Source organism: Streptomyces tatrensis (assembly GCF_049310065.1).
GTDB lineage: Bacteria > Actinomycetota > Actinomycetes > Streptomycetales > Streptomycetaceae > Streptomyces.
Genome location: NZ_JBMDLB010000011.1, coordinates 3,313,270 through 3,370,940, shown reverse-complemented (window position 1 = coordinate 3,370,940; position 57,671 = coordinate 3,313,270). Strand labels below are relative to the sequence as shown.

The following is a 57,671-nucleotide window of genomic DNA, read 5'->3' as shown; positions in this document are numbered from 1 at the left end:
GCAGCCGAAGGTCCCGATGCGACCGGGCCGAAAGTCCCCCCGGTCCTCGTCCGTAGACTGGGTCCGTGAGTGAGCAGCAGCCCGAGAGCCACGATGACAACTTCGACGCCTTCGACAAGATCGTGGCGGAAGAGTCCGACCGCGACCCCGACCTGGCGGTGATCGAGGCGGGCAGCCGCACCCTGCGCACGCAGGCCGGTCCGCCCCAGGGCGACCCGGTACCCGAAGAGCCCGCCGACCCCGAGGTGGCCAAGGCGCTGCGGGAGGTGGAGCAGGAGCTGGCCGGCCGCTGGGGCGAGACCAAACTGGAGCCGTCCGTCACGCGCATCGCCGCGCTGATGGACGTCCTGGGCGAGCCGCAGCGCGCGTACCCCTCCATCCACGTCACCGGCACCAACGGCAAGACGAGCACCTCGCGCATGATCGAGGCCCTGCTGAACGGCTTCGAGCTGCGCACCGGGCGCTACACCAGCCCGCACGTGCAGTCGATCACCGAGCGGATCAGCCTGGACGGGGCTCCGATCAGTGCCGAGCGGTTCGTCGAGACCTTCGAGGACATCAAGCCCTACGTGGACATGGTGGACGCGGCCGAGGAGATCCGGCTGTCCTTCTTCGAGGTCCTCACCGGCATGGCCTACGCGGCCTTCGCGGACGCCCCGGTGGACGCGGCCGTGATCGAGGTGGGCATGGGCGGCGCCTGGGACGCCACCAACGTCATCGACGGCGCGGTCGCCGTGGTCACCCCGATCAGCCTGGACCACACGGACCGGCTCGGCTCCACCACCGGCGAGATCGCGCAGGAGAAGGGCGGCATCATCAAGCAGGGCGCCACCGTGATCCTGGCGCAGCAGCCGGTGGACGCGGCGCAGGTGCTGCTGAAGAAGGCCGTGGAGGTCGACGCGACCGTGGCCCGCGCGGGCATGGAGTTCGGCGTCGTCACCCGCGAGGTCGCGGTGGGCGGGCAGCAGCTGACGCTGCGCGGACTGGGCGGCGAGTACGACGGCATCTTCCTGCCGCTGTACGGCGCCCACATGGCGCAGAACGCGGCGGTGGCGCTGGCGGCGGTCGAGGCCTTCTTCGGGATCGGCGCCGACCACGCGCGGGTCCTGGACGTGGAGACCGTGCGCAAGGCCTTCGCCTCGGTGACCTCGCCCGGCCGCATGGAGGTCGTGCGGCGCAGCCCGACGGTGGTCCTGGACGCGGCGCACAACCCGGCCGGGGCACAGGTCACGGCGGAGGCGGTGACCGAGGCCTTCGGCTTCAGCCGGCTGGTCGGGGTCGTGGGCGCGAGCGAGGGCAAGGACGCGCGCGGGGTCTTCGAGGCCTTCGAGCCGATCTTCGCCGAGGTCGTGATCACGGAGAACTCCAGCCACCGGGCGATCTCCGCCGACGAACTGGCGGCCATCGCGGTCGAGGTCTTCGGCGCCGAGCGGGTGCAGGTGGAGCCGCGGCTGGACGACGCCATCGAGGCGGCGATCACCCTGGCGGAGGAAGAGGCGGAGTACGGAGGGGCCGGGGTCCTGGTGACCGGGTCCGTGATCACGGTGGGCGAGGCCCGCATGCTGCTGAAGAGGGGCTGAGGGATGCGCACGCTGTGTGCTTCGACGCTGATCGCCGAGTTCTTCGTGATCGGCTTCGCCGGGCTGGTTGCCATGAAGGGCGACCTGAGCCAGGCCGCGGTCTGGACGGTCTGCGGGATCGCGATGCTGGTGTTGGTGCTGCTGTGCGGGATGCTCTCGCGCCCCGGGGCCGTCCAGATCGGCTGGGCCCTGCAGATCGGGCTCGTGCTGAGCGGCTTCGTCGTGCCGATGATGTTCATCCTGGGCGTGGTGTTCGCCGGTCTGTGGTGGTGCTCGATCCGCTACGGCCGCCGCATCGACGAGATCAAGGCCCGCTGGGCCGCCCAGAGTGAGGCTTCGGCCTGAGCTCGCACGGTGCGCTGGCCGGGTGCTTGACTGGCACCTGGTCGGCGCCCGCCTCCCCGCCGCTGCGGGGGTGAACCGACCTTGCCCTTGCGCTCGCCGTACTGGGCGTCCTGCTCCCCGCCGCTGCGGGGACCCGGGGGCGAGGCGCCGGCTACACCTGACCCCTGTAGCCTCGGGTAACCGCACCCGTATGCCGCAAGGAGTTACAACATGACCCAGCGCACGCTCGTCCTGCTCAAGCCGGACGCGGTCAGGCGTGGCCTGGTGGGCGAGATCGTCGGCCGCATCGAGCGCAAGGCCGGTTGGACGATCTCGGCGCTGGAGCTGCGCACGCTCGACCGGAGCATCCTGGAGCAGCACTACGCCGAGCACGTCGGGCGCCCGTTCTACGAGCCCCTCATGGGCTTCATGGCCAGCGGCCCGGTCGTGGCCCTGGTCGTCGAAGGGGAGCGCGCGATCGAGGGTGTCCGCCAGTTGGCTGGACCCACTGACCCGATTGCCGCCGCGCCCGGCTCCATCCGGGGCGACTTCGGTACCGTCACCCGGGAGAACCTGATCCACGCCTCGGACTCCGAGGAGTCCGCGGAGCGGGAGCTGAAGCTGTTCTTCCCGGCGCTGTGATCACTCTTTTCTGACGCAACATCAGCCGAATAGCGCTCATGACCTGGGGCGACCGAAGTAATTTCGGTCGCCCTCCGGTATTACCGGGCACATTCGGGAACGCATGGACAGGACACGACGTCACCACTATGGGGGCGGTTATCCGTTCCGGCGGGCTTGCCGGAGTCCCGTCGCGCGGTGCCCGTACTTGCGGCACTACGATGGGGCTTCCACCCACACACCCACCTCGCCGACCTGACAGCAGCCGCTATCAACTGGAAGGCCAGACGCTCCTCATGGGGAACAAGGGGAACAACATGTCGTTCATCGGCCGTGACATGGCGATCGACCTCGGGACCGCCAACACGCTGGTGTACGTGAGGGGCCGGGGAATCGTCCTGAACGAGCCGTCCGTGGTCGCCATCAACACGAACACCGGTGGCATCCTGGCGGTCGGCTCCGAAGCCAAGAAGATGATCGGGCGCACGCCCGGCAACATCGTCGCCGTGCGGCCCCTCAAGGACGGCGTCATCGCCGACTTCGAGATCACCGAGCGGATGCTCCGGTACTTCATCCTCAAGATCCACAAGCGCCGTTACCTGGCCCGCCCGCGCGTCGTGGTCTGCGTACCCTCCGGCATCACGGGAGTGGAGCGCCGCGCCGTCATCGAGGCGTCCACGCAGGCCGGTGCCCGCCAGGTGCACATCATCGAAGAGCCGATGGCCGCCGCCATCGGAGCGGGCCTGCCCGTCCACGAGGCCACCGGCAACATGGTCGTGGACATCGGCGGCGGCACCACCGAGGTGGCCGTCATCTCCCTCGGCGGAATCGTCACGGCACAGTCCATCCGGGTGGCCGGCGACGAGCTCGACAACGCGATCATCCAGCACATCAAGAAGGAGTACTCCCTCCTCCTCGGTGAGCGCACCGCCGAGCAGATCAAGATCACCATCGGGTCGGCCTACGACCTCGACAAGGACGAGCACACCGAGATCCGCGGCCGCGACCTGGTCTCGGGCCTGCCCAAGACCGTCGTGATCTCGGCCGCCGAGGTCCGCAAGGCGATCGAGGAGCCGGTCAACGCGATCGTCGACGCCGTCAAGACCACCCTCGACAAGTGCCCGCCGGAACTCTCCGGCGACATCATGGACCGCGGCATCGTCCTGACCGGAGGCGGCGCCCTGCTCCGCGGCCTCGACGAGCGGCTGCGCCGCGAGACGGGCATGCCGATCCACATCGCCGAGGACCCGCTCGACTCCGTCGCGCTCGGATCCGGCAAGTGCGTAGAGGAGTTCGAGGCGCTCCAGCAGGTCCTGGACGCCCAGCCCCGGCGCTGATCCGGCCCGCCGCACGACGGTGGAACACAAATGATCCGCCGTACGGGTGCTACCGGGCCCGTGCGGCGGATCGTTGATATACAGGCAAGGCCCGGTGCGAGCCCCGGCTCCACTGGAGCGGCTTCGCCGCACAGCCCGGTGCAAGCACCGGCTCCACTGGAGCGGCTTCGCCGCACAGCCCGGTGCAAGCACCGGCTCCACCGGAGCGGCTTCGCCGCACAGGTATCTATGAGGAAGGCACGGCCGCCGCACGTGAGGGACACACGAGAAAGCCGGCTGCTCCTGGTGCTTCTGATCGCCATCGCGTTCGCTTTGATCACGGTGGACATCAGGACGGGTGAGGAGTCTCCGGTCGACGGTGCCCGACAGGCCGCCGCAGCGGTCTTCGGACCCGTCGAAAAGGGCGTGGCGAAAGGGGTCGACCCGGTCGCCAACGCCATAGGGGCGGTACGGGACTCCGGCGAGCGGCACAACCGCATCGCGACGCTGGAGCGCGAGAACGCGGCGCTCAAGGCCAAGCTGGGCAGCGACGACCAGACCCGCAGCCGGATCCGCGAGCTCGACGAGATGCTCAAGCGGGCGGGCGCGGGCCAGTACGGCATCAAGGGCGCCGAGGTCATCGCCATAGGAGCGGCCCAGGGCTTCTCCTGGACCGTCACCATCGACGCGGGCAGCAAGGACGGCATCCAGCGCGACATGACCGTCCTCAACGGGGACGGACTCGTCGGCCGCGTCGCCACCGTCGGCCCCGACACCGCCACCGTGGTCCTCGCCAACGACCCCGACTTCACCGTCGGCACCCGTCTGGAGAAGACCGGCGAACTCGGCTTCGCCACCGGCCAGGGCGACCGGGAGCTCTCCGTACAGATGCTCAACGGCAAGGCCAAGATCAACACCGGCGACCGGCTCGTCACCTTCGGCTCGCGGGGCAACAAGCCCTTCGTGCCCGGCGTCCCGATCGGCGAGGTGATCAAGGTCGACCCCTCGCGCGGCGACCTGACCCGGACCGTCTGGGTCCGCCCCTTCGTCGGCTTCTCCCGCCTGGACATCGTCGGCGTCGTGGTGATGCCCCCGCGCGAGGACCCGCGCGACGCGGTCCTGCCGCCGAAGCCCGAAGCGCCCAAGCCCACCCCGACGGTCACCGTCACGGTCACCCCGTCGCCCGGCGCGTCCGCGTCCGGCAAGCCGGCCGAGGACTAGGAGCCGATCATCATGCGTTTCAACCGGATCCTGCTCTCGGGCACGCTCGTCGTGGTCGCCCTGATCGTCCAGGTCTCCATCCTGGGCCGCCTCCAACTCCCCGGAGCCGTCCCCGACCTGGTCCTGCTCACCGTCGTCGCCCTCGCACTCGTCTACGGGTGCGTCAGCGGCGCCCTCATCGGCTTCGCCGCCGGCCTGCTCACCGACCTGGCCCCGCCCGCCGACCACGCCGCCGGCCGCTACGCGCTCGTGCTGTGCGTCATCGGCTACGTCGCCGGCCTGGTCCGCCCCGACACCGGGCGGTTCCGCTCCGCCTGGGGCCCGATGCTCACCGTCGTCGGCGCCGCCTTCGCCTCCACCCTGCTCTACGCGAGCGTCGGCGCCCTGGTCGGCGACACCGCCGCCCGCCACGTGGGGCTGACCGGACTGCTGTTCACCGCGGTCCTCTACGACCTGCTGCTCGCCCCCTTCACCGTGCCGTTCATCATGGCCCTGGCCCGCCGCGCGGAGAACGACCCGATGGCCGTCGAGGCCAACGGCGGCCCGCCCGCGGGCAAGGACATCGCCTCCGGCTGGCTGGCCGGCGGCACCGGACTGCGGATCGGAAGCCAGCGCGGCGGCCTGCGGATGAAGACGGCCCGCAGCCGCGCCAACCGGGCCGGCCGGATAAAGGGCGTCAAGGGAATCAAGGGTGTGAAGAGCGTCAAGAAGCTGTGAGGGAGGAGTCCACGTGACCAACATTCCGGAGACCGGCCGTACCTCCCGGGTGCAGATCCGGCTCGTGATCATCCAGATTCTCGTCTGCTCGATGTTCCTCACCCTCGGCGGCCGGCTCTGGTACCTCCAGATCCGCAACGGCGCCGAGTACTACCACGAGGCCAAGAGCAACCACGTCCAGCGGGTCGTCCAGCCTGCCGTGCGCGGGACGATCCTCGACGCCCGGGGCGTAGCCCTAGCCGACAACGAGACCCGTCTGGTCGTCTCCACCAGCCGTACCGCGCTGATGAAGATGAAGGACCGCGGCCAGGCCGTCATGACCCGCCTCGCCGGCGTCCTGGACATGACCCCCAAGGAGGTCATGGAGAAGGTCCGCCTCTGCGACTCCCAGACCCCCGCGCCCTGCTGGAACGGCTCCCCGTACCAGCCGATCCCGATCACCCTCGACGCCACCACGCAGCAGGCACTGCAGCTGCGCGAACGCCCCGAGGAGTTCCCCGGCGTCACCGCCGAGCCCGTCGCCGTCCGCCGCTACCCGGCTCCCGGCGGGGCCCGTACCTCCCAGGTGCTCGGCTACCTCTCGCCGGTCACCGACGAGGAGATCCAGAAGGCCAAGGACACCGACTCGCCGCACCTGCGCTCCGATCAGGTCGGCCGCTCCGGGATCGAGCGCACCTACGACAAGTACCTGCGCGGCAAGGCGATGGTCACCTCCTACGAGGTCGACAACCTCGGCCGGGTCATGCACCAGACCGAGTCCGACGCGGGCGTGCCCGGATCCACCCTCGTCACCAGCATCGACGCCCGGGTCCAGTCCGTCGCCGAGTACGAGCTCCAGCTGGCGATGAAGACGGTCCGCCAGGAGACCGACAAGATCACCGGCCGCAAGTACGAGGGCGACTCGGGCGCCGTCGTCGTCATGGAGACCAAGACCGGCCGGGTCGTCGCGATGGCCTCCCAGCCCGACTACGACCCCAACGCCTGGGTCGGCGGCATCGCCGCCAAGGACTACGCCGCCCTCACCAGCGAGGGCTCCAACTACCCGCTGCTCAACCGGGCCATCCAGGGCCAGGCCCCCGCGGGCTCCATCTTCAAGGTGGTGTCCGCGAGCGCGGCCGTCCGGGCCGGATACGCCTTCGACGACAAGTACAACTGCAGCGCCTCCTACAGCATGGGCAACCGCAGCTTCGCGAACTTCGAGTCCAAGGGGCACGGCCCCATCACCCTCGGCGAGGCCCTCAAGTTCTCCTGCAACACCGTCTTCTACGCCCTCGGGCACAAGGAGTGGCAGCGCGACGGCGGGCTCAAGCCCAAGAAGGACGCCCACGACTGGTTCTACCGGACCGCCCGCGAGTTCGGCCTCGGCTCCGAGACCGGGATCGACCTGCCGAACGAGGTCACCGGCCGCATCCCCGACCGGGGCTGGAAGAAGGGCTTCTGGGCGGCCAACAAGGACTCCTGGTGCAAGCAGGGCAAGAAGGGCGGCACCTACGTCGAGCAGATCGCCTACGAGAGCTGCCTCGAAGGCAACCAGCTCAAGGCGTTCGACAGCATCAACTTCGCCATCGGCCAGGGCGACGTCCTGGTCACCCCCATCCAGATGGCCACCGCCTACGCCGCCATCAGCAACGGCGGCACCCTCTACGACCCCACGGTCGGCAAGGCCGTCATCAGCGCCGACGGCAAGCACGTCGAGTGGATCAAGCCGAGGTCGCACGGCAGGCTGCCGGTCGACGCCAAGACCGTCAAGGACCTCGACAAGGGCCTGCGCATGGTCGTCGAACCCGGCGGCACCGCCGCCTGGCGCTTCGGCGGCTGGCCGCTGGACAAGATCCCGATGCGGGCCAAGACCGGCACCGCCCAGGTCTACGGCAAGCAGACCACCTCCTGGCTGGCGACCTACACCGACGACTTCACCATCGTCATGACCATCTCCCAGGGCGGCACCGGCTCCGGAGCCTCCGGCCCCGCCGTCCGCAACATCTACAACGCCATCTACGGCCTCGACATGGCGGGCAACCAGGACCTGAAGAAGGCGCTCCTGCTGGGACCGGAGAAGAAGCTGCCCAGGATCCGCCCCGACGGCGGCATCGATTCCCCCGAGATCCGGCCGTACGTACCCCCGTCCCCGGAAGAACTGGCGCCGCCCGCGCTGGCCGGCCCGCAAGCCCAGCGCCCCGCGCAGCACGACTGAGTACCGAGGACCGACATGCAGACCGCCAACAAATTCTCCGTAGCCCGGTACGCGCCGGAGCAGCGGGGAGCGATGGCCAAACTCACCGCCCGCGACTCCGTGGTGCGCCGGCTCGACTGGCCGATACTCCTCTCGGCGCTCGCCCTCTCCCTCATCGGCGCCCTGCTGGTGTGGTCGGCGACCCGCAACCGGACCTCGCTGAACAACGGGGACCCGTACTACTTCCTCTTCCGGCACGCCATGAACACCGGCATCGGCCTCGTGCTGATGATCGGCACGATCTGGCTCGGCCACCGCACCCTGCGCGGCGCCGTACCGGTCCTCTACGGGCTCTCCGTCGTCCTGATCCTCGCCGTGCTCACCCCGCTCGGCGCCACCATCAACGGCGCCCACGCCTGGATCGTGGTCGGCGGCGGCTTCTCGCTGCAGCCCTCCGAGTTCGTCAAGATCACGATCATCCTGGTCATGGCGATGCTGCTCGCCACCCGGGTGGACGCGGGCGACCTCGCCCACCCCGACCACCGCACCGTCGTCAAGGCGCTCTGCCTGGCCGCCTTCCCCATGGGCATCATCATGCTGATGCCCGACCTCGGCTCCGTCATGGTCATGGTCGTCATCGTGCTCGGCGTCCTGCTGGCCTCCGGCGCCTCCAACCGCTGGGTGCTGGGCCTGCTCGGCTCCGGCGCCGGCGGGGCCATCCTGATCTGGCAGCTCGGCGTCCTCGACGAGTACCAGATCAACCGCTTCGCGGCCTTCGCCAACCCCGAGCTCGACCCGGCCGGCGTCGGCTACAACACCAACCAGGCGCGCATCGCCATCGGCTCCGGCGGCCTGACCGGCTCCGGCCTCTTCAAGGGCTCGCAGACCACCGGCCAGTTCGTACCGGAGCAGCAGACCGACTTCGTCTTCACGGTGGCGGGGGAGGAGCTGGGCTTCGTCGGAGCCGGGCTGATCCTAGTGCTGCTCGGGGTCATCCTGTGGCGCGCCTGCATGATCGCCCGCGAGACGACCGAGCTGTACGGCACGATCGTGTGCGCCGGGATCATCGCCTGGTTCGCCTTCCAGTCCTTCGAGAACATCGGCATGACCCTCGGGATCATGCCCGTGGCCGGACTCCCGCTGCCGTTCGTCTCCTACGGAGGATCCTCGATGTTCGCCGTGTGGGTGGCCATCGGGCTGCTCCAGTCGATCAGGGTGCAGCGGCCGATGTCGGCTTGACGCGGTGCCGGGTCGGGCTGCGGGCCCGCCCGGCTCGATCCCTCGGTTCCCGGGCCGGTTTTCCGCCGCACCGGCCGTTTCCCTTCCCGCCGCATTCCGTTCAGGACTACGTTCGATCCATGGCGGACACGAAGCGCGAGATCGAGCGCAAATTCGAGTTCAGGAGCATCAAGGCCGGACGGCGCGGGGTCCCGGACCTGACGGGCACGGCCGCCATCGCGGCCGTCACCGACCAGGGCACGGCCGAGCTCGACGCCGTCTACTACGACACCCCCGACCAGCGGCTCGCCGCCGACGGGCTCACCCTGCGCCGCCGCACCGGCGGCAAGGACGCCGGCTGGCACCTCAAACTGCCCGTCGCCCCCGGCGTGCGCGACGAGATCACCGCCCCCCTCGGCGACACCGTCCCGGACGCGCTGACCGCGCTGCTGCGCTCCCGCATCCGCGACACCCCGCTGGAACCACAGGTCAGGCTCCTGTCCTCGCGGAGGCTCAGCCACCTCCTCGACGCCAATGGCGCCCTCCTCGCGGAGCTGTCCACGGACGCGGTACTGGCCGAGCGCGCCGACGCCACCGCTGCCTGGACCGAGGTGGAGGTCGAGCTCGCCGACGGCGCCGACCCGGCGCTGCTCGACGCCGTGGAGAAGACCTTCCGCAAGGCCGGACTCCGGGTCAGCGACGCCCCCTCCAAGCTCGCCAGGGCGCTGACCGAGACCGGCGGGGAGCCCCCGGTCCGGACGGCCGGCCCCGGCGCCGGTGCCGACACCGGCCCCGGCCCCGCCGGGGGCACGGCCGGCGCGCACGTGCTCGCGTACCTGCGCGAACAGCGCGACACCCTCATCGCCCAGGACCCCGCCGTACGCCGGGGCCTGCCCGACTCCGTCCACCAGATGCGGGTCGCCACCCGGCGGCTGCGCAGCGCCTTCAAGACCTACCGCCGGGTCCTGGACCCCGCCGAGACCGGCCCGGTCGGCGAGGAGCTCCGCTGGCTCGCCGCCGAGCTCGGTGTCGACCGCGACCAGGAAGTACTGCTCGAGCGGATCCAGACCCGGCTCGACGAACTCCCGCGCACCCTGGTGCTCGGCCCGGTCCGCGGCCGCCTCAAGATCTGGAACGTCGCCCGGCGCACCGGTTCGCGCCGCGCGGCGCTGGCCGCGCTCGACAGCAGGCGCTACGTGGCCCTGCTGAACGCCCTCGACGCCCTGCTCGCCGACCCGCCGCTCGGCAAGGCCGCCGACCGGCCCGCCGAAACGGTCCTGCCCGAGGCCGTCCTGCGGGACTACGAACGCCTCGCCGCCCGGATCGAGGGCGCCCTGTCCATGGACCCCGGCGAAGCCCGCGACCTGGCCCTGCACGAGGCCCGCAAGGCCGCGAAGCGCACCCGGTACGCGGCCGAGGCGGCGGCCCCCGCCCTCGGCAAGACCGCGCGCCGCCTGGCCAGGGCGGTGAAGGCCGTCCAGACCCTGCTCGGCGACCACCAGGACGCGGTCGTCGCCCGCGACGCCCTGCGCGGCCTCGCCGTCCAGGCGGCCGGCGCGGGGGAGTCCTCCTTCACCTGGGGCCTGCTCTACGGCCGCGAGGAGGCGCTGGCCGCACACCGCGAGCGGGAGCTGCCGCAGGTGTGGGCGGCCGCCGCGGGCCCGGCGGCGGCGGTGCGCGGCTGATCGTGCGGGCGGGGGCGCTCCGGGCCCCGGGGTACGCTTGAGAGTCGCCCCCTGCCCGCTTCACGAAAGTCGCGTGATGACCGAGTCGGTCTTCCCTCAGCTTGAGGCCCTGCTTCCGCACGTCCAGAAGCCGATCCAGTACGTCGGCGGTGAGCTCAACTCCACGGTCAAGCCGTGGGAGAGCGCCGACGTCCGCTGGGCGCTGATGTACCCGGACGCGTACGAGGTCGGGCTCCCCAACCAGGGCGTCATGATCCTGTACGAGGTGCTCAACGAGCGCGAGGGCGTCCTCGCGGAGCGCACGTACAGCGTGTGGCCGGACCTCGAAGAGCTGATGCGCGAGCACAAGGTGCCGCAGTTCACCGTGGACAGCCACCGCCCCGTCTCGGCCTTCGACGTCTTCGGGCTCTCCTTCTCCACCGAGCTCGGCTACACCAACATGCTGACGGCGCTGGACCTCGCGGGCATCCCGCTGGAGGCGAAGAACCGTACGGTCGACCACCCCATCGTGCTCGCGGGCGGCCACGCGGCCTTCAACCCCGAGCCGATCGCGGAGTTCATCGACTGCGCGATCATCGGAGACGGCGAACAGGCCGTCCTCGACATGACCGAGATCATCCGCGCGTGGAAGGCCGAGGGCCGCCCGGGCGGGCGCGAGGAGGTCCTCCTGCGCCTCGCGAAGACCGGCGGCGTCTACGTCCCGGGCTTCTACGACGTCGAGTACCTGCCGGACGGCCGCATCGGCCGCGTGGTCCCGAACCGCTCGGGCGTGCCGTGGCGGGTCAGCAAGCACACCGTCATGGACCTCGACGAGTGGCCCTACCCCAAGCAGCCCCTGGTCCCGCTCGCCGAGACCGTCCACGAGCGGATGTCCGTGGAGATCTTCCGCGGCTGCACCCGCGGCTGCCGTTTCTGCCAGGCCGGCATGATCACGCGCCCCGTGCGGGAGCGAAGCATCACCGGCATCGGCGAGATGGTGGAGCGCGGGCTGAAGGCCACGGGCTTCGAGGAGGTCGGCCTCCTGTCCCTCTCCTCGGCGGACCACACCGAGATCGCGGACATCGCCAAGGGCCTGGCCGACCGCTACACGGACGACAAGGTGGGCCTGTCCCTCCCGTCGACCCGCGTGGACGCCTTCAATGTGGACCTGGCCAACGAGCTGACCCGCAACGGCCGCCGCTCCGGTCTGACCTTCGCCCCCGAGGGCGGCTCCGAGCGCATGCGCAAGGTCATCAACAAGATGGTCTCGGAAGAGGACCTGATCCGTACGGTCGCCACGGCCTACGGCAACGGCTGGCGCCAGGTGAAGCTGTACTTCATGGTCGGCCTGCCGACCGAGACCGACGAGGACGTCCTGCAGATCGGCGACATGGCGGTCAACGTCATCGCCAAGGGCCGCGAGGTCTCCGGCCAGAACGACATCCGCTGCACCGTCTCCATCGGCGGCTTCGTCCCCAAGCCGCACACCCCCTTCCAGTGGGCCCCGCAGCTGTCGGCCGAGGAGACGGACGCCCGCCTCGGCAAGCTCCGCGACAAGCTCCGCGGCGACAAGAAGTACGGCCGCTCCATCGGCTTCCGCTACCACGACGGCAAGCCCGGCATCGTCGAGGGCCTCCTGTCCCGCGGCGACCGCCGCATCGGCGACGTCATCCGCGCCGTGTACGAGTCGGGCGGCCGCTTCGACGGCTGGCGCGAGCACTTCAGTTACGACCGCTGGATGCAGGCTGCGGAGAAGACCCTCCCCGCCCACGGCGTCGACGTGGCCTGGTACACGACCCGCGAGCGCACCTACGAGGAGGTACTCCCCTGGGACCACCTCGACTCCGGTCTGGACAAGGACTGGCTGTGGGAGGACTGGCAGGACGCCCTCGACGAAACCGAGGTCGAGGACTGCCGCTGGACGCCTTGCTTCGACTGTGGCGTGTGTCCTCAGCTCTCGACGGAGATCCAGATCGGCCCGACGGGCAAGAAGCTGCTGCCGCTGTCGGTCGTGAAGTGACCTGCGGCTGAGGCCGGCCGGCCGCCCCTGTCTATGCCCCCCACCGGGAACGGTGGGGGGCATATTCATTCGACCGCCGGTTAATCGTTCCTGCGGTTGACGCCTGCGGATATCCTTGAATGGTGCCCGAAGGAATACTCCGGGCTTGCTGCCAGGAGGTGGCCCGTATGGCCAAGACCGTGATCGACATCAACGAGGAAGCCCTCGCACTCGCGATGGAAGCCCTCGGGACCACCACTAAGAAGGACACGGTCAACGCGGCGCTGGAGGAAATAGGAGCACGGGTCCGCAGGCAGCGAGCTCTGGAAGCCCTCATCAAGCTCGACGAAGAGGGCGCATTCGACAAGGGGCGGGAGCCCGGATTCAAGGCGGAGGTGCGCGGGCCGTGGGGGAACTGACCGAAGGAGACTTCCTCATCGACACCTCCGCCGCGCACCGGATCACCCTCCCGGGGCCGTTCTCCACATGGCGGCCCGCACTGGCCGGTGGACGCATCGGCATGTGCGCGGTGACCGAGGTCGAGGCCCTGTACTCCGCCCGCTCGGCGGCCCAGTACGCGCAGATGCGGCAAGCGTTCACGGACCTGTACGTGTGGCACGAGATCCCGGACGACGTCTGGGCCAGGGTCGGTGCCGCGCAGAGCGCCCTGGCCGAAGCCGGGTGCGTGCGCTCCGCAGGCGTCGTCGACCTGGTCGTGGCGGTGACCGCCGCACGGCACCGGCTGACGGTGCTGCACTACGACCGGGACTTCGAGACGCTCGCCAAGCACATCGATCTGCGCACCCGTTGGCTCGCCGAACCGGGCTCCATCGACTGACGGACGGCAGTTTGGCGCAACGGTCCCGGGCCGTGGTGTGTCCTTAGCGGTATGGAACTGGAGAAGGCGCTGCCGGCGCCGCAGGGGGACGGCTGCCTGGTGGGGGTCGTGCGGATTCCCGTCAAGATCGTGGCGGTGCTGGTCGTACTGCCCCTGCGGGTGGTCTGGGACCTGCTCGTCGCCTTCGCGCGGATGCTGAACCGGAACGTCCTCGGGCCGCTGGGGCAAGGACTGCGGTGGCTCTGGGAGCGGGCCGTGCTGCCGGTGCTGCGGGGGACCGGGTGGCTGATCGGGGCCCTGCTCAAGGTGGTCTTCTACTGGCCCTGGGTGGGTCTCTGGCGGTACGTCATGCGCCCGGTGGGGCAGGCCGTTTACGCGTATCTGCTGCGGCCGGCGGGTGTGGGGCTCTGGCGCTACCTGCTGGTCCCGGTCTGGGAGTACGGGCTGCTGCCCGTCGGCCGGGCCGTCGCCTGGCTGCTCGTGGGCACGGTCCGGTACCTGCTCGTGCTGCCGGCCGGCGCGCTGTACCGGTACGTCCTCGCCCCCGTCGGGCACGGACTGCGGTGGCTGGCCCGGGGGTTCGCGACGGGCGTGGCCTGGCTGGGCAGGGCCCTGTTCGTCTGGCCGTGGGTCGCGCTGTGGCGGTATCTCGTACGGCCCGTGGTGGTGGGGGCGTGGCGGTACCTGCTGGCGCCGGTCGGGCGGGGGGTGTGGGCGTACCTGCTCGTGCCGCTCTGGCAGCTGCTCGTCGGGGCCTGGCACCTGGCGGGGCGGGTGAGCCGGGCGCTCGGGCGCGGGCTGGTGTGGCTGTGGCGGTGGGGTGTGGTGCGGCCCGCCGGATGGGTGCGCCGCCGCGTGGTCACCCCCGTCGGGAACGTGCTGCGCGCCGGGTGGGCCGTCGGCCGTCGCGCCGCCCGTGCGGTGCACCGGCAGGCGATCGCTCCCGTCGGCCGTGCGGTCGGCGAGGTGTGGCGGACCTCCCGCCTCGCGGTGCGCGAGGCGCGGGCCGACGTACGGCGGGCACTGTTCGGAGGCCCGCCCCGGGAACCAGCGAGGTCACAGACGCGTACTCTGGGTAGTAACAGGGCCGCAGGCGACACGCCCGCCCCCGAGATCTCCCTGCAGAAGTGAGCAGGGGTGAGCCGGAGGGCAGGCGAGGCCGGCAGGCCCCACAGACCTCAGGGCGACGCGCGAGCCGCGGAGCCCCGCACAAGGAGATGAACCACTGGGCAAGCGACAGCCCGAAGGCCCGCCTCCCGCACCGGTAGTGCAGCGCATCCGCCTGCGCTACACCAAGCGCGGCCGCCTCCGGTTCACCAGCCACCGGGACTTCCAGCGCGCCTTCGAGCGGGCCCTGCGCCGCTCCGAGGTGCCCATGGCGTACTCGGCCGGCTTCACCCCGCACCCGCGCGTCTCGTACGCGAACGCGGCCCCGACCGGGACCGGCAGCGAGGCCGAGTACCTGGAGATCGCCCTCGCCGAGCCCCGCGACCCCGCGGTGCTGCGCGAGCTGCTCGACGAGTCGATGCCCGTGGGCCTCGACATCATCGACGCCGTGGAGGCACACACCTCCGGTCTCGCCGACCGGCTGACGGCCTCCGTTTGGGAGCTGCGCCTGGAGGGCGTGGAGCCCGCGGACGCGCAGAAGGCGGTCGAGGCCTTCCTGGCGGCCGAGGCCGTGGAGGTCCAGCGCCGCACCAAGAACGGCATGCGGACCTTCGACACGCGCGGCGCCGTGGTCAGCCTGGAAGTGGTTCCGGTCACGGCCGTAGCAGAGGCTGATAGGCCTCTGGACAATGCTTGTGCGATACTGCGGCTGGTTGTTCGGCATTTGACACCTGCCGTTCGACCCGACGACGTCCTGTCCGGTCTCCGAGCTGTGGCCGACCTAACGCCGCCGGTCCCCGCTGCGGTGACCAGGCTGGCGCAGGGGCTCTTCGACGAGGAGTCCGGCACGGTGACCGACCCGCTCGCGCCCGACCGCGAGGCTGTCACGACCGCCCCACCCACGGCGGCCGTAACCGCCGACGCGAAGGCGCCGGAAGGTCCCGCCGCGTAAGGATCGTCGTCGTCGCGCAGCCCTGGGACTCGGGAGCCACCTGGGTCGGGCCGCGCACAGACCTGAAGACTTGAAGACTTCCGCCAGGCCGTACGGACTACACGTACGGAACCGGCGGCCATTGAACTGAGCTCCCGTGTGGCGAACGCGCCCCGGAGGCCGGCTCCGCGCTCATTACGCGGAGCCGTGCCGGACCGGAAGTCAGCCGCGGCGCCCGGGAGCGTGACGGGAGAAACCCCGCATGCTCAACAGCGAAAACGACAACACCGCCAAGAACGGCGCCGCCGACAGTGGCAGCCCGAGCGACAACCTGCCTCCGCGCAGGCGCCGGCGCGCCGCGTCCAGGCCGGCGGGCCCGCCCGGCGGGGCCGTAGCCGCCGCCGAAGCCGCTCCCGCGCCCGTGGTGGCCGCGGTTCCCGCCGAGGAGGCCGCCCCGGCCCGTACCCGCCGCCGTGCGACCCGCGCCGTTGCCGCCCCCGAGGCGTCCGCCGCCGAGGTCGTGGTCGAGGCTCCCGCGGCCGCTCCGGCCGCCGAGGCCGTCGAGGAGGCCGCTGCTCCCGCGCCGCGTGCCCGTCGCCGTGCGACCCGCGCCGTGACAGCGCCCGAGGCGCCGGTCGCCAAGGCTCCCGTCGCCGCCGCTCCTGTGGCCGAGGTCGTCGAGGAGGCCGCTGCCCCCGCGCCGCGTGCCCGCCGTCGTGCCACTCGCGCCGTGACCGCCCCCGAGGCGCCCGCCGCCGAGGCCCCGGTGGCCGCCGCCCCCGTGGCCGAGGTCGTCGAGGAGCCGGCTGCTCCGGCTCCGCGTGCCCGTCGCCGTGCCACTCGCGCCGTGACCGCCCCTGAGGCGCCCGTCGCCGAGGCCCCGGTCGTCGAGGCCCCCGTGGCCGCCCCGGTCGCTCCCGTGGCCGAGGTCGTCGAGGAGGCCGCTGCTCCGGCTCCGCGTGCCCGCCGCCGTGCCACCCGCGCCGTGACCGCCCCCGAGGCGCCCGCCGCGGAAGCCGCCGAGGCCGTCGTGGCCGAGGCTCCGGCTCCGGTCGCCGCCAAGGCCACCGTCACCGTCGCCGACGCCGTGGACTCCCCGAAGCGCGGCGGCCGCCGCCGCGCCACCCGTTCCACCACCGCCCCGGCCGCCGCCGCGCAGCCCGTGGCTCCGGCCGCCGCCGAGGCCCCCGCCGCCGAGGCCCCGGCCCGTGGCCGCCGCGCCGGGCGTCCCGCCGTCGCCGTGTTCCAGGCCCCGGTGTTCGCCGAGCCGATGTTCCAGACCCCGGAGACCGCGGCCATGATGGCCGCGGCCGCCGCTGCCGCCGCCCCGGCCGAGGAGGTCGAGGAGGAGGAGCTCGACCTCGTCGACGCCGAGGTCGAGATCGAGGCCGCCCCCGCCCCGCAGCCGGCCGGCCGTCGCCGCCGCCGTGGCCGCGGAGCCGCCGCCGAGACCGCCGCACCCGTGGCCCCGGCTCCGGCCGCCGCCGCGCCGTCCGGCCCGGTCACGCTGGCCGACGTAGAGCTGGTCGAGGAAGAGGCCGAGACCGAGGCCTACGAGGACGAGACCGACGAGTCGGGCGACCGCCCGTCGCGCCGTCGCCGCCGCGGTGGCCGTCGCCGCCGTCGCGGTGAGGCCGCCGACCTCGACGAGTCCGCCGAGGAAGAGGCCGAGGCCGAGTCCGCCGAAGAGGCCGACGAGGAAGACGCCGAGGACGACGAGGAGAACGGGGCCCTCGGCTCCAGCTCCAGCCGTCGCCGCCGGCGCCGCCGCCGTCGCAGCGGTGACGGTGGGACGGACGCCGACGCGGCCGAGGACGACGGTGTGCGCACGGTCGTCAAGGTCCGCGAGCCGCGCCCGGCGCGCGAGCGCTCGGAGTTCGTCGCCGGCTCCACCTCCTCCGACGAGGTCCAGTCCATCAAGGGCTCGACCCGCCTGGAGGCCAAGAAGCAGCGCCGCCGCGAAGGCCGCGAGCAGGGCCGTCGCCGCGTCCCGATCATCACCGAGGCCGAGTTCCTGGCCCGCCGCGAGGCCGTCGAGCGCGTCATGGTCGTCCGCCAGTCCGGCGAGCGCACCCAGATCGGCGTCCTCGAGGACAACGTGCTCGTCGAGCACTACGTCAACAAGGAAGAAGCCACCTCGTACGTCGGCAACGTCTACCTGGGCAAGGTCCAGAACGTGCTGCCGTCCATGGAGGCCGCCTTCATCGACATCGGCAAGGGCCGCAACGCCGTCCTGTACGCCGGTGAGGTCAACTTCGAGGCGCTCGGCATGGCCCACGGGCCGCGCCGCATCGAGGCCGCCCTCAAGTCCGGCCAGTCGGTCCTGGTGCAGGTCACCAAGGACCCGATCGGCCACAAGGGCGCCCGCCTGACCAGCCAGGTCTCGCTGCCCGGCCGCTACCTGGTCTACGTGCCCGAGGGCTCGATGACCGGCATCAGCCGCAAGCTGCCCGACACCGAGCGCGCGCGCCTGAAGACCATCCTCAAGAAGATCGTCCCCGAGGACGCGGGCGTCATCGTGCGCACCGCCGCCGAGGGCGCGAGCGAGGACGAGCTGCGCCGCGACGTCGAGCGCCTGCAGGCCCAGTGGGAGGACATCCAGAAGAAGTCGAAGCAGATCTCGACCTCTTCGCCGAGCCTCCTGTACGGCGAGCCGGACATGACCGTCCGCGTCGTGCGCGACATCTTCAACGAGGACTTCACCAAGGTCATCGTCAGCGGTGACAGCGCCTGGGAGACCATCCACGGCTACGTGAACCACGTGGCCCCGGACCTGGCCGACCGGCTGAAGCGCTGGACCTCCGAGGTGGACGTCTTCGCGACGTACCGGATCGACGAGCAGCTCGCCAAGGCGCTCGACCGCAAGGTGTGGCTGCCCTCGGGCGGTTCCCTCGTGATCGACAAGACCGAAGCGATGATCGTCATCGACGTCAACACCGGCAAGTTCACCGGTCAGGGCGGCAACCTCGAAGAGACCGTCACCAGGAACAACCTGGAGGCGGCCGAGGAGATCGTGCGTCAGCTGCGGCTGCGCGACCTCGGCGGCATCGTGGTCATCGACTTCATCGACATGGTCCTGGAGTCCAACCGCGACCTGGTCCTGCGGCGCATGCTGGAGTGCCTGGGCCGTGACCGCACCAAGCACCAGGTCGCCGAGGTGACCTCGCTGGGTCTGGTCCAGATGACCCGCAAGCGGGTGGGCCAGGGTCTGCTGGAGTCCTTCTCCGAGACCTGCGTCCACTGCAACGGCCGCGGCGTCATCGTGCACATGGAGACCCCGACCGTGGTCGGCGGCGGTGGCAACGGCAAGCGCTCCAAGCGCCGCGGTGGCCAGGCCGGACACGAGCACGACCACGAGATCGAGGCCGTGGACACCGCCGAGGGCGATGACTACGAGATCGAGACCGAGGCGGAGCTGGCTGCCGAGGTGGCTGCCCCCGTGGCGCTGCCCGAGCCCTCCTTCGTCGCCGACGAGGAGCTCTACAGCAGCCCGGCCGAGGCCGAGGCCGCTGCCGGAGGAGTGAGCGGGCGCCGCAACCGCCGCCGCGCCACCCGCAAGGCGACCGCTCCGGCGGGCGCCCCGCGCGGTGCGGCTGCCCAGGCTCCGGCCCCGGTGGCCGAGCCGGTGGTCGAGGTCGTCGAGGTCATCGAGCCCGAGGTCGTCGTCGAGGTCGCCGAGATCGTCGAGGCCGTCGTCGCGGAGCCGGTCGTGGAGGAGGCCCCCAAGGGCCGCACCCGCCGCCGTGCCACCCGTAAGGCGACCGCTCCGGCGGGCGCCCCGGCCGAGGCCGTCCAGGCCCCGGAGCCGGTCGTCGAGGCCCCCGTGGCCGAGCCGGAGCCCGAGGCCGTCGTCGAGGCCGAGCCGGTCGTCGTGGAGACCCCGGCCGAGCCCGTCGAGGCCGCGCCGGCCCGTCCGCGTCGCCGTGCCACCCGTAAGGCCACCGCTCCGGCCGGTTCCCCGGCGGGCGCGGAGGCGGCCGTACTGGTCGTCGAGGCGCCGGTCGAGACGCCGGTGGAGACCCCGGCCGAGGCTGTCGTCGAGGAGGACGCCCCGGCGGCCCCCGCCAAGAAGGCGGTCCGCAAGACGGCCGCCAAGAAGGCGACCACCACGACCGCGGCGAAGAAGGCCCCGGCCAAGAAGGCGGCGGCCGTGAAGAAGACCGCCGCCAAGAAGACGGCGACGGCCAAGACGGCCGCGAAGAAGACGGTCACGAAGCGGGCGACGAAGAAGACCGCGGCGGCGGAGCAGCAGACGCTGCCCTCCGTCTCGGCTCCGACCGAAGCCTGATCCGTGGATCCTGCTCCACCCGGCCCCGCCCGGCACCGCATGCGGTGCCGGGCGGGGCTTTTTCCGCAGGACGTACGCCCACGGCGGCTGCGCGCCGCCACAAGGGCGCTGCGCGTCCCCGGAACGCAGCGGGGCGGGCACCGGGCCACGGCGGGATGGCGTACCCGTAGGCGGCCCGCGGGCGGCCTACAGCGGGTTACCGACCAGGCGTGCACCGTGCGGTCGGCCCCGGCACAGAGCCCGCGGGCGGCGCCGGGCGAAGGCGTTCCGGCCCTGCGGGGCCCCGCTCCGGACCCCGGTTTGACCCCTCCGACCGGGCCCCGTAACCTAGGTCGCTGGCGTGTCTATGCACACGCCAATCCACTGAGCACCTCACCTCCCGTACCGCCGCCTCGCGGCTGGGACGGGGGAGGCCGGCCTGCGGTTCACGCGGGGCCGGCTGGCTTCAGGGGTTCCCGATTTCGAGTGAGAGAGAGATCCGCGTGTACGCCATCGTGCGCAGCGGTGGTCGCCAGCACAAGGTTGCTGTCGGCGACATCGTTGAAGTTGACAAGATTCCCACTGCCAAGGTTGGCGACACGGTCGAGCTCTCGACCCTGCTCGTTGTCGACGGCGAAGCCGTGACCAGCGACCCGTGGGTCCTGGCCGGCGTCAAGGTCACGGCCGAGATTGTGGATCACCACAAGGGTGTCAAGATCGACATCCTGCGTTACAAGAACAAGACCGGCTACCGCCGTCGCCAGGGTCACCGCCAGCAGTACACGGCGATCAAGGTCACCGGTATCCCCGCGGCTGCGAAGTAAGAGGGACTGAGACATGGCACACAAGAAGGGCGCATCGTCCACCCGGAACGGGCGCGATTCCAACGCTCAGCGGCTCGGCGTGAAGCGCTTCGGCGGTCAGGTCGTTTCCGCTGGTGAGATCCTCGTCCGCCAGCGCGGCACCCACTTCCACCCGGGTTCGGGTGTCGGTCGTGGTGGCGACGACACGCTGTTCGCGCTGCAGGCCGGTTCGGTCGAGTTCGGCACGCACCGTGGCCGCAAGGTCGTCAACATCGTTCCGGCCGCCTGATTCAGCTCCTGCTGATCTGAAGCGTTCGTAACACCCCGAGGGCGGATCTCAGCTCTTTCCGGCGCGAGCCGGGAAGAGAGGTCCGCCCTCGGCGCGTTGTCACATAGACACGTTTAATGGGTAGCAAGGCCTACCCGCCCGGGCTTTCCGGGTTATTCCCGCTGTATCTGGAGGAACAACCATGACCACCTTCGTGGACCGCGTCGAGCTGCACGTCGCCGCGGGTAACGGGGGCCACGGCTGCGCCTCCGTTCACCGGGAGAAGTTCAAGCCGCTCGGCGGCCCCGATGGCGGTAACGGCGGCCGTGGCGGCGACGTCATCCTGGTGGTCGAGCAGTCGATCACCACCCTGCTGGAGTACCACCACAGCCCCCACCGCAAGGCCACCAACGGCAAGCCCGGCGCGGGCGACAACCGTTCCGGCAAGGACGGCGAGGACATGATCCTGCCGGTGCCGGACGGCACCGTCGTCCTCGACAAGGAGGGCAACGTCCTCGCCGACCTCGTCGGCCAGGGCACCACTTACGTGGCCGCCGAGGGCGGCCGCGGCGGCCTCGGCAACGCGGCGCTCTCCTCCGCCCGCCGCAAGGCGCCCGGCTTCGCGCTCCTCGGCGTACCCGGCACCGGCGGCGACGTCATCCTGGAGCTCAAGACCGTCGCCGACGTGGCGCTGGTCGGCTTCCCGAGCGCCGGCAAGTCCTCGCTGATCTCGGTGCTCTCCGCGGCCAAGCCGAAGATCGCCGACTACCCCTTCACGACGCTCGTCCCGAACCTGGGCGTCGTCACCGCCGGCTCGACGGTCTACACGATCGCCGACGTCCCGGGCCTCATCCCGGGCGCCAGCCAGGGCAAGGGCCTCGGCCTGGAGTTCCTGCGCCACGTCGAGCGCTGCTCGATCCTCGTGCACGTCCTGGACACCGCCACCCTGGAGTCCGACCGCGACCCGCTCGCCGACCTCGACGCCATCGAGGAGGAGCTGAAGCTCTACGGCGGCGGCCTGGAGACCCGCCCGCGCCTCGTCGTCCTCAACAAGGTCGACATCCCCGACGGCCAGGACCTCGCGGACATCGTCCGTCCGGACCTGGAGGCCCGCGGCTACAAGGTCTTCGAGGTCTCCGCGGTCTCGCGTACGGGTCTGAAGGAGCTGTCCTACTTCCTCGCCGAGGTCATCGCGAAGTTCCGCGCCCGTACGCCGAAGCAGGAGGCGACCCGCATCGTCATCCGGCCGAAGGCCGTGGACGACTCGGGCTTCACCATCGCCTACGACGAGGCCGAGGACGTGTACCGCGTGCGCGGCGAGAAGCCGGAGCGCTGGGTCCGCCAGACCGACTTCAACATCGACGAGGCCGTCGGCTACCTCGCCGACCGCCTCAACCGCCTCGGCGTCGAGGCGGCGCTGAAGAAGGCCGGTGCCCGTGCGGGTGACGGCGTCGCCATCGGTTCCGACGACGACGCGGTCGTCTTCGACTGGGAGCCGATGATGATGGCCGGCGCCGAGATGCTGGGCCGCCGCGGTGAGGACCACCGTCTGGAGGCCCCGCGTCCGGCGACCACGCGCCGCAAGGAGAAGGAAGCCGAGCGGGATTCCGCACAGAAGGAGTACGACGAGTTCCGTCCCTTCTGACGGATGCCGTAGCCGAAGGCGGCGGCCGGGTCTCCGGCCGTCGTCACAGGCTCGTCACAGGATTCCGTTTATCCCCCGTTCGGGTGGCCCGTCTTAAGGTCACGTTTACTCGGGTGGCCTAGGATCCACGGGTGACGAGCACCCATACCCCCACTGTTGCCGTCGTAGTGATCGCGTACAACGATGCCGCGCTCGTCGGCCAGGCCGTCTCCTCGGCTCTCGCCCAGGGCCCGGTGGTCGCCGAGGTCATCGCGGTCAACGATGCGTCCAGCGACGGCACCGCCCAGGTGCTGGACGAGCTGGCGGCCCGCCACCCCCGCGTGAAGGTCGTGCACCGCACGGAGAACAGCGGAGGCTGCGGCACCCCCCGCAACGACGGGATCGCGGCCGCGACCGCCCCGTACGTCATGTTTCTGGACAGTGACGACGTCCTGCCCGCCGGGGCGATCGACGCCCTGGTGCGCGCGGCCGGGGAGCACCGGTCACCGGTCACGGTCGGCTCCTGCGTCCGCCGTGAACTGCCCGAGAGCCGCGATGTGCCCTGGGTGCCCGGTCTGTACACGCCGGGCGAGGTCATCGACCGCGTGGAGGACCGCACGGAGCTGGTCCGCGACACCCTCTGCGTCAACAAGCTGTACGAGCGGGCCTTCCTGGACACGCACGGGATCCGCTTCCCGGACGGCCGCTTCATCTACGAGGACTTCGTGTTCACCGCCCGCGTGCTGGCGGCCCGCCCCCGCATCGCGGTGATCGGCGACCTCGTCTACGTGTGGCACGTGCGCCGCAACGCCGCCCAGGTCTCCATCTCCCTGGACCGCAAGGACGTCGGCAACTGGAGCGCGCGCGTGGAGGCCCACCGCGTGGCCTCCCGGCTCATGGCCGCCTCCTCGCCCGAGCTGGGCCGGGCCTGCCAGGTCAAGTTCCTGGAGTACGACCTGCGCATGTACCTGCGCGAGCTCGGCCAGGACCCCGGCTACCAGGCCGCATGGTGGACGCTGACCCGTGAGTACGTCGCCGGGTTCTCCGACGCCGAGATCGAGGCCGCCGGGGCGCACGCCCGCTGGATCGTCCGGGTGCTGCTCGCCACCGAGGCGCCGCCTGCCCCCGCCGACCTGCTGCGGCTGACCCGCTTCGCCGCCGACCCGCCCCGCCTGCTGCCCCCGTACGCGACCGGCCCCACCGGAGCGCCGGTCTGGAGCGACACGCTGCCGGTGGAGCTGGACGGGCTGGACGAGCTGGAGACGGCCGCGCTGCCCATCACCGTCGACGCCGAACCGAACGGCTGCGCGGGGCTCCGGATCCAGGTGCACGACCTGTACGGGCGCCTCGCCGCGGCCGGCCCGCGCACCGTGCAGCTCAGCTTCCAGCCCCGGGGCGACCTGGGAGAGGCGCTGGTCGCCGAACCGGTGGAGCTCACCCCCGCCGGGGACGGCGACCGGTGGACCGCGGAGCTGCCCTTCCGGCTCACCAATCTGGCGAGCCGCGGGCGGGGCGAGGGCCGGCGGGGCCTGCAGGCGTGGGACGTGAAGCTGAGGGTGGAGTGCGCCGACGGGAGCTCCGTAATCACCTCCCCGCGCCCCCTGAGCCGCCTGCTTCACCGGCGCGTGCTGCCCAGCAGCCGCTACGGTGTTCTGTTGGCGCAGCCCTACCGCACGACCGGCGGATCGCTCGCGCTGAGGCTCGCGCCCGGTGCCTCGGGCGTCATGAGCCTGGCCCGCCACCGGTTCAACCGGGCCCGCATAGTCCGCGGCTAGAGCGGTACCCGGGACAGGGATCCGGGACGGAAAGCCAGGACGGGAAGCCGGACGACAGCGCCGGACGAGAAGCACGAAAGCTAACCGAGGAGACACGCATGACGTTTCTGATCACTGGTGGTGCCGGTTACATCGGGGCGCACGTCGTCCGCGCGATGCTGCTCGCGGGTGAGGAGGTCGTCGTTCTGGACGACCTCTCCACCGGCAACGCCGACCGCGTCCCGAAGGGCGTCCCGCTGGTGGTCGGTTCCGTGCTCGACCGGCAGGTGCTGGACGAGACCTTCGCCCGGCACCAGATCACCGGCGTGGTCCACCTCGCGGGCAAGAAGCAGGTCGGCGAGTCAGTCGAGAAGCCGCTGCACTACTACGAGGAGAACGTGGGCGGCCTCACCGTCCTGCTCCAGGCCGTGGCCGCCGCGGGCGTGCGCAACTTCCTCTTCTCCTCCTCCGCCTCCGTGTACGGGATGCCGGACGTGGACCTCGTCACCGAGGACACCCCGTGCCTGCCGCTGAGCCCGTACGGCGAGACCAAGCTGGCGGGCGAGTGGCTGGTCCGCGGCGCGGGCAGGGCCCACGGCATCTCGACGGCCTGCCTGCGCTACTTCAACGTGGCGGGCGCCGCGACCCCCGAGCTCGCCGACACCGGCGTCTTCAACCTGGTCCCGATGATCTTCGAGCGGTTCGACAAGGGCGAGGGCGCCCGGATCTTCGGCGACGACTACGCGACCCCGGACGGCACCTGCATCCGCGACTACATCCACGTCGCCGACCTCGCCGAGGCCCATGTGGTGGCCGCCCGCAAGCTCGTCGAATGGGGCGCGCAGGGCGAGTACAAGGACCTCACCGTCAACATCGGCCGCGGCGAGGGCGTCTCCGTCCGCGAGATGGTCGAGCTCGTCAACGAGGCCACCGGGCACACCGGCGGCGCCTACACGCCCGCGGTGTCCCCGCGCCGCGCCGGCGACCCGGCGAAGGTCGTCGCCTCCGCCGGCCGGATCTCGGCGGAGCTCGGCTGGAAGGCCCGCCACGACGTGCGCGAGATGATCACCTCGGCCTGGGAGGGCTGGGAGGCCCACCGCAAGGCCTGACACAGGCAGAGCGTACGAAGCCGCCCGCCCCGGTCGATTCCGGGGCGGGCGGCTTCTTCGTACGTACTGCGACGTGTCCGGCCCGTCGCGCTCAGCGCTCCAGGAAGGAGAACAGCTCCTCCCACCGGTCGGTGATCTCGACGCTGGAGAACCGCCGCACGTTGTGGAACGCGGCGTCGCCGAGCCGGTCGCGCAGCTCGCGGTCGGCCATCAGCCGGTCCAGTTGCCCGGCCAGCTCCATCGTGTTGCCGAGCCGGGCCAGCAGCCCGTCCTCGCCGTGCGTCACGATCTCCCGGACACCCGGCGCGCAGTCGAAGGCGGCCACCGGCACGCCCGCGGCCATCGCCTCCAGCAGCGTGATCGGGAACCCTTCGGCGCGCGAGGCCTGGGCGAAGACGGAGGCTCCGGTCAGCGCGCCCAGCACATCGCTGGTGCTGCCCATCCACTCCACGGAGTCCTGAAGGCCGAGCCCGGCGGCGTGCGCCCGCAGGGTCGCCTCCTCCACGCCGGCCCCGTAGATCCGCAGGACCCAGTCGGGGTGGAGCGGGGACGCCTCCGCCCACGCGTCGAGCAGCAGGTCCACGCCCTTCTCGAAGGCGAGGCGGCCGACGCTCGCCACGACCTTCGCGGTGCGCGGGGCGGGGGAGGCGGGCATGAACGGCAGCGGGTTCGGCATGCTGGAGACGTTCTCCATGCCCGAGCGGATCCAGAGGTCCGCGTCCTCGGGGGTCAGCACGAGCATCCGGTCGACCTCCCGGTAGAACCGGCGGACCCGCTGGCCCCGGGAGGACCTGCTGCTGGCCTCGAAGGACTCGTGGCTCATGCCGATGACCGTGCACCCCTTGGTGTCGGCGAGGGCCACCCACTCCATCGCCCAGACCTGCGTGACGATCACCACGGCGCCGGGGCGGGCCGCGCGCAGCAGCTCGCCCAGCCGGTCCGCCTTGGCCCGCATCGTCGCCCGGCGGGCCGCCTGGCGGCGCCGTTCGGGTGCGTTGAGCCGGCCCTTGATGCCGTGCAGCGCGCGGGCCGCCGCCGGGTGGGTCTCGTACAGCGTGGTCACCGCGTAGGGCAGGTCCGCCGGGAACCGCTGGCGGAGCTCCTCGGCGACGGGGGTGATGCCGATGACGTGGACCCGGTGTCCCCGGTCGCTGAACAGCCCGGCCATCTGGTGCGACCAGGTGGTCACGCCGCCGAGCTCGTCCACGCTGTTGGAGACGAGGAAGATGTCCCGCTGGCTCACTTGCCGCTCCTGGTGAAGAACTTCTCGACGATCCGGCGGGCCGCGTCCCCGCGGTCGTACTCGCCGAACTCGGCGAGGAAGCGCCGGCGCGCCTCGGCGTACTTGGCGTCCGCCTCGTCGAAGGCGGCGAGGGCCTGGAGCAGTTCGTCCGCGGTGGCGACCACCGGGCCCGGGGCCTTCTCCTTGAGGTCGAAGTACGTGCCGCGGATGTCGTTCGCGTACTTCTCGTAGTCGTACGCGAAGAACAGCATCGGCCGGTCCAGGACCGCGTAGTCGAACATCACGGACGAGTAGTCGGTGATCAGCCCGTCGGCGAGCGCCAGCAGCGGCGTGATGTCGTGGTGCCGGGACACGTCGACGACCCGGCCCGCGACCGACGGCGGCAGCGTGACGCTGTTGAGGTAGTGGGTGCGCACCAGCAGCGTGAAGCGGTCGCCGAGCCGGTCGGCGAACTCCTCCACGTCGAAGGGGAACGTGAAGCCCTCCACCGTGCCGTCGGCCTTCGCCCGGAAGGTCGGCGCGTACAGCAGCACCTTCTTCTCCGGGTCGATCCCGAACTCGCCCGCCAGGGGACCGCGGACCCGCTCTCCGCTGTCCGCCTCCGCGCGGTGGGCCGCGACCAGGGCGTCGTTGCGCGGGTAGCCGGTGCGCAGCAGCACCTCGTCACGCAGCCGGAAGCCCTTGGCGAGGGTGCGGGCATCGTGCTCGGAGCGGAGCAGGAAGTGGTCGAAGCGGTCGACGGCCGCCTGGAAGCGGTCCTGGCCGGCCCGGTCCTGCGCCTTGGTGCGGGGCTCGTGGAAGCCCATCCGCTTGAGCGCCGAGCCGTGCCAGGTCTGGATGTACGTGGTCGCCGGGCGCTTGGTCAGCGCCAGCGGGAAGCCCTGGTTGTCGATCCAGTACTCGGCCTGCGCCAGCGCCCGCAGGTAGGCCCAGCTCCAGCGCCGCACCAGGGTGGCCTCCGGGGGGAAGCCGGTGGGCTTGGCGCCCGCGTACGACCAGATCGCCTCGAACTGCGCGCCGGAGCGCACCAGCTCCTCGTAGATCGCCTTCGGGCTGTCGCTGTACTGCTTGCCCATGTGGCTCTCGAAGACGACCGTGCCCTTCTTGATGGGCAGCTTCGAGAAGACCTCGTGGTAGACCTTCACCTTCTGCTCGCCCGAGCCGAGGTTGCGCCGGGCCCGCAGGGCCTTGCGCAGGCTCCGCTTGACCACGCCGGCGGCCCTGCCGTGCATCGCGCCGTCGATCAGCGCCTGGGTGCGCACGGCGACGGCGCCCTCGGCGGTCAGGACGTAGGAGAGGTTGCCCTTCTTGGTCATCTCCGGCTCGAAGCGGTCGGAGACCAGCCGGGTCAGCCTCGGGCGCACGCGCAGCCGGGCGGCCTGGTCCAGGTCGACCCCGCCGACGGAGACGCGGGTGGTGAGCCGGTCGCCGCCGGCCGTCAACTTCAGGCGTACGTCCCAGACCGCGTCGATGATGCCGAGCGGGCGGACGGTGCTGCCGATGTCGGCAGTGGTATTCCACTCGATCGTGTCGCCGGCGTGGCGCACGTTTGTCACCGGGAAGCTGAAGGAGCGGACGCCGATCTGCCGGCGGGCCCGGAACTCCAGCGAGGCCTTCAGTTCCACGTCGGGGCGGATCCGGCCCAGCGGGTTCACCACGGCACCCGAAAGGGTGACGGTGCCACGGCCGTCGTCCTCGTACGCGGTGAGGCGGTTGCCCAGCGTGAGGGAGGCGAGCGGGGCGCCGGCGTAGGGCTGGTTGGTGACGTCCAGTATCCGGCGGGCCGTGTCGGCGTCGGGACCGTCGATGTGCCGGTCGCACCAGTAGACGCGTCCGTCGCGCTCGGCGAGCGGGGAGGTGAGCCGGCCCTGGTTGGTCATGGCGTCGGCGGCGGGCAGGAGGTTGTCCCAGTCCTCCTTGCCGAGCAGGTAGGCGCAGATGACGTGCAGGTTGCTGACGCTGTCGTACGCGGCCGGGTCGATGCCTGCCAGGTAGCCGTTGGCGAGCCGGGCGAACTCCTGGCGGTAGGTGTCACCGAGGAGGGGCAGGTCCCGCAGGTGGAGCACCAGGTCGTGCTTGAGGAACTTGATGTCCTTCGCGGACTTGATCTCCGTGTGGCCCTTGGCCGCCAGCAGTTCGTCGACGCGGCGGTGGATCTCCATCCGGTGGACGAAGTTCTCGATCTCGTGGCGCCGGTTGCTGATCGACTTCGCCGAGGCCTTCTCGATCACGTTCCAGTAGTAGACGTGGTTCGGGACGAGCGTGATGCGGCGGGCGGCGATGTAGGCCTGCGCGGAGAAGAGGAGGTCCTCGTAGTGGATGCCCACCGGGAACTCCAGGCCCTGCTCCAGCAGGAACGCGCGGCGGTAGCACTTGTTCGTGGAGAGGGTGTCGTAGACCAGCAGGTCCGGGTACTCGGTGATCGACTCCAGGGTGCGGGTGCGCGCGTAGATCCACGGGTACCACTCGGTGGTCTTGCCCGAGCGGCTGTCGAGGTGGACCCGGACGCACATGCCCGAGACCAGGTCGGATCCGGTCCGCTCGGCGGCGTCCAGCATGTTGCGGCAGGCGTTGCGTTCCAGCACGTCGTCGCTGTCCAGGAACATGACGTAGGTGCCGGTGGCCTGCTGGATGCCGTGGTTGCGCGGGGCACCGCAACCCCCGCTGTTCTCCGCCAGCCGGAAGGCGCGTACTCTCCCCGGATGCGCGGTCTCGAGCTGCTGGGCGACCGCGTAGGACCCGTCCTTGCTGCAGTCGTCGACGATCACGACTTCGACCCCGTGCAGGGTCTGGTCCAAGACCGACTGGACGGCTGCCGGGAGACGCTCTGCGTCGTTGTAGACGATGACGACCACGGAGACGTCAGGCACGTGCACCTCGATCCCTCTGTTGCCTTGTGCTCATTCCGTTCAAGCTACCGCTTGCCGCAGACCCCCCCGCCGGCGTTCCCGGCGGCGTGCATACTTCTATAAGAGGTGAGTGGCAGGTCCGGTCGCCGTAATCCACCCGTTCGGACCGCAGGAAGTGTTCATGAAGCTGTCGGTAGTAGTCCCTTGCTACAACGAGGAAGCTGTCATCGACAGCTTCGACACGGAGATCCGCAAGGTTCTCGATGCTCTGCCCGTCGAGTACGAGGTCTGCTACGTCGACGACGGCAGCCGTGACGGAACCCTCGAAAAGCTCCGCAAGATCGCGGCGCAGCACACGGACCGGACCCGCTACGTCTCCTTCAGCCGGAACTTCGGCAAGGAGGCCGGCATGCTCGCGGGCCTGCGCGAGGCGACCGGCGACGCCGTGGTCATCATGGACGCGGACCTCCAGCACCCGCCGGAGCTCATCGCCACCATGCTCGACTACTACCGGCAGGGCCACGACCAGATCATCGCCCGCCGCACCCGCGAAGGCGACAAGAAGCTCCGCTCGGCGCTCAGCCGCCTCTACTACCGGGGCGTCAACCGCTGGGTCGACGTGGAGCTCACCGACGGCGTCGGCGACTTCCGGCTGCTGTCCCGCCCGGCCGTGGACGCGCTGCTGTCGCTGCCCGAGTACAACCGCTTCTCCAAGGGCCTGTTCTCCTGGATCGGCTTCGATACGGTCCACTTCGACTACCGCAACGCGCAGCGCGAGGCCGGCGAGACGAAGTGGAAGTTCGGCGCCCTGCTGAACTACGGCATGGACGGGCTCATCTCGTTCAACAACCGGCCGCTGCGCATCGGCATCTGGGTGGGCGTGACCCTGGTGGGCCTGACGGGCCTCTACGCCCTGTGGATCACCATCATGGCGATGACCCACGGGGTGGAATCCCCGGGATACGTCACCACCGTCGGGCTGATCGCGGGCCTGGGCGGCATTCAGATGATCATGCTGGGTCTGATCGGCGAGTACATCGGCCGCATCTACTACGAGACCAAGCGCCGGCCGCACTTCCTGGTGAAGGAGTCGCACGGCACCGACCGGACGGGCGCCCCCACGGACATCCGGGACGAGCAGCTGCCGAAGGCCCAGGCCGTGATCGCCGAGCGAAGCAACTGATGTCGACCACGACGAACGGGAAGCCGGGCACCGACCGGAAGACCCAGCTCGGCCAGATCGTCCGCTTCGGTCTGGTCGGCGGGGTCAACACCGGAACCTTCTTCGTCCTGTACCTGCTCCTGCACCCGTGGATGCCGTACTTCGCCGCCTACTCCCTCGCCTTCGTGCTGGCGATGGTCGGCTCGTTCTTCATGAACACCTACTTCACCTACCGGACCCGGCCGACCTGGAAGAAGTTCCTGCTCTTCCCGCTCACCAACATCACGAACTTCGTGGTCCAGTCCGCCGGCCTGTACGCCCTGGTGACCTGGGCCGGCATGAACACCAAGATCGCGCCGCTGGTCGCGGCCGTCGTCGCGATCCCCTTCACCTTCGTCATCTCCCGCAAGATCCTCATTCCGGGGACGGCCGGCGCGGCCGGAGAACCGGAGCAGACCCGCAGCGCGTCCACGGTCTGAAACCGGAGGGCGGCGCCGCCCGGGCACCCCGTAGATTGGGCGGGCAGGGTCAGTTTTCCGGTGAGGGGCAAGGGGACAGAAGTGTCAGCGGCTAGGCAGGGTGTGCTCGACGCGCGCAGGATCGTGGTCAAGGTCGGCTCCTCCTCCCTGACCACGGCGGCCGGCGGACTCGACGCCGACCGGGTGGACGCCCTGGTCGACGTACTGGCCAAGGCGCGCAGCGGCGGCGAGAAGGAGATCGTCCTGGTCTCCAGCGGAGCCATCGCCGCCGGACTCTCCCCCCTCGGCCTGCGCCGCCGCCCCACCGACCTGGCCCGCCAGCAGGCCGCCGCGAGCGTCGGCCAGGGCCTGCTCGTCGCCCGTTACACGGCCTCCTTCGCCCGGTACGGCGTACGCGTCGGCCAGGTGCTCCTGACCACCGACGACACGAGCCGGCGCGCGCACTACCGCAACGCCTACCGGACCCTGGACCAGCTCCTGGCCATGGGGGCACTGCCCGTCGTCAACGAGAACGACACCGTCGCCACCGACGAGATCCGCTTCGGCGACAACGACCGCCTCGCCGCCCTCGTGGCCCACCTGGTCCGCGCCGACCTCCTCGTCCTGCTCTCGGACGTGGACGGCCTCTACGACGGGGACCCGTCCCAGCCCGGCACCAGCCGCATCGACGAGGTGCGCGGCCCCGAGGACATCGCCCACGTCACCATCGGCAGCGTCGGCAAGGCGGGCGTCGGCACCGGCGGCATGGCCACCAAGGTCGAGGCGGCGCGCATCGCCGCGGCGGCCGGCATCCCCGTCGTCCTGACCTCCGCCAGCCAGGCCGCGGACGCCCTGGCCGGACGGGCGACCGGCACCCTCTTCCACTCCACCGGACGCCGCTCCACGGACCGGCTGCTCTGGCTCCAGCACGCATCGACCCCGCAGGGACACCTCGTCCTGGACGACGGCGCCGTCCGCGCGGTGACCGAGCGCGGCAGCTCGCTGCTGCCCGCCGGCATCGCCTCGGTCGAGGGCGACTTCGTCGCCGGCGACCCCGTGGAGCTGCGCTCGGCCGACGGCCGGGCGGTGGCGCGCGGCCTCGTCAACTTCGACGCCAAGGAGCTCCCGCAGCTCCTCGGGCGCTCCACCCGTGAGCTCGCGCGGGAACTCGGACCCGAGTACGAGCGGGAGGTCGTCCACCGCGACGATCTGGTCCTGCTGCAGGGCTGAGGTTCGGTAAAACCGCCGCGCGGTGAGCCGAGGACTGGTCAACTGTGAGGGGCGGACACGCGTAGCGCAGACAAGGAGGCGGCTGGTGAGACGAGCGCTGACCAGCGTCGGCACCGGGGACGGTGACGTCGGCGGGACCGGGGAGGACCGGGACGCCTCCCGTCTCTGGCACATCACCCTCAGCGTCTCCGGGAAGCCCGCGCCGCTGTCCGACGTACGCCGCGGGCTGGAGCAGCTCGCCCATGACCACCCCTTCCTGCTGACCAGCCGCTACGCCGACGACCACGCGGAAATCCGGTACTGGGAGGAAGCCCGCGACCTCCACGACGCGGCCGCCGTCGCGCTGCGGCTCTGGGGGGAACACCGGTCCTCGGCGAAGCTCCCGCCCTGGGAGATCGTCGGCCTCGAAGTCATCGACCGAGCCACCTACCACCAGCGCGTGGCCGAAGGCTACGGCCCACCCCCGGCCCACCCCATGGGCGTGCACCCCTATTAACGCGCCGCTCGCGCGGCTCGGCCCTTGCGGGCCTCCCCGGCTTCGCGGCGCTGCGCCGGACTCCGTCCGACGGGGGCCGGTCGGCGGTGCGGCCACGGCCGTCCCGGCGCGGGTCCCGGTGGGTGGGTGCGGGTGGCTGGGCCCTGCGGGGCGGAGTTCCCCTACCCGCCCTTCGCCCGTTCCCCGGGCGCTGCCCGGACCCGGTCCTCAAACGCCGGACGGGCTGGATTTGCCGCTGCGCGGCAAAATTCAGCCTCGCCGGCGTTTGAGGACCGGGGTCTGGGGCGGAGCCCCAGGGGGTCCGGGCGGAGTCCGGGGAACGGTGGAAGGGCGGGTAGGGGACTTCGCCCCGCAGGGCCGACCCAGCCGCACCCGCCCACCGGGCCTCGCGTCAGGCGCAGGTGGCGAGCACCCGCGTCGGGAAGGGAAGGTGTCTCGGGGGGTGGAAGCCCATCGGGGCCGGGGCCGGCGGGGATTACCCTGGCGGCATGACCTCGCTCGATGCCACGACCTCGCCCGTGATCGCCACCGCGCAAGCCGCCCGGATCGCCGCCGCGGCCATCGCCCCACTCCCGCGGTCCGCCAAGGACAAGGCCCTGCTGGCCATCGCGGACGCGCTGGAGGCCCGTACGGCCGAGATCGTGGAGGCCAACGCCGTCGACACCGCGAAGGCGGCCGCCGCCGGGACCAGCGAGACCGTCATCGACCGCCTCACCCTCACCCCCGACCGCATCGCGGCCATCGCCTCCGACGTCCGTGACGTCGCGGCCCTGCCCGACCCCGTCGGCGAGGTCGTCCGCGGCTCCACGCTCCCCAACGGGATCGACCTCCGCCAGATCCGCGTCCCGCTCGGCGTCGTCGGCATCATCTACGAGGCCCGCCCCAACGTCACCGTCGACGCCGCCGCCCTCTGCCTGAAGTCCGGCAACGCGGTCCTCCTGCGCGGCTCCTCCTCGGCCTACGCCTCCAACACGGCCCTCGTCGCCATCCTGCGCGACGCCGTCGCATCGGCCGGCCTCCCCGCCGACGCCATCCAGCTCGTACCGGGGGAGTCCCGCGACTCCGTCCGCGAGCTGATGCGAGCCCGCGGCCTCGTCGACGTCCTCATCCCGCGCGGCGGTGCCTCGCTCATCAAGACCGTCGTCGAGGAATCCATCGTCCCGGTCATCGAGACCGGTACCGGCAACTGCCACGTCTACGTGGACGCCCAGGCCGACCTGGCCATGGCCGTGGACATCCTCGTCAACTCCAAGGCCCAGCGCCCCTCCGTCTGCAACTCCGCGGAGACCCTCCTGGTCCACCGGGACATCGCCGACGCCTTCCTGCCGCTCGCCCTGGACGCCCTCGCCGACGCCGGCGTGACCGTGCACGGCGACGAGCGGGTGCTCGGGTACGCGCAGGACTCCAAGGTCACCGCCCTCCCCGCCACCGACGAGGACTGGGCCGCCGAGTACCTCTCGTACGACATCGCCGCCGGTGTCGTGGACTCCCTCGACGAGGCCGTCGCCCACATCCGCCGCTGGACCTCCGGCCACACCGAGGCGATCGTCACCACCTCGCAGGCCGCCGCGCGCCTCTTCACCCAGCTGGTCGACTCGACCACGGTCGCCGTGAATGCCTCCACCCGGTTCACGGACGGTGGTCAGTTCGGCTTCGGTGCGGAGATCGGCATCTCCACGCAGAAGCTGCACGCCCGGGGCCCGATGGGGCTTCCCGAGCTCACCTCGACCAAGTACATCGTCACCGGCGACGGTCACGTACGGTAGTCGCCCGCTGAACACGGTGTGGCCGGATTTCGGCCTTCACCCTGCCCAAAGGCGTCCCTCAGGTCTACGCTGGTCTCGTGCCGGACGACGTGGGGGGCAAACCGTTCCCGGACGACGGGGAGCCCGACGACGACCGCGGAGGCGCGGACAAGGACTTCGCCTCCGTGGTGTTCGACGAGGACTTCGTCCGGAACGCCGAGATCCGTGAACCGAGCGCCGCAGAGCGCCAGCGGGCCGGCGACCGGGCGCGCGCCGAGGCGGCCGAGGCCGCCCGCGCCGCCTTCGCAGGCGGCTGGACGGGCGACGAGGACTACGACGCGTACGCCTACGGCGGCGCCGACGGCCACCACTCCGACGACTCCGGCTGGGACCACAGCCACGGAGCCGCCTCCGCGGAGGGCCCGTACGGGGCCTACGGCGGCAGCCTGCGCCCCTACCGCGGCCGCTCGCCGTGGCTGCGCCCGGTCGCCTGGGTGCTCGCCTTCGTGATGGGCCTCGGCATGATCGCGCTCGCCTTCAGCGCCGTGTACCGCAGCGCGGCGAGCGACGCGGAACAGGTTCCGGCCCCCGCCAGCACCCCGATGGGGGAAGTCACCGGCGCCGGAGCGTTTATGGACCGCGCCATCCGCCAACCCTGAAGGTACGACCCCGCTCCCCATCGCCGGAGCCGGGGGCTTCTCTGGAGCGGGACAGCGGGGAGAAGCGATGGCCATGCCAGGAGATCCGCCGAACGGCACCCCCGAGGGTGCCGGCGGGGCCGACGACGAGTTCCGGGCCGATGAGTACCGGTCGGTGGTGTTCGACGAGGACTTCGTCCGGGCTGCCCGGCTTCAGGAGTTCTCCGCACAGGAGCGCATGGGCGAGCACGCCCGCGCCGTACGGAGCCGGTCGATCTGGTCGAGCGGCGGAAGCCATCCGGGTCCCCGGAGCGGCTCCGGCGGCGCGGCCCGGCAGGGCCGGATCATCGTGCTGTGCATCGCCCTGGCGCTCGCGGGCGCCGTCTACATGGGGCTGCGCAACCCCTACGTGCCGCCTGCCGGAGCCCCGGCCGAGGCGATGAGCAGCACCGTCGTCCCGCTCGCGCCCTCCGAGGCCGTGCCGGGCGGCCGGCCCGCCGACCTGTACGAGAAGAGCCCGGCGGCCCAGTACCGCGTCGGGGCGGCCGGGATCACCTTTCCCGGCGTGCGCCGTACCCGCCACTTCAGCGACGAGCAGGTCCAAACCGCGCTGACCATCGCCAAGGACTACCTGGTGCAGTCCTCGCTGGACCCCGACGTCCTGTCCGGCGAGGCCTCCCGGCCGGTGCGCGTGCTGCTCGACCCCGACCAGCTGACGCAGTTCGACCAGAGCATGCTCGCGCCGGCCGGCAACGGGCGGCACGCCATCACCGGCTGGCTCGTCCGCTTCGACCCGGCGACCGCCGTGGTGGCCGACACCCGGGTCCGGGTCAGCGGGGTCCTCGCCTTCGCGGAGACCGCTCCGAACGCGCTGGAGGTGACCTCCGACCACACCTTCGTCTACGCCGTGCGCCCGGCTACAGGCCAGCCTGCCGCGGCGGACGGCGCCTCGCTCTTCACCGTCCGCCGGGAGCTGCGGCTGCGCTTCGACCGCGACGACCTCACGGCCCGGCGCGCGGAGCTCGTCTCTGCCTACGTGATGGCCGGCCCGCAGGCCTGCTCCGCCGACCCGGCAGCAGGCTTCCGCCCGATGCCGGCCGGCGCCGGGCCGACCACCACCGGCCCGGCGGCGACCGACCCGTACGCCAGCGGCAGTCCGCGCCGCACGGCCGGGCTGTGCGGGATGCTCGCGCCGACGGCCACGCCGGAGCCGCCGGGGACGCCACAGTCCCCGGCGTCCCCGGCCGCCGCCCCGGGGCGGGGCGTCAGCCCTGCTCCGTAGCTCCGCCCTTGCCGGTGTCCGTGTCCGTGCCCTTGTTCTCGGCGCTGCCACTGGCGCCCGTGGAGCCGCCCGTGCCCGTGGAGCCGCCCGCACCCGAGGCGCCCATGCCCGAGAACTTGTCCCGCAGCTTGCCGCCCAGGTCCGCCGTACCGCCGACGATGTCGCCGACCAGCTTCATCAGCGGGTCCTTGCTCGTGCGCACCGTGTCGGCGTAGTGCGCGGCCGACTGCCGGAAGGAGTCGGTCACCGAGGTGTCCTTGTCGTCCTCGCGGCGCGGGTAGTGGCCGTCCATGATCCGCTGGTGGTCCCGGTTCTGCGACCACTTCTTCAGCTCGGACGCCCGCACCGTGGTGAAGGGGTGCGTCCGGGGCAGCACGTTGAGGATCTTCAGGACGGAGTCGCGCAGATCGCCGCTCTTCTCGTACTCCTCGGCCTGGGCGAGGAACGCGTCGACATTCATCTCGTGGAGGTGGTTGCCGCCCGCGAGCTTCATCAGCCCGCGCATCGAGGCGTGCACGTCCTGTCCCACCAGCAGGCCCGCCCGGTCCGCGGACAGCTCCGACTTGCGGAACCACTCGCGCAGCGCCGTCACGAGCCCCATGATCGCCACATTGCCCAGCGGGATCCACGCGATCTTGAGCGCCAGGGTCGTCAGGAACAGCAGGATCGTGCGGTACACGGCGTGCCCCGACAGCGCGTGGCCCACCTCGTGGCCCACCACCGCCCGCATCTCCTCCTCGTCCAGGAGCTCGACGAGGCCCGTGGTGACCACGATGATCGGCTCGTCCAGGCCGATGCACATGGCGTTGGGCTTCGGGTCCTGCTGGACGTACATCTGCGGGACCTTCTCCAGGTCCAGGATGTAACAGGCGTCCAGGAGCATCGCGTGCAGGTGCGGGAACTGGGTCTCGCCCACCCGGACGGAGTCCGACAGGAAGAGCAGTCTCAGACTGCGCTCGGGCAGCAGCCCGCTCAGCGTTTTGAAGACCGTGTCGAAGCCGGTCAGTTTGCGCAGGGCCACGAGCGCGGACCGGTCCGCCGGATGCTCGTACGCCCGTGAGGAAATACCGGGGAACCTCTTGCGGTCCCGCGCCGGTGCCTTTTCGAATCCCGTCCCCGTCATAGCGCCCTCCCCGTTGATGTGTGCGGCTGGCCGCCCGTCTATCCTCTCCAACGCCTGAGTCGGCGTGAGCGTGCCCCAGGCCCCCGCATACGATGTGAGCGAAGTCTCCGCCCGCTCCCCGACCCGATAGGTACCTGCCTGATGAGCCTCGCCTCCACCGCCCACAACCTGGTCGTCCTCGCCTCGGAGGGAGCCGAGAAGCACGGCGGCAACCACGACAGCCTGAACCCGTACCTGACCGGTGGCGCCGCCTTCGGCATCCTCCTGCTGATGCTGTGGGTCACCACGCGCCTGAACCGGGACCGCTGAACCCCCGAACGTTCTGCCCGACGAGTACGCGCCCGTAGGCGGGTCCCTGCCGCGCCACCGGGACAGTAGGCTCTGCGCTCATGGGAGAGCAGGAAGTGCCTACCGGCCCGGTGAAGCGCAGGCTCGGGGTGATGGGCGGGACATTCGACCCGATCCACCACGGACACCTGGTGGCCGCCAGCGAGGTGGCCGCGCTGTTCCACCTCGACGAGGTGATGTTCGTACCGACCGGCGAGCCGTGGCAGAAGTCGCAGCGGGCCGTGTCGTCCGCCGAGGACCGGTACCTGATGACGGTCATCGCGACCGCCTCGAACCCGCAGTTCTCGGTGAGCCGCATCGACATCGACCGCGGTGGCCCGACGTACACGATCGACACCCTGAGGGACCTGAGCGCCCTCAACGACGACGCCGACCTCTTCTTCATCACCGGCGCCGACGCCCTTGCACAGATCCTGACCTGGCGGAACGCCGAGGAACTCTTCGCCCTCGCGCACTTCATCGGCGTCACCCGGCCGGGCCACGTGCTCACCGACGACGGCCTGCCCGAGGGCGGCGTCTCCCTCGTGGAGGTTCCGGCGCTGGCCATTTCGTCCACGGACTGCCGTGCCCGCGTGGCCAAGGGGGATCCTGTCTGGTACCTCGTGCCCGACGGCGTGGTCCGCTACATCGACAAGCGTGAGCTGTACCGGGGAGCCTGAGCTTCCGGAGAGAGGGGCCCCGCGGTGAACGACCGACACGAGCCGTACGACCCGTATGCCGGCCAGGAGCAGCAGCTCGTCGGCTACGACGCGTACGGGCGGCCGGTGTACAGCCAGGTGCCCGCGCAGCCCGCCCCCGAGCCCGCGCCCCCCTACGGGCAGCAGCAGTACGAGCAGGGCTACGGCTACGACTACCAGGGCTACGACCGGCAGCAGCCCCATCAGACCCATCAGCAGCAGCCGCAGCAGCCCCCGCAGTACTACCCGCAGCAGCCCCAGCAGCAGTACCCCCAGGCTCCCCAGGCCCCGCAGTACGGGTACGACACCCAGTCCCAGCCGCAGTACGACACCCAGGCCACCCAGCAGTGGATCCCGCAGCAGGCCGCTCCCGAGGCCCCGCCGCAGGCGCCCCTGCGGGCCCCCGCGCCCGAGCCGGAGTACCGCCCCGCCGCGCAGGTCCCGGAGCCCCGCCGGGCCGACGACGGGCAGGGCGCACAGGGACGGGGCGCACAGGGCCAGGGGCCCTCGTACCAGACCGAGCAGTTCGCCTTCATCGACCAGCCGGACGAGGACTCCGAGGACGTCATCGACTGGCTCGCCTTCACCGAGAGCCGGACCGAGCGCCGCGAGGAGGCCCGCCGGCGCGGCCGCAACCGGGTGGTGGCGCTGATCGTCGTCCTGGCGCTCTTCGTCGTCGCGGGCCTCGGCTACCTCTGGTACGCGGGCAAGCTGCCGTTCCTGGAGGGCCCCGGCAAGGCGTCGAACGGCGCTTCCGCCACCGGCCCGCAGAAGCGCGACATGATCGTCGTGCACGTGCACAACACCAGGAAGGGCGGCACCTCCACGGCGCTGCTCGTCGACAACGTGACCACCAAGCGGGGCGCCACCGTGCTGGTGCCGAACACGCTGAACGTCTCCAAGGACGACGGCACCACGGCCCAGCTGGGCAAGGCCGTCGAGGACGGCGGCCTGGGCGTACGGGAATCCCTCGACTCGGTCTTCGGCACCCGCATCGGCGGCACCTGGCGGCTGGACACCCCCTTCCTGGAAAACTTCGTGGAGCTGGTCGGCGGCATCGAGGTCGACACCGACGTGGCCGTCCCGGCGGACGATGCGGCGAAGGTGCCCGCCGTCGGCAAGGGCCCGAAGCAGAGCCTCAGCGGTGCGATGGCCGTCGCCTACGCCACGTACCGGGCGCCGGGCGAGCCGGAGGCCAAGCAGCTCGACCGGCTCGGCAAGGTCCTGCTGGGCCTGCTGCGCAAGGTGCCCGGCGATCCGAAGTCGGCGGCGATGACCGTGGAGACCACCGGGCAGATCCTGGACCCGGCGCTGAACGCGCAGACGCTGGGCGCGCTCCTGTCCAAGCTCGGCGAGCACGCCAAGGTGGGCGCGTACCGCACCGACGTGCTCGGGGTGAAGCCGGACGGCGGCCTCACGGACGAGGCCAACAAGAAGGTCGTCAAGGAGGTCCTCGGCGGCTCCGTCACGGAGGCCCAGCCCGGGGCCCTGCCGCGGGTCGGCCTGAAGGACGCCACCGGCGACGACAAGACGAACACGGCGGCGAAGGCGGCCCTGCTCAACGGCGGCTACACCCTGGTGGACGGCGGCAAGGCCGACAAGACGGTGCCCGCGTCGCAGATCACGTACCAGGACGACGCGCAGCGGGACAAGGCGATCGAGGTCGCCAAGACGCTGGGACTGCCCGAGACGGCCGTGAAGAAGGCCGAGAACGCGGTGAACGCGGACGTCGTGGTGACCCTGGGCAAGGATTACAAACCGTCCTGACCCCTTACGAGGCCTACTGCGGCCTACTCCGGCGGCGCCCTACGGGTGCGGCTCCGCCCGCGCGGCACGCTGCGCGCGGGCGGTGTCGGCGGTACATGAGACCCTTGTAAGAATCTGCCCGCCAACCCGAAAGCATGGCCAGTGACCGCCACGGACCGCTCCATCGAGCTCATCACCGCCGCCGCCCAGGCCGCGGCCGACCGGCTCGCGCACGACATCATCGCGTACGACGTCAGCGACGTGCTGTCGATCACCGACGCCTTCCTGCTCGCTTCGGCTCCCAACGACCGCCAGGTCAAGTCGATCGTCGACGAGATCGAGGAGAAGCTCCAGAAGGAGCTGGGCGCCAAGCCGGTGCGCCGCGAAGGCGACCGCGACGCCCGCTGGATCCTGCTCGACTACATCGACATCGTCGTCCACGTGCAGCACAGCGAGGAGCGCGTCTTCTACGCGCTGGAGCGCCTGTGGAAGGACTGCCCCGAGATCGACCTCCCCGAGGACGCGAAGCTCACCAAGGGCAAGGCCGAGGAGCACGCCGCGCTGCGCGCCGCGCAGGGCGACGACGAACTGGACGGTGATCTGTTCTGAGCGCGACCCACGACGGCACGACCCCTGAGGGTGTGACCCGCGAAGGTACGGCCGGCGACGGTACGACCAGCGGCGGTACGACCAGCGGCAACGGCCAGACCAGCCGCAAGATCGTCCTGTGGCGGCACGGCCAGACCTCGTGGAACCTGGAGCGCCGCTTCCAGGGCTCCACGGACATCGAGCTGACCGAGGCCGGTGTGGCGCAGGCGCGCCGTGCCGCCCGGCTGCTCGCCTCGCTGCAGCCCGACGCCATCGTCGCCTCGGACCTGATGCGCGCCTCCGCCACGGCTGCCGAGCTGGCGGCCGTCACGGGTCTGGCGGTGACGCACGACGAGGCGCTGCGCGAGACGTACGCCGGCGAATGGCAGGGCCTCACGCACGACGAGATCCTGGGCAAGTACGGCGACCAGTACGCGGCGTGGAAGCGCGGCGAGGCGGTCCGCCGCGGTGGCGGCGAGCTGGAGACCGAGGTCGCCGACCGTGCCGCGCCGGTGGTGCTGGAACACGCCGACCGGCTGCCCCCCGGCGGCACGCTCGTGGTGGTCAGCCACGGCGGCACCATCCGTACGACGATCGGCCGCCTGCTGGGCCTGGACTCGTACTACTGGGAGGGCCTGGGCGGGCTCTCCAACTGCTGCTGGTCCGTCCTGGGCGAGGGCGCGAGGGGCTGGCGGCTGATGGAACACAACGCCGGCACGCTGCCCGAACCGGTGCTCGGCGACGACGACTGAGCCCACCTCGGAGCGGCTCCCACCCGGATTTCACTTTCCGGCTGGTCACAGGCTAGAGTTCTTCTTGTTCGCAGCGCAGAACACCGGAAACGGGGGGAGCGTCGCGGAGAGCGGGGCTATAGCTCAGTTGGTAGAGCGCCTGCATGGCATGCAGGAGGTCTGGAGTTCAATTCTCCATAGCTCCACAATCAAGATCCCGTCCCCAACAGGGGGCGGGATCTTTGCTTTTGTCCACAGCTGCCCGAGCGAGCACCGGCATGGCAGAATCGGACGGCCGGAGGGGGACGACGACGGCCCGACGCGGGAGGGAGTCGCTGACGGATGGGTGCACACCGGCGGCGGTGCGACTGGTGCAACAACGGCACGCCGATCGTGCGGGACATGGAGCCGGTCAACCCCGACTACCAGTACTGGTGCGAGGAGTGCGCGCGGGCGCTGATCATAAAAGGCGACCCCATCGAGACGTACCGCGAACTGGAGGGCGAGCCGATCTACGGGCGGCTGCTCGACGAACACTGCACGCTGAAGCGGTTCTACCAGTTCGCGCGGGCGTGACGCGGGGACGCGCAGCGGCGTGACGCAGGGCTGCGCAGCGGCGTGGCGCAGGGATGCGCAATGAGCCGGGGCATGTGACGGATCGCCATGAAACGGACATGGCCCGGGGCGCGCGGAAACCGATTTTTGGACCAGGGCCATCACCGTGTAATGTTTGGGATGTCGCCAAGGGGCACCGGAAACGGGCCACGAAGCGGCAGGCAAGACAAGGGGCTATAGCTCAGTTGGTAGAGCGCCTGCATGGCATGCAGGAGGTCTGGAGTTCAATTCTCCATAGCTCCACAGTGAAGAAGCGGGCCACCGGAAACGGTGGCCCGCTTTTCGTTGTGCGCCCACAGGTTGTGCGCCCACAGGTTGTGGGTCCACCGGCCGTGCGTCCGCCCGCCGGAAGGGCAGAGCGCCCGTCGGGGCCGCTGCGGTACCCTGACGCCATGCGTGCCGTACGCCTTCTGCTTACCGAGCCGCGCTGAACAGTTCCGACCCCACGAAGCGGTCGGCCCCGGCGCGGCGCCCCCTCCTGTGCGAGGGGTTTTTTCGTTTGGGCAGCAGAACCGGCAGAGACGATCGATGGAGCTTCAGGAATCATGAGCGAGACGAACACCCCGGCCCCCGAGGCGGCCGAGGCGCACCGTTACACGGCTGCCATGGCCGCCGACATCGAGGCACGCTGGCAGGACGTATGGGACGCGCAGGGCACCTACGAGGCCCCGAACCCGACCGGTGACCTGGCCGGCGACCCCGCGGTCGTGGCGCGCCCCAAGAAGTTCATCATGGACATGTTCCCGTACCCCTCGGGCGCGGGCCTGCACGTCGGCCACCCGCTCGGGTACATCGCCACCGACGTCTTCGCCCGCCACCAGCGGATGACCGGCCACAACGTCCTGCACACCCTGGGCTTCGACGCCTTCGGCCTGCCGGCCGAGCAGTACGCCGTGCAGACCGGTACGCACCCGCGCGTGTCGACCGAGGCGAACATCGAGAACATGAAGGTCCAGCTGCGCCGGCTGGGTCTGGGCCACGACAAGCGCCGCTCGTTCGCGACGATCGACCCGGACTACTACAAGTGGACCCAGTGGATCTTCCTGCAGATCTACAACTCCTGGTACGACGCGGACGCCGCGAAGGCCCGGCCCATCGCCGAGCTGGTCGCCGCCTTCGAGGACGGCTCCCGCGAGCTGCCCGGCGGAGCCTCCTGGGCCGCGCTGAGCGCCGCCGAGCGGGCCGACGTACTGAACGAGTACCGGCTGGCGTACGCCTCGGACGCGCCCGTCAACTGGTGCCCCGGGCTGGGCACCGTACTGGCCAACGAGGAGGTCACCGCCGACAACCGCTCCGAGCGCGGCAACTTCCCCGTCTTCAAGTCCAAGCTGAGCCAGTGGAACATGCGGATCACGGCCTACGCCGACCGCCTGATCGACGACCTGGACGCGCTGGACTGGCCCGAGGCCATCAAGCTGCAGCAGCGCAACTGGATCGGCCGCAGCGAGGGCGCGCGCGTGGACTTCGCGGTCGGCGACGGCGACGCCATCACCGTCTTCACCACCCGCCCCGACACGCTGTTCGGCGCCACCTACATGGTGCTGGCCCCCGAGCACGAACTGGTCGCGAAGATCGTCCCGGCCGAGTGGCCCGAGGGCACCCACCAGCTGTGGACCGGCGGCAACGCGACCCCGGCCGATGCCGTGGACTCGTACCGCAAGCAGGCCGCCTCGAAGTCCGACGTCGAGCGGCAGGCCGAGGCCAAGGACAAGACCGGCGTCTTCACCGGCGCGTACGCGACCAACCCGGTCAGCGGGGACCTGGTCCCGGTCTTCATCGCGGACTACGTGCTGATGGGCTACGGCACCGGCGCGATCATGGCCGTCCCGGCGCACGACAGCCGCGACTTCGAGTTCGCGCGCGCCTTCGAGCTGCCGATGCGCTGCGTCGTCCAGCCGACGGACGACCGCGACGCGGACCCGCTGGAGTGGGAGGACGCGTTCTCCTCGTACGACGGCACCATCGTCAACTCGACGGGCGACGGCGTCTCGCTGGACGGCCTGGGCGTGGTCGAGGCCAAGGCCGCGATCACCGACTGGCTGGCCGGGCGCGGCATCGGCGAGGGCACCGTCAACTTCCGGCTGCGCGACTGGCTGTTCAGCCGCCAGCGGTACTGGGGCGAGCCCTTCCCGATCGTCTACGACGAGGACGGCGTGGCCTACCCGCTGCCCGAGTCGATGCTGCCGCTGGAACTGCCCGAGGTCGAGGACTACTCGCCGCGCACCTTCGAGCCGGACGACGCCACCTCCAAGCCGGAGACCCCGCTGTCGCGCAACGCGGAGTGGGTCAACGTCGAGCTGGACCTGGGCGACGGGCGCGGGGTGCGCCCGTTCCGGCGCGAGACCAACACCATGCCGAACTGGGCCGGCTCCTGCTGGTACGAGCTGCGCTACCTGGACCCGAACAACGGCTCGGCCCTGGTCGACCCGGAGATCGAGCAGTACTGGATGGGCCCGCGCGAGGGCCAGCCGCACGGCGGCGTCGACCTGTACGTGGGCGGCGCCGAGCACGCGGTGCTGCACCTGCTGTACGCGCGCTTCTGGTCCAAGGTGCTGTTCGACCTGGGGCACGTCTCCTCGGTGGAGCCGTTCCACAAGCTGTTCAACCAGGGCATGATCCAGGCGTACGCGTACACCGACTCGCGCGGTGTGTACGTCCCGGCGGCCGAGGTCGAGGAGCGGGACGGCGGCTACTTCTACCAGGGCGAGCCGGTCAAGCGTGAGCACGGCAAGATGGGCAAGTCCCTGAAGAACGCCGTCACGCCGGACGAGATCTGCGAGGAGTACGGCGCGGACACCCTGCGCCTGTACGAGATGGCGATGGGCCCCCTGGACGTCTCGCGTCCCTGGGACACCCGTGCCGTGGTCGGCCAGTACCGCCTGCTGCAGCGCCTGTGGCGCAACGTGGTGGACGAGGAGTCGGGCGCCGTGACGGTCGTCGACGGGGAGCCCGACGAGGCCACCCTGCGCGCGCTGCACAAGGCGATCGACGGGGTCGGCGGCGACATGGCCGGGCTGCGCTTCAACACCGCCATCGCGAAGATCACCGAGCTGAACAACACCCTGACGAAGGCGGGCCGGCCGCTGGAGCGCTCGGTCGCGGAGCGCCTGGTGCTGCTGGTGGCCCCGCTGGCGCCGCACATCGCGGAGGAGCTGTGGCAGCGCCTGGGCCACGGCGAGTCGGTCGTCCACCAGGACTTCCCGGTCGCGGACCCGGCGTACGTCGTGGACGAGAGTGTCACGTGCGTCGTCCAGATCAAGGGCAAGGTCAAGGCCCGCCTGGAGGTGTCTCCGACGATCTCGGACGCCGAGCTGGAGCAGCTGGCGCTGGGCGACGAGGCGGTCGTGGCGGCGCTGGGCGGGGCGGAGATCCGCAAGGTGATCGTGCGCGCGCCGAAGCTGGTGAACATCGTCGTCTGACGTCGCCGTCTGACGTGAGTAGGGGTAATCCCGTACGGGCAGGTTGGGGGTTCGATTGGAACCCGCGGCCTGCCCGTGGCGTTTACGGTGGAAGGGACGCAATCGGCTGGGGAAGGGACCGTTCATGGAGGAGGCCTTCATCATCGTGGCCCTGGTGCTGCTGTTCGCTTTTCTGGGGCTCGGTGTCTACGTGACGACGAAGGTGGTCAAGGCTGCCGCGCGCGGCGTGGACCGGACCATCACCCAAGCCCGCCGCACCGTGGAGGACACCACCCTGAAGGCCCGCAGCTTCGGCCAGGTCGGTGTCACGGGTGCGCTGGCCACACTGCGGCTGGACCTGCGGAACTCGATGCGGGCGACGCAGCAGGCGCTGTACGAGGGGGTCCAGACGGACGCCTCGCTGAAGGAGTCGATCGGGCTGTTCGAGCGGCTGAGCGCGCACGGGCACGAACTCGACGGCGAACTGAAGCGCCTGGAGGCGGAGCCCGACCGCCAGCGGATCGCGGCGGTCCTGCCGGACCTGCGGGAGCGCACGGCGCAGATCACGCAGGCGTCGGACTCGCTGCGCTGGGCGGCCCGCGACCGCGCCCGGCGCTTCGCGGAGGACGACCTGTCGCACCTGTCGGCCCAGATCGACGTCGAGTCGGGCGCCCTGCGGGACTGGTCCCAGGCACCGGCCGACGACCTCCCCCGCGCGACTCCCACGTGGAACACCCCGGAGCCCGCGGCCCTCTCCGAGCCCACCCCGCCCCCCCAGTACCCCTGGCAGAAGACCCGCCGCCCGGAAGCGACGACCTGATCCGGTCCCGTATCGAGAGGGAGCTTCAGCTCTAGCCCCAGCTCCGGCGGCGTTCGCGGGTCGGGGCTGGGGCGGAGCAGCATCAGGATCTTTCGGCCGGTCCGGAGGGATCCCCGGCTCCGCCGGGACTCGTCCGGCCTTGGCCGGTCCGGCGGCCTCCCCGGCCCTGCGGGGACTCTTCCGGTCTCGGCGGGTCCGGAGCCATCCCCGGCTCCGCCGGGACTCCTCCGGCCCCTCCGGGACTCCTCCGGCCCCTCCGGGACTCCTCCGGCTCCGCCGGTACTCCTCCGGCCCCTCCGGCCCTTCCGGGACTCGTCCAGCCTCGCCGGCGTTCGCAGTCCCGGATCCCTCCGGCCTTGGTGGGACTCGTCCGGCCCCGGCGGTGTTTGCAGTCCGGGATCCTTCCCGGCCTTGGTGGGACTCGTCCGGCCTCGCCGGTGTTTGCAGCGCCGGATCCTTCCGGCCCGCTGGGACACCTCCAGCCCCGCCGGCGTTTGAGGCGCGGGTCCGGGCGGAGCCCGGGGAACGGTGGAAGGGCGGGTAGGGGACCCAGCCCCGCAGGGCCGATCACCTGCTGCCGGAGCCGGTCCGGAGTCCGCCCGGATCCCGCCCCGGAGTCTGCATGGGCCTGCACGTGGGCTGTTCGCAGCCCGGCGGAACCTAGGCGGCAGTCCGGAGAAACCGGGCCGCGGCCCGGATGGAGCGCGGCGGCAGCCCAGCAGGAGCCGGGCGGCAGCCCACTCAAAGCCGGGCCCGGAGGCCCACCGGCGGACCCGGGCTGCCGGAACACCTCCACTGCCGGTAACCTCCGCCTCATGTCCCGCCATGTCGCGATCGTCACGGATTCCACGGCCTACCTGCCCCAACCGGCCATGGCGCGGCACGGAATCACCTCCGTCCCGCTGACCGTGGTCCTCGGCGACGAGGCCCTGGAAGAGGGCACCGAGATCTCGGCCAGGAGCCTCGCCCTGGCCCTGCAGAAGCGCCGCTCGGTCACCACGTCCCGCCCCAGCCCCGAGGACTTCACCCGGGCCTACCGAGAGGCCGTGGAGGCCGGTGCGACCGGCATCGTCAGCCTGCACCTGTCCGCGGAGTTCTCCGGCACCTACGACGCCGCCGTCCTCGCCGCGAAGACCGCCCCGGTGCCCGTCCGCGTCGTCGACACCGGCATGGTCGCCATGGCCCTGGGCTTCTGTGCCCTGGCCGCGGCGGAGGTGGCCGAGTCCGGGGGTTCCCTCGACGAAGCCGTCGCCGCAGCCGAGAAGCGGGCCGCCGGCATGTCCGCGTACTTCTACGTCGACACCCTCGACTACCTCCGCCGCGGCGGCCGCATCGGGGCCGCACAGGCCCTCCTCGGCTCGGCGCTCGCGGTGAAACCGCTGCTGACGCTGGACGGCGGGCGGATCGAGATGCTGGAGAAGGTGCGTACGGCCTCCAAGGCCATAGCCCGCCTGGAGGAGCTGGCCGTCGAGCGCGCCGGGTCCGGCCCCGTCGACGTGGCCGTGCACCACCTGGCGGCCCCGGAACGCGCGGAGAAGCTGGCACAGAGGCTTCGCGAGCGGATCCCCGGGCTGGTCGAGCTGCACGTCAGCGAGGTCGGCGCGGTGATCGGCGCACACACCGGACCGGGGTTGCTGGCGGCGGTCGTCTCCCCGCGCTGATCACCGGTTCGAGTGAGGGAGATATCCACAACGGCCCGGCCATCCACCGGAATTGAGGCTTCCGAACGCGTGTCGAGGTGCGGCCCTACCGTCGTGCCATGACTCTTCGTACGCGCACCTCAGGTCCCGTCGGCGCCACCAGTGGCCCCGGCCGTCCCCGGCTCTCTGACAGCCGTCTGCGGCATCGCCGCGGGCAGCGACCGGGCCACCCCGATCCCGCGGCGGTGCGGCGCCGGGCCGAAGCCCTGCTCGGAGCGGGCCGTCCCCCGGGAGCTCCGCCGCCGGTGGGCACCGCGGCCGGGGCGGAGCTCCCGGGTGCCCACGCCGTCGGGGCGGTGCTCGAGGCCGAGGCCGCGGTCCGGCCGGAGCCGTTGGTCGGGCCCGGGCCGGCGGTTCGCGTCGAAGCGCCGGCCCGGGGTGAGGGGGCGGCTCCGGCCGCCGGGGACCGGGAGGTACCCGCTGGGGCTTCACGGTGGCTCGCGGTGCGGGAGCGGCTGCCCCTGTGGCTGCAAACCCGCTGTGGGGTGGAGCCGCGCACGGTGGCCGCCGTCTCGGTGGTGCTGGTCGTCGCGGTCGGGTTCGCAGCGCAGCAGTACGGTGCGGCCCGGCCTCGGCCGGTGACCGCACCCGCCGTGGTGGCGCCCGCGGCGGCCGCCGAGCCGGCCCCGACCGCGGCGCGGGCGGGCCCCGGCGCCGGTCCCATCCTGGTGGACGTCAGCGGCAAGGTCCGGGACCCGGGAGTGCGCAAGCTCCCTCCCGGCTCGCGTGTCGACGATGCCTTGGCCGCCGCCGGGGGAGTGCGGCCCGGGACGGACACCACCGGGCTGAACCGGGCCCGCGTCCTGATGGACGGCGAGCAGGTACTGGTGGGCGCTCCCGCCCCGCCGCCGGCAGCGGGCCGGGGCGGGGCCGCCTCCGGGCCGCTGAGCCTCGGCACGGCCACGGCCGAGCAGCTGGACGGCCTGCCGGGGGTCGGCCCGGTCCTCGCGCAGCACATCGTGGACTTCCGCACGGTGCGCGGGGGCTTCCGCTCGGTGGAGGAGCTCCGGCAGGTCAACGGGATCGGCGAGCGCCGATTCGCCGATCTGCGCGAGCTGGTGCGGCCGTGAGCCGCGGTGGCGTGGCGGGGCCGGGCCCGGCCGCGCGGGGGCCGAGCGCGCGGGGCCCGTCCGGGCGGGATCCGACCGGGCGGGGGCTGGCTGGGCGCGGGCTGGTTGGGCGGGGTCCGATGCGGCGGGGTCCAGCCGGGCGGGATCCGACCGGGCGCGGGCTGGTTGGGCGTGGGCTGGCTGGGCGGGGTCCGATGCGGCGAGGTCCAGCCGGACGGGGTGCGCGTGTGCCGGGGCCGGCTGGGCTGGAAGAGGCGGGGCAGGGGCCGGCTGGGAGGGAAGTGGCGGGGCAGGGGCCGCGCGGGCGGGTGGCGGCCGGGCAGGGGTTGGCCGGGCGGGAGCAGGGGCCGGTGGATTTGCGGCTGGTGGGACCGGCTCTGGGCGTTTGGGTGGCGGCTGCCGTGGCCCTCGGGGTGCCCGTCGGCTGGAGTGCCGGGGCGGCGGGGCTGGGAGCGGGCGCGGCCGGGCTGCTGATGCTGGCGGGCCGGAGGCGCTCCGTGCCGTTCCGGACGGCCGTGGCGGCGGTCCTGCTGTGCGCGGCCGCCGGCGCCGGGGTGGCGGGCCTCCAGCGGGCCGAGGCGCGGGCCGGGCCGGTCCCGGAGCTGGCCCGGGACCATGCCCGGGTGCTGGCGGACCTCACCGTGGGCTCCGATCCGCGGACGGCCCGTACCGGGAGCGGGCCGCCGGTGGTGGTGCTCGACGCCGTGGTGACCCGGGTGACCGGGCCCGATGGTGCCCGGACCCGGGTGTCGACCCCGGTGCGGGTGCTGGCGGGGCATCCGGGGTGGGCCCGGTTGCAGCCCTCGATACGGATCGAGGTGGTGGCCAGGCTGGCCCCGGCGCGGGACGGGGAGCGGGCCGTCGCCCTGCTCCGTCCGGCCGGGGACGCCCCGCCACGGGTGACCGCCGGTCCGGACACCGTGCAGCGGATCGCCGGGCGGCTGCGGGCCGGGCTGCGCGAGGTCACCGACGGGCTGGCCCCGGACGCCAGGGCCCTGCTGCCGGGACTGGTGGTCGGGGACACCTCCCGGGTGGAGCCCGATCTGCACGACGCGTTCCGCGCCACCGATCTGCTGCACCTGCTGGCCGTCTCCGGCTCCAACCTGACCGTGGTGCTCTTCCTGCTCATCGGGGCCCCGTCCCGAGCGCAGCAGGCCGAGCGGGGCGGGCTGGCACCGCGCCTGGGGCTCTCGCTGCGGACGACGGCCCTGTGCGGGGTGGCCCTGACCCTGGCCTTCGTCGTGGTGTGCCGACCGGAGCCCAGCGTGCTGCGGGCGGCGGCCTGCGGATCGGTCACCCTGTTGGCCATCGCCACCGGGAGGCGCAGGTCCCTGATCCCGGCGCTGGCCGCCGCCGTCCTGCTGCTGGTGCTCTACGACCCCTGGCTGGCCCGGAGCTACGGCTTCCTCCTCTCCGTCCTGGCCACCGGGGCCCTGCTGACGCTGGCTCCCCGGTGGAGCGAGGCCCTGGTGCGGCGCGGCATGCGGCCCCGCTGGGCCGAGGCGCTGGCTGCTGCGGCGGCGGCCCAGGCGGTGTGTGCGCCCGTCGTCGCGGTGCTGTCGGCCCGGGTGAGCCTGGTGGCGGTGCCCTGCAATCTGCTGGCAGAGCTGGCGGCGGGACCCGCCACGGTCCTGGGGTTCGCCGCGCTGGCGGCGGCCCCGCTGTGCCGGCCGGTGGCCGAGGTGCTCGCCCGGTGTGCGGGCGTGCCCGCCGGATGGATCGCCGCCGTGGCCCGGGGCGGGGCGGGACTGCCCGGGGCGGAGCTGGGCTGGCCCGGCGGGGTGGGCGGAGGGTTGCTGCTCGCCGCGGCCACCTTGGCGGTGGTGGTGCTCGGCAGGCGGTTCGGCCGTGGGCGATGGCTCGCCCCCGCCCTGGCCGTGGTGCTGCTCCTCGCCGTACTGAGGCCGCCACTGGTCACTCGTACGGTCAAGGGCTGGCCGCCGCCCGACTGGAGCTACACCCAGTGCGCGGTCGGCCAGGGGGACGCCGCCGTACTCGCCGTGGGCCCGGGTACGGCCGTGGTGGTGGACGCGGGCCCCGAGCCCGGGCCGGTGGACGGGTGCCTGAGGGAGCTGGGCGTGAGCCGCGTGCCGATGATCCTTCTCACGCACTTCCATGCCGACCACGTGGGCGGACTGGCGGGGGTGTTGAGGGGCCGCTCGGTGGGTGTGGTGCAAGTCACCGGGCTGGAAGAACCGCCGGGGCAGGCCGCGTTCGTACGGAGGACGGCCGCGGCCGCCGGGGTGCCCGTCGTCCCTGCCGTGGAGGGGGAGCGGAGGCGGGCCGGGCCGCTGGAGTGGCAGGTGCTGTGGCCGCCGGCCACGGGCGTTCCCGCCGAGAGCCCCAACGACGCGAGCGTGGCCCTGCTGGTGCGCGGCGCGGGCCTGACCCTCCTGATGCTGGGCGACCTCGAACCGGGCTCCCAGCAGGCGTTGCTGAGGAACCATCCGGAACTGGGGCCGGTCGACGTCCTCAAGGTCGCGCACCACGGCAGCGCCCATCAGGATCCCGGGCTGTACGAGCGGATCCGGCCGCGCCTCGCGATCGTCCCGGTGGGCGCCGGGAACAGGTACGGACACCCCGCGGCGGGTACGCTCGCCCGGCTGCGGGAGTCGGGCGCGGCCGTGCTGCGCACGGACGAGGACGGTTCGGTCGCCGTCACCGGCAGCGGCCCGCGGCTGCGGGCGTTCCCGGCCATTCGGCGACGGGGACGGCACGGGCATACCAGGAGTGACCACTCCGTTTGCCCCCAACCCGACAGCATGATCGAATGCGTTTTCGCCAGAGCGGTCCAAGTCCACACAGCACGGGGGTGCATAAACCATGTTCAGTCGCAGACGGGGGATGGAGACGGCGGGAAGCGCCAGTCCCCAGACATCCGCGACACTGACGCTTCCTCATACCGCACGGCTGCTCAGCTGCCGGGTCCTCGACACGGTCCACCAGCCGGTCCGGCAGGCCAAGTTCGAGGTGACCGACCCGATAGGCCGGCGGATCGTCAGCGGGGAGACCGACCCGTACGGCGGGTTCACGGCGGCGGTGCCGGCGGGCGAGTACCGGCTGAGCGTCACGGCCGAGGGCTACGCGCCCTTCCACGGGGCGACGCTGGTGGGGGATCCGGCGCAGCCGGGCACCGGGGAGATCGTCCTGGACTCGGTGGATCCGCCGCTGCTGCCGCAGCCGGGGCACTGGGAGCTGGATCCGGGGCATTCGTCGATCGGGTTCTCGGCCCGGCACATCGGCTTCGCCCGGATCAACGGCCGGTTCAACACCTTCGCCGGCGCGGTGCGGATAGCCGAGCGCATGGAGGACTCCTCCATGCACGTGATCATCGACGCGGCGAGCATCAACACCGGGCTGCGGATGCGGGACGACCACCTGCGCTCCGCGGACTTCCTGGACGCGGCACGCCACCCGACGGTGGAGTTCTACAGCGAGCGGTTCATCCACCGCAGCGGCAGCCGCTGGTCCGTGGCGGGCGCTCTCACCCTCCACGGGGTCAGCCGGTCCGTCACCCTGGACACCCAGTACCTGGGTCTGGGTACCGGACTGGAGGGCGAGCCGAGGGCGGCCTGTCGGGCGACGGCCGAACTGAACCGCGAGGACTTCACGCTGAACTGGCAGTCGATGCTGGCGCACGGGATCGCGGCGATCGGTTCGACCGTGGAAGTGACCCTGGACGTGCAGATCGTCCACAAGGCCTGACCGAGCGGGATCCGGCGGCAGCACGCGGGGGCCGGCGGCTGCCGTGCCGCGGTGGTCCGCACATCCGCCGGATGCGCGGACCACCGCGGCGAAGAACGCCAGGTGCCGAGGGGGCGCGGTCAGCTGTCGGGCGGTGTCGTGTCCGCCGCGTTGGAGGGCGTGGGTACGACTCCGTTCAGCGGGGCCATCACCCAGTGCTCGTCCTCCCAGGTCACCGTCTCGGTCACCCGGACGGGCGCCCGGTCCGTACCGGCCGTGCCGCTGAGCGTCACCCTCCACACGCCGCTGAACTCCGACGTGCGGCTCCAGCTGACGTCCCAGTCCCTCCCGCCGTACGCGGCGATCCGGGCCTTCGCGTCCTGAGCGCCCGCCGGATGGGCATCGAGCAGTCGGGCCAGGCCGTCCTGGTCGGAGTCGTTGAGCACACGGACGTACTCCCGGAGGAAACGGTCCTGATCCGCGAGGTCGGGCCCGCCGCCGGATCCGTCACCGCTGCCGCATCCGGAGAGCAGCGCGGCACAGAGCACGCTCACCAGAAGGACGAGGACACGCACGGCTCCGTCACGTGCGGAACGCGCAGGAGGTCGAGTTGGGGTTGGACGCCGCAATGCTCGCCACCGACTTCCGGTAGGTGTTGGTGGAAGGGTAGGTGAGGTACGGGACGCCGCTGCTCCGGTAGTTGTAGCCGACGAGCAGGTTGATCTTCGGCTGCGGCTGAGCCGGCTCCGCGGTACCGGCGGCGGTCCCGCCCGGTACGGCCTCGCCGCCCTCGTCGGAGACGGTGTCGTCCGGCACCTGCACCGCGGCACGGCCGTCCGCGACGCGTGTCCCGTCCACGTCGACCTTTGTGTCGGCCGCGGTGTGGCCCCGCCCGGCTCGGCGAGCCGCGGGGTGGTCCTGTCTGCGGCGTTCGGCACGGAGGCGGGCAGCAGTGCGACGGCACGTGCCGCCGCCAGTGCAAGGGAGTTGGGGATCGTGTCGATTGCCTGGCCGACGGTTACGGGGCTTCGAGCCAGCCGTCGTACTCGGCGGCGAGTTCGTCCAGGGCCGCGGCGTCCAGCTGTTCGCGCGGGTCCTCGACGACCACCAGCCACTGGGCGTCCTCGGCGTCGTCCTCACCGGCGAGGGCGTCGCGGACCAGCTGAGGTTCCTCCGGGAGGCCGAAGCGGTCGACCACCTCCCGCGCCACCTCCTCGGCGGTGTCGCGGTCGGGCAGGACGAGTACATGTCGCACGTTCACCCGGACATTCTCGGGTACGGGGGAGGGGGCCGGGGCGCGAGGGTCTGTCAGTGCGGCGTGGGATGCTGGAGGCGATGGCCACCAGGAAGAATTCCACCGACGATCCGCTCGCCCCGATCACCCTCGCGGTGGGGCAGGAGGACCTGCTGCTCGACCGCGCCGTGCGGGAGGTCGTGACGGCGGCACGAGCCGCCGATGCCGACACGGACGTGCGTGACCTCAGCTCCGAGCAGCTCCAGCCCGGCACACTGGCCGAGTTGACCAGCCCCTCGCTCTTCTCGGAGCGCAAGGTGCTCGTCGTACGCAATGCGCAGGACCTGCTGGCCGACACGGTCAAGGAGGTCAAGGCGTACCTCGACGCACCGTTCGAGGAGATCGCCCTCGTCCTCCTGCACGCCGGCGGCGCCAAGGGCAAGGGCCTGCTGGACGCCGCGCGCAAGGCGGGTGCCCGCGAGATCGCCTGCCCGAAGATGACGAAGCCGGCGGACCGGCTGGCGTTCGTGCGGGGAGAGTTCCGGACGCTGGGCCGTTCGGCCACGCCCGAGGCCTGCCAGACGCTGGTCGACGCGATCGGCAGCGACCTGCGCGAGCTGGCGAGCGCGGCGGCGCAGCTGTGCGCGGACGTCGAGGGCACGATCGACGAGGCCGTGGTCGGCCGCTACTACACCGGCCGGGCCGAGGCCTCGAGCTTCACCGTCGCCGACCGGGCGGTGGAGGGGCGAGCCGCGGAGGCCCTGGAGGCCCTGCGGTGGTCCCTGTCCACCGGGGTGGCTCCGGTGCTGATCACCAGCGCGCTGGCCCAGGCGGTACGGGCGATCGGGAAGCTGGCCTCGGCCCCGCGCGGGGCCCGTCCCGGGGACCTCGCGCGCGACCTCGGCATGCCGCCGTGGAAGATCGACCGGGTCCGGCAGCAGATGCGGGGGTGGTCGGCGGATGGTGTCGCGGATGCTCTGCGGGCGGTGGCGGATGCGGATGCGGGTGTGAAGGGCGGGGGCGACGACCCGGAGTACGCGCTCGAGAAGGCGGTCGTCGCGGTCGCCCGGGCGGCGCGGACCCGCCGGGGCTAGCCCCGGGGCCCGGTGCTGAGTCCCTGGCCCCCGGAGCGGCCTTTGGTGTCCGCAGCCGCGCGGCCCTTGCCTCTCGGGGCTGAGCCCCTGCCCCGCCCGGAGCCGGGCGGTATCTGAGTCCCCGGTCCTGGGCAGCCGGACGGGGTGCGGGGCCGGTCTGGCGGCGCCGGTGTGCGGCTGCGGGTGGTGGGCCCTGCGGGGGTTGTCCCCTACCCGCCCTTCGCCCGTTCCCCGGGCTCCGCCCGGACCCGGTCCTCAAGCGCCGGACGGGCTGGGGTGGTGCTGTTCGGGCCTGGTTCTCACGCGCCGGACGGGCTGGGGTGGTGCTGTTCGGGCCTGGTTCTCACGCGCCGGACGGGCTGGGGTGGTGCTGTTCGGGCCTGGTTCTCACGCGCCGGACGGGCTGGGGTGGTGCTGTTCGGGCCTGGTTCTCACGCGCCGGACGGGCTGGGTTGGTGCTGTTCGGGCCTGGTTCTCACGCGCCGGACGGGCTGGGTTGGTGCTGTTCGGGCCTGGTTCTCACGCGCCGGACGGGCTGGGGTGGTGCTGTTCGGGCCTGGATCTCACGCGCCGAACGGGGTGGGTTGGTGCTGTCTGGGCCTGGTGGTCAGGCGCTGGACGGCTGGGGTGGTGCTGTTCGGGCTGGTCCTCGTGGGGTGGGTCAGTGGGCCATTGCGTGGGGGGAGTCGGGGTCGGGGTGGCCCGGGGGGAGGAGGAAGGGGGTGGCCAGGGCCAGGGTCAGGGCCGGGTAGGCGAGGGTCGTGAAGTCGGCCGAGGCCAGGGCGGCTATGGCCAGGGCCGCTCCCAGTTCGTGCGAGGTGCCGACCAGGCCGGAGGCCAGGCCGGTGTGGGCCGGGGCCACTTCGGCGAGGGCCGAGGTCGTGGCGCACACGAATGCCGCGCCGAGTCCGAGGGCCAGTAGGGCGAAGCCGGGGACCAGGCCCGACCAGAGGCCGCCCAGGGGGGTGAGGGCCGCGCCCGCGGCGGCCAGGGTGAACGCCGCCGCGCCGACCGGGCGCCAGCCGAAGCGGGGGAGCAGCCGGGAACCCAGGTGTGCGCCCGCGGTGGCGGCCACCGCCGCCGGGAGGAAGGCCAGCCCGGTGACCAAGGGGCTTCGCCCGAGGGATTGCTGGATGTGCAGGGAGCTCAGGTAGAAGCCGGTCACGAGCAGGCCCGCCGCCCCCAGCATCACCGCGCTGCCGCCCAGCAGGGAGCGCCGTCCCGGCATGGCGGGGGGCATCAGGGGGTTCGTGGAGCGGCGTTGCGTCGCCACCAGGAGGGCCACCGCGGCCAGGGCGCCGAGGGTCGGGAGCCAGGAGCGTTCGGTCAGCCCGTAGACGAGTGCAGCCGCGGCCAGGGTCGGCAGGAGGATCGCAGGCACGTTCACCGGGGTCCGGCGGCCGGGATCCGCCGCGCGGGCGGCGCCGCGGAGCGAGCGGCCGAGCAGGAGCGGGATTCCGAGCAGGGCGAGTACGCCGACGGGCAGGTTGAGGTAGAAGATCCAACGCCAGCCGGGCCCGTCGGTGAGGATCCCGCCGAGCAGCACCCCGAGCGCCGCGCCGGTGCCGCCGATCGCCGCCCAGGCGCCGAGGGCCCGGTGCCGGGCCGGACCCTGGAAGAGGCTTGTGACCAGGGACAGGGCGGCCGGCGAGAGCAGGGCCGCACCGACACCCTGGGCGGAGCGGGCCGCGATCAGCGTGGCTGCGTCCGCCGCCAGTCCGGAGGCCGCCGAGGCGGCGGTGAAGAGGGTCAGCCCGGCCAGGAACGTCCGCACCGCACCGAACCGGTCTGCGAGCCGCCCGCCGGCCAGCAGGAGGGCGCCGAAGAACAGGGTGTACGCCGTGACGACCCAGGTCAGGCCGGGGCCGGAGAGGGAGAGGTCGGCGCCGATGGCGGGGAGGGCGACGTTCACGACGGTGACGTCGGCGATGAGCATGAACTGCGCCAGGCAGAGGAGGGCGAGGAGGGGGCGACGGCGTGGGTGTGGGGGCGGGTTCGGGTGGGAGCTCGGGTGGGGGTGGGAGCTCGAGTGGGGGTGGGCGTCCTGTTTCCGGTCCGGGTTCTGGGGGTGCGGGGCGTGTGAGGGCATGGCGAAGTCGCTCCTAAAATTAACAGTGGTGTTAGGGATTGAGTATGCGGCTTCGTCCGGAGAATGTGAACAGCGGTGTTAAGTTTGTGGGTATGGCTTCCGACGCACCCCGCCCCC

The 57,671-nt window shown here is 71.9% G+C and carries 46 protein-coding genes, 2 tRNA genes and 2 pseudogenes (1 of these 50 running past the window's edge); 43 read left to right on the top strand and 7 right to left on the bottom strand.

The annotated features are described in order from the left end of the window. Positions 1-65: 65 nt before the first annotated feature. The 20 genes from folC to galE all read left to right on the top strand — a co-directional run bounded on the left by folC (position 66) and on the right by galE (position 25,534). Complete coding sequence (gene folC / locus ACODT5_RS31090; RefSeq protein ID WP_422522459.1) at positions 66-1,580, top strand: bifunctional tetrahydrofolate synthase/dihydrofolate synthase; 1,515 nt, start codon at positions 66-68, stop codon at positions 1,578-1,580. Positions 1,581-1,583: 3 nt separating this feature from the next. Continuing rightward, the gene (locus ACODT5_RS31085) at positions 1,584-1,925 is read left to right on the top strand and encodes a DUF4233 domain-containing protein (RefSeq protein WP_422522458.1); all 342 of its coding nucleotides are present in this window, start codon (positions 1,584-1,586) and stop codon (positions 1,923-1,925) included. Between the two features lie 210 nt (positions 1,926-2,135). Next, positions 2,136-2,546 (top strand): nucleoside-diphosphate kinase, encoded by a 411-nt coding sequence (gene ndk, locus ACODT5_RS31080; RefSeq protein ID WP_422522457.1) that lies wholly within the window; start codon positions 2,136-2,138, stop codon positions 2,544-2,546. 296 nt (positions 2,547-2,842) lie between these two features. Next, positions 2,843-3,862 (top strand): rod shape-determining protein, encoded by a 1,020-nt coding sequence (locus ACODT5_RS31075; protein WP_069923827.1) that lies wholly within the window; start codon positions 2,843-2,845, stop codon positions 3,860-3,862. A 252-nt stretch (positions 3,863-4,114) separates the two neighbouring features. Then, positions 4,115-5,062, top strand: coding sequence for a rod shape-determining protein MreC (gene mreC / locus ACODT5_RS31070; RefSeq protein ID WP_422522456.1), 948 nt, complete (start codon positions 4,115-4,117; stop codon positions 5,060-5,062). A gap of 12 nt (positions 5,063-5,074) precedes the next feature. Then, entirely contained in the window at positions 5,075-5,779 is a 705-nt protein-coding gene (gene mreD / locus ACODT5_RS31065; RefSeq protein ID WP_422522455.1) for a rod shape-determining protein MreD, read from the top strand. A gap of 13 nt (positions 5,780-5,792) precedes the next feature. Then, positions 5,793-7,973, top strand: a complete 2,181-nt coding sequence (gene mrdA, locus ACODT5_RS31060; RefSeq protein WP_422522454.1) for a penicillin-binding protein 2 — start codon at positions 5,793-5,795, stop codon at positions 7,971-7,973. A 15-nt stretch (positions 7,974-7,988) separates the two neighbouring features. Beyond that, positions 7,989-9,191 (top strand): rod shape-determining protein RodA, encoded by a 1,203-nt coding sequence (rodA, locus tag ACODT5_RS31055; protein ID WP_422522453.1) that lies wholly within the window; start codon positions 7,989-7,991, stop codon positions 9,189-9,191. Between the two features lie 119 nt (positions 9,192-9,310). Beyond that, positions 9,311-10,855, top strand: coding sequence for a CYTH and CHAD domain-containing protein (locus ACODT5_RS31050; RefSeq protein ID WP_422522452.1), 1,545 nt, complete (start codon positions 9,311-9,313; stop codon positions 10,853-10,855). 73 nt (positions 10,856-10,928) lie between these two features. Further along, complete coding sequence (locus ACODT5_RS31045) at positions 10,929-12,854, top strand: TIGR03960 family B12-binding radical SAM protein (RefSeq protein WP_243334824.1); 1,926 nt, start codon at positions 10,929-10,931, stop codon at positions 12,852-12,854. A 167-nt stretch (positions 12,855-13,021) separates the two neighbouring features. After that, a complete protein-coding gene (locus tag ACODT5_RS31040; RefSeq protein WP_422522451.1) occupies positions 13,022-13,252 on the top strand; it encodes a type II toxin-antitoxin system VapB family antitoxin in 231 nt (76 codons plus the stop codon). Beyond that, positions 13,240-13,671: a PIN domain nuclease gene (locus ACODT5_RS31035; protein ID WP_422522450.1), complete on the top strand. Its 432-nt coding sequence runs from the start codon at positions 13,240-13,242 to the stop codon at positions 13,669-13,671. The genes ACODT5_RS31040 and ACODT5_RS31035 overlap by 13 nt, the downstream gene beginning before the upstream one ends. 51 nt (positions 13,672-13,722) lie before the next feature. Continuing rightward, positions 13,723-14,802, top strand: coding sequence for a hypothetical protein (locus ACODT5_RS31030; RefSeq protein WP_422522449.1), 1,080 nt, complete (start codon positions 13,723-13,725; stop codon positions 14,800-14,802). 136 nt (positions 14,803-14,938) lie between these two features. Further along, a complete protein-coding gene (locus ACODT5_RS31025; protein ID WP_422522448.1) occupies positions 14,939-15,730 on the top strand; it encodes a TIGR03936 family radical SAM-associated protein in 792 nt (263 codons plus the stop codon). Between the two features lie 241 nt (positions 15,731-15,971). Further along, on the top strand, positions 15,972-19,997 hold the full coding sequence (locus tag ACODT5_RS31020; protein WP_422522447.1) for an Rne/Rng family ribonuclease: 4,026 nt from the start codon (positions 15,972-15,974) through the stop codon (positions 19,995-19,997). Between the two features lie 482 nt (positions 19,998-20,479). After that, positions 20,480-20,800 (top strand): 50S ribosomal protein L21, encoded by a 321-nt coding sequence (gene rplU, locus ACODT5_RS31015; protein ID WP_112446572.1) that lies wholly within the window; start codon positions 20,480-20,482, stop codon positions 20,798-20,800. Between the two features lie 13 nt (positions 20,801-20,813). Then, positions 20,814-21,068, top strand: a complete 255-nt coding sequence (gene rpmA / locus ACODT5_RS31010; RefSeq protein ID WP_030013081.1) for a 50S ribosomal protein L27 — start codon at positions 20,814-20,816, stop codon at positions 21,066-21,068. 181 nt (positions 21,069-21,249) lie between these two features. Beyond that, positions 21,250-22,692 (top strand): GTPase ObgE, encoded by a 1,443-nt coding sequence (gene obgE / locus ACODT5_RS31005; protein WP_422522446.1) that lies wholly within the window; start codon positions 21,250-21,252, stop codon positions 22,690-22,692. A gap of 131 nt (positions 22,693-22,823) precedes the next feature. Next, positions 22,824-24,446, top strand: a complete 1,623-nt coding sequence (locus ACODT5_RS31000; protein WP_422522445.1) for a glycosyltransferase family 2 protein — start codon at positions 22,824-22,826, stop codon at positions 24,444-24,446. A 98-nt stretch (positions 24,447-24,544) separates the two neighbouring features. Beyond that, positions 24,545-25,534: a UDP-glucose 4-epimerase GalE gene (gene galE / locus ACODT5_RS30995; RefSeq protein WP_422522444.1), complete on the top strand. Its 990-nt coding sequence runs from the start codon at positions 24,545-24,547 to the stop codon at positions 25,532-25,534. Positions 25,535-25,625: 91 nt separating this feature from the next. Here the strand turns inward: galE and ACODT5_RS30990 are convergent, their stop codons facing one another. Next, the gene (locus tag ACODT5_RS30990) at positions 25,626-26,777 is read right to left on the bottom strand and encodes a glycosyltransferase (RefSeq protein ID WP_422522443.1); all 1,152 of its coding nucleotides are present in this window, start codon (positions 26,775-26,777) and stop codon (positions 25,626-25,628) included. Further along, positions 26,774-29,653 carry a bifunctional glycosyltransferase/CDP-glycerol:glycerophosphate glycerophosphotransferase gene (locus ACODT5_RS30985; protein ID WP_422522442.1) on the bottom strand — a complete coding sequence of 960 codons (2,880 nt, stop codon included), beginning with the start codon at positions 29,651-29,653 and terminating at the stop codon, positions 26,774-26,776. The genes ACODT5_RS30990 and ACODT5_RS30985 overlap by 4 nt, the downstream gene beginning before the upstream one ends. Positions 29,654-29,807: 154 nt before the next feature. On the opposite strand from ACODT5_RS30985, the gene ACODT5_RS30980 reads away from it, so the two are divergent. The 7 genes from ACODT5_RS30980 (at position 29,808) to ACODT5_RS30950 (ending at position 36,637) form a co-directional block, all read left to right on the top strand. After that, positions 29,808-30,809, top strand: coding sequence for a glycosyltransferase family 2 protein (locus ACODT5_RS30980; RefSeq protein WP_422522441.1), 1,002 nt, complete (start codon positions 29,808-29,810; stop codon positions 30,807-30,809). Beyond that, positions 30,809-31,267, top strand: coding sequence for a GtrA family protein (locus ACODT5_RS30975; RefSeq protein WP_422522440.1), 459 nt, complete (start codon positions 30,809-30,811; stop codon positions 31,265-31,267). The genes ACODT5_RS30980 and ACODT5_RS30975 overlap by 1 nt, the downstream gene beginning before the upstream one ends. An 81-nt stretch (positions 31,268-31,348) precedes the next feature. Next, positions 31,349-32,476: a glutamate 5-kinase gene (gene proB / locus ACODT5_RS30970; protein ID WP_422522439.1), complete on the top strand. Its 1,128-nt coding sequence runs from the start codon at positions 31,349-31,351 to the stop codon at positions 32,474-32,476. A gap of 82 nt (positions 32,477-32,558) precedes the next feature. Then, complete coding sequence (locus ACODT5_RS30965; protein WP_422525095.1) at positions 32,559-32,972, top strand: hypothetical protein; 414 nt, start codon at positions 32,559-32,561, stop codon at positions 32,970-32,972. 488 nt (positions 32,973-33,460) lie between these two features. Continuing rightward, entirely contained in the window at positions 33,461-34,738 is a 1,278-nt protein-coding gene (locus ACODT5_RS30960; RefSeq protein ID WP_422522438.1) for a glutamate-5-semialdehyde dehydrogenase, read from the top strand. Between the two features lie 77 nt (positions 34,739-34,815). After that, positions 34,816-35,376 (top strand): SCO2584 family spore wall biosynthesis protein, encoded by a 561-nt coding sequence (locus ACODT5_RS30955; protein ID WP_422522437.1) that lies wholly within the window; start codon positions 34,816-34,818, stop codon positions 35,374-35,376. A gap of 67 nt (positions 35,377-35,443) precedes the next feature. Beyond that, a complete protein-coding gene (locus tag ACODT5_RS30950; protein WP_422522436.1) occupies positions 35,444-36,637 on the top strand; it encodes an SCO2583 family membrane protein in 1,194 nt (397 codons plus the stop codon). Here the strand turns inward: ACODT5_RS30950 and ACODT5_RS30945 are convergent. Then, positions 36,621-37,760: a M48 family metallopeptidase gene (locus ACODT5_RS30945; protein WP_422522435.1), complete on the bottom strand. Its 1,140-nt coding sequence runs from the start codon at positions 37,758-37,760 to the stop codon at positions 36,621-36,623. The genes ACODT5_RS30950 and ACODT5_RS30945 overlap by 17 nt on opposite strands. Positions 37,761-37,901: 141 nt before the next feature. Here ACODT5_RS30945 and ACODT5_RS30940 point away from each other — a divergent pair, with 141 nt between their 5' ends. The 14 genes and pseudogenes from ACODT5_RS30940 to ACODT5_RS30875 all read left to right on the top strand — a co-directional run bounded on the left by ACODT5_RS30940 (position 37,902) and on the right by ACODT5_RS30875 (position 53,158). Further along, the gene (locus ACODT5_RS30940; protein ID WP_327252716.1) at positions 37,902-38,069 is read left to right on the top strand and encodes a hypothetical protein; all 168 of its coding nucleotides are present in this window, start codon (positions 37,902-37,904) and stop codon (positions 38,067-38,069) included. Between the two features lie 80 nt (positions 38,070-38,149). Continuing rightward, on the top strand, positions 38,150-38,767 hold the full coding sequence (nadD, locus tag ACODT5_RS30935; RefSeq protein ID WP_422522434.1) for a nicotinate-nucleotide adenylyltransferase: 618 nt from the start codon (positions 38,150-38,152) through the stop codon (positions 38,765-38,767). A gap of 24 nt (positions 38,768-38,791) precedes the next feature. Further along, positions 38,792-40,552 (top strand): LCP family protein, encoded by a 1,761-nt coding sequence (locus ACODT5_RS30930; RefSeq protein WP_422522433.1) that lies wholly within the window; start codon positions 38,792-38,794, stop codon positions 40,550-40,552. 141 nt (positions 40,553-40,693) lie between these two features. Next, on the top strand, positions 40,694-41,140 hold the full coding sequence (gene rsfS / locus ACODT5_RS30925; protein ID WP_384657615.1) for a ribosome silencing factor: 447 nt from the start codon (positions 40,694-40,696) through the stop codon (positions 41,138-41,140). 110 nt (positions 41,141-41,250) lie between these two features. Further along, the gene (locus tag ACODT5_RS30920; RefSeq protein ID WP_422525094.1) at positions 41,251-41,871 is read left to right on the top strand and encodes a histidine phosphatase family protein; all 621 of its coding nucleotides are present in this window, start codon (positions 41,251-41,253) and stop codon (positions 41,869-41,871) included. Positions 41,872-41,983: 112 nt separating this feature from the next. Beyond that, a tRNA-Ala gene (locus ACODT5_RS30915) sits at positions 41,984-42,056 on the top strand. A gap of 136 nt (positions 42,057-42,192) precedes the next feature. Then, on the top strand, positions 42,193-42,426 hold the full coding sequence (locus tag ACODT5_RS30910; RefSeq protein ID WP_007264019.1) for a hypothetical protein: 234 nt from the start codon (positions 42,193-42,195) through the stop codon (positions 42,424-42,426). Between the two features lie 209 nt (positions 42,427-42,635). Continuing rightward, positions 42,636-42,708, top strand: a tRNA-Ala gene (locus ACODT5_RS30905). 302 nt (positions 42,709-43,010) lie between these two features. Further along, positions 43,011-45,884, top strand: coding sequence for a leucine--tRNA ligase (gene leuS, locus ACODT5_RS30900; RefSeq protein ID WP_422522432.1), 2,874 nt, complete (start codon positions 43,011-43,013; stop codon positions 45,882-45,884). A 124-nt stretch (positions 45,885-46,008) separates the two neighbouring features. Then, positions 46,009-46,683: a hypothetical protein gene (locus ACODT5_RS30895; RefSeq protein ID WP_422522431.1), complete on the top strand. Its 675-nt coding sequence runs from the start codon at positions 46,009-46,011 to the stop codon at positions 46,681-46,683. A gap of 815 nt (positions 46,684-47,498) precedes the next feature. Next, on the top strand, positions 47,499-48,344 hold the full coding sequence (locus ACODT5_RS30890; RefSeq protein WP_422522430.1) for a DegV family protein: 846 nt from the start codon (positions 47,499-47,501) through the stop codon (positions 48,342-48,344). A gap of 98 nt (positions 48,345-48,442) precedes the next feature. Further along, the gene (locus tag ACODT5_RS30885) at positions 48,443-49,453 is read left to right on the top strand and encodes a ComEA family DNA-binding protein (RefSeq protein WP_422522429.1); all 1,011 of its coding nucleotides are present in this window, start codon (positions 48,443-48,445) and stop codon (positions 49,451-49,453) included. Between the two features lie 473 nt (positions 49,454-49,926). Next, positions 49,927-52,140: pseudogene (locus tag ACODT5_RS30880) on the top strand (ComEC/Rec2 family competence protein); the annotation flags it as partial. 136 nt (positions 52,141-52,276) lie between these two features. Continuing rightward, a complete protein-coding gene (locus ACODT5_RS30875) occupies positions 52,277-53,158 on the top strand; it encodes a YceI family protein (protein ID WP_422522428.1) in 882 nt (293 codons plus the stop codon). 119 nt (positions 53,159-53,277) lie between these two features. Here the strand turns inward: ACODT5_RS30875 and ACODT5_RS30870 are convergent, their stop codons facing one another. The 3 genes and pseudogenes from ACODT5_RS30870 to ACODT5_RS30860 all read right to left on the bottom strand — a co-directional run bounded on the left by ACODT5_RS30870 (position 53,278) and on the right by ACODT5_RS30860 (position 54,398). Further along, positions 53,278-53,712 (bottom strand): hypothetical protein, encoded by a 435-nt coding sequence (locus ACODT5_RS30870; protein WP_422522427.1) that lies wholly within the window; start codon positions 53,710-53,712, stop codon positions 53,278-53,280. 7 nt (positions 53,713-53,719) lie between these two features. Beyond that, positions 53,720-53,836 (bottom strand): annotated as a pseudogene (locus tag ACODT5_RS46990) (amidase domain-containing protein); the annotation flags it as partial. Between the two features lie 319 nt (positions 53,837-54,155). Next, the gene (locus ACODT5_RS30860; RefSeq protein ID WP_422522426.1) at positions 54,156-54,398 is read right to left on the bottom strand and encodes a hypothetical protein; all 243 of its coding nucleotides are present in this window, start codon (positions 54,396-54,398) and stop codon (positions 54,156-54,158) included. A 74-nt stretch (positions 54,399-54,472) separates the two neighbouring features. On the opposite strand from ACODT5_RS30860, the gene holA reads away from it, so the two are divergent. Continuing rightward, a complete protein-coding gene (gene holA / locus ACODT5_RS30855) occupies positions 54,473-55,465 on the top strand; it encodes a DNA polymerase III subunit delta (RefSeq protein WP_422522425.1) in 993 nt (330 codons plus the stop codon). 661 nt (positions 55,466-56,126) lie between these two features. On the opposite strand, the gene ACODT5_RS30850 is transcribed toward holA, so the two are convergent. Continuing rightward, positions 56,127-57,554 carry an MFS transporter gene (locus ACODT5_RS30850; RefSeq protein WP_422522424.1) on the bottom strand — a complete coding sequence of 476 codons (1,428 nt, stop codon included), beginning with the start codon at positions 57,552-57,554 and terminating at the stop codon, positions 56,127-56,129. A gap of 92 nt (positions 57,555-57,646) precedes the next feature. Here ACODT5_RS30850 and ACODT5_RS30845 point away from each other — a divergent pair, with 92 nt between their 5' ends. Then, positions 57,647-57,671, top strand: partial view of a TetR/AcrR family transcriptional regulator gene (locus ACODT5_RS30845; RefSeq protein WP_422522423.1) — the 5' end (the start) only. The gene runs 590 nt beyond the window's last position; only the first 25 of its 615 coding nucleotides appear in the window; it begins with the start codon at positions 57,647-57,649; its stop codon lies off the right edge, out of view.

Bases quoted from the DNA above. Each gene is read 5' to 3' on its own strand.
- ACODT5_RS30980 (WP_422522441.1), top strand. From the start codon at position 29,808: ATGAAGCTGTCGGTAGTAGTCCCTTGCTACAACGAGGAAGCTGTCATC.
- ACODT5_RS30960 (WP_422522438.1), top strand. From the start codon at position 33,461: ATGACCTCGCTCGATGCCACGACCTCGCCCGTGATCGCCACCGCGCAA.
- nadD (WP_422522434.1), top strand. From the start codon at position 38,150: ATGGGAGAGCAGGAAGTGCCTACCGGCCCGGTGAAGCGCAGGCTCGGG.
- ACODT5_RS31085 (WP_422522458.1), top strand. From the start codon at position 1,584: ATGCGCACGCTGTGTGCTTCGACGCTGATCGCCGAGTTCTTCGTGATC.
- holA (WP_422522425.1), top strand. From the start codon at position 54,473: ATGGCCACCAGGAAGAATTCCACCGACGATCCGCTCGCCCCGATCACC.
- ACODT5_RS30875 (WP_422522428.1), top strand. From the start codon at position 52,277: ATGTTCAGTCGCAGACGGGGGATGGAGACGGCGGGAAGCGCCAGTCCC.
- ACODT5_RS30885 (WP_422522429.1), top strand. From the start codon at position 48,443: ATGACTCTTCGTACGCGCACCTCAGGTCCCGTCGGCGCCACCAGTGGC.
- ACODT5_RS30975 (WP_422522440.1), top strand. From the start codon at position 30,809: ATGTCGACCACGACGAACGGGAAGCCGGGCACCGACCGGAAGACCCAG.
- ACODT5_RS31075 (WP_069923827.1), top strand. From the start codon at position 2,843: ATGTCGTTCATCGGCCGTGACATGGCGATCGACCTCGGGACCGCCAAC.
- ACODT5_RS31050 (WP_422522452.1), top strand. From the start codon at position 9,311: ATGGCGGACACGAAGCGCGAGATCGAGCGCAAATTCGAGTTCAGGAGC.
- ACODT5_RS30945 (WP_422522435.1), bottom strand. From the start codon at position 37,760: ATGACGGGGACGGGATTCGAAAAGGCACCGGCGCGGGACCGCAAGAGG.
- ACODT5_RS30910 (WP_007264019.1), top strand. From the start codon at position 42,193: ATGGGTGCACACCGGCGGCGGTGCGACTGGTGCAACAACGGCACGCCG.
- ACODT5_RS30850 (WP_422522424.1), bottom strand. From the start codon at position 57,554: ATGCCCTCACACGCCCCGCACCCCCAGAACCCGGACCGGAAACAGGAC.
- rodA (WP_422522453.1), top strand. From the start codon at position 7,989: ATGCAGACCGCCAACAAATTCTCCGTAGCCCGGTACGCGCCGGAGCAG.
- ndk (WP_422522457.1), top strand. From the start codon at position 2,136: ATGACCCAGCGCACGCTCGTCCTGCTCAAGCCGGACGCGGTCAGGCGT.
- ACODT5_RS30890 (WP_422522430.1), top strand. From the start codon at position 47,499: ATGTCCCGCCATGTCGCGATCGTCACGGATTCCACGGCCTACCTGCCC.
- ACODT5_RS31040 (WP_422522451.1), top strand. From the start codon at position 13,022: ATGGCCAAGACCGTGATCGACATCAACGAGGAAGCCCTCGCACTCGCG.
- galE (WP_422522444.1), top strand. From the start codon at position 24,545: ATGACGTTTCTGATCACTGGTGGTGCCGGTTACATCGGGGCGCACGTC.
- mreD (WP_422522455.1), top strand. From the start codon at position 5,075: ATGCGTTTCAACCGGATCCTGCTCTCGGGCACGCTCGTCGTGGTCGCC.
- ACODT5_RS31020 (WP_422522447.1), top strand. From the start codon at position 15,972: ATGCTCAACAGCGAAAACGACAACACCGCCAAGAACGGCGCCGCCGAC.
- obgE (WP_422522446.1), top strand. From the start codon at position 21,250: ATGACCACCTTCGTGGACCGCGTCGAGCTGCACGTCGCCGCGGGTAAC.
- ACODT5_RS31030 (WP_422522449.1), top strand. From the start codon at position 13,723: ATGGAACTGGAGAAGGCGCTGCCGGCGCCGCAGGGGGACGGCTGCCTG.
- ACODT5_RS30940 (WP_327252716.1), top strand. From the start codon at position 37,902: ATGAGCCTCGCCTCCACCGCCCACAACCTGGTCGTCCTCGCCTCGGAG.
- ACODT5_RS30950 (WP_422522436.1), top strand. From the start codon at position 35,444: ATGGCCATGCCAGGAGATCCGCCGAACGGCACCCCCGAGGGTGCCGGC.
- ACODT5_RS30895 (WP_422522431.1), top strand. From the start codon at position 46,009: ATGGAGGAGGCCTTCATCATCGTGGCCCTGGTGCTGCTGTTCGCTTTT.
- rpmA (WP_030013081.1), top strand. From the start codon at position 20,814: ATGGCACACAAGAAGGGCGCATCGTCCACCCGGAACGGGCGCGATTCC.
- leuS (WP_422522432.1), top strand. From the start codon at position 43,011: ATGAGCGAGACGAACACCCCGGCCCCCGAGGCGGCCGAGGCGCACCGT.